The sequence below is a fragment of the Gilliamella bombicola genome (assembly GCF_900094945.1).
Classification (GTDB): domain Bacteria; phylum Pseudomonadota; class Gammaproteobacteria; order Enterobacterales; family Orbaceae; genus Gilliamella; species Gilliamella bombicola.
This window is the reverse complement of record NZ_FMAQ01000017.1, coordinates 1-40,901: the sequence shown is the minus strand read 5'-3', so window position 1 is coordinate 40,901 and position 40,901 is coordinate 1. Positions and strand designations below refer to the sequence as shown.

44 protein-coding genes, 1 rRNA gene and 1 pseudogene are annotated in these 40,901 nt (G+C 34.5%); 17 read left to right on the top strand and 29 right to left on the bottom strand.

What is annotated here, in order from left to right; translation table 11 throughout:
* Positions 1-451 precede the first annotated feature (451 nt).
* From glyQ to ybaK, 4 genes are all read left to right on the top strand, one after another.
* Positions 452-1,384 (top strand): glycine--tRNA ligase subunit alpha, encoded by a 933-nt coding sequence (glyQ, locus tag GA0061081_RS10235; RefSeq protein ID WP_091350656.1) that lies wholly within the window; start codon positions 452-454, stop codon positions 1,382-1,384.
* 10 nt (positions 1,385-1,394) lie between these two features.
* Positions 1,395-3,467: a glycine--tRNA ligase subunit beta gene (gene glyS / locus GA0061081_RS10230; RefSeq protein ID WP_091350655.1), complete on the top strand. Its 2,073-nt coding sequence runs from the start codon at positions 1,395-1,397 to the stop codon at positions 3,465-3,467.
* 229 nt (positions 3,468-3,696) lie between these two features.
* Positions 3,697-4,350, top strand: coding sequence for a hypothetical protein (locus tag GA0061081_RS10225; protein ID WP_141683370.1), 654 nt, complete (start codon positions 3,697-3,699; stop codon positions 4,348-4,350).
* A gap of 98 nt (positions 4,351-4,448) precedes the next feature.
* Entirely contained in the window at positions 4,449-4,934 is a 486-nt protein-coding gene (ybaK, locus tag GA0061081_RS10220) for a Cys-tRNA(Pro) deacylase (RefSeq protein WP_091350650.1), read from the top strand.
* Between the two features lie 191 nt (positions 4,935-5,125).
* Here ybaK and GA0061081_RS10215 read toward each other — a convergent pair whose 3' ends face one another.
* The 4 genes from GA0061081_RS10215 to GA0061081_RS10200 all read right to left on the bottom strand — a co-directional run bounded on the left by GA0061081_RS10215 (position 5,126) and on the right by GA0061081_RS10200 (position 8,238).
* The gene (locus tag GA0061081_RS10215) at positions 5,126-5,398 is read right to left on the bottom strand and encodes an HU family DNA-binding protein (RefSeq protein ID WP_065558407.1); all 273 of its coding nucleotides are present in this window, start codon (positions 5,396-5,398) and stop codon (positions 5,126-5,128) included.
* Positions 5,399-5,580: 182 nt separating this feature from the next.
* Positions 5,581-6,174, bottom strand: a complete 594-nt coding sequence (locus GA0061081_RS10210; RefSeq protein ID WP_091350648.1) for a YjaG family protein — start codon at positions 6,172-6,174, stop codon at positions 5,581-5,583.
* Entirely contained in the window at positions 6,167-7,240 is a 1,074-nt protein-coding gene (gene hemE, locus GA0061081_RS10205) for a uroporphyrinogen decarboxylase (protein WP_091350646.1), read from the bottom strand. The genes GA0061081_RS10210 and hemE overlap by 8 nt, the downstream gene beginning before the upstream one ends.
* Before the next feature lie 98 nt (positions 7,241-7,338).
* Positions 7,339-8,238, bottom strand: a complete 900-nt coding sequence (locus GA0061081_RS10200) for a LysR family transcriptional regulator ArgP (protein WP_091350644.1) — start codon at positions 8,236-8,238, stop codon at positions 7,339-7,341.
* 208 nt (positions 8,239-8,446) lie between these two features.
* Between GA0061081_RS10200 and rpiA the strand changes: the two genes are divergently transcribed.
* Together rpiA and serA are read left to right on the top strand one after the other, a co-directional pair.
* Positions 8,447-9,103 carry a ribose-5-phosphate isomerase RpiA gene (gene rpiA / locus GA0061081_RS10195; protein WP_091350642.1) on the top strand — a complete coding sequence of 219 codons (657 nt, stop codon included), beginning with the start codon at positions 8,447-8,449 and terminating at the stop codon, positions 9,101-9,103.
* Between the two features lie 35 nt (positions 9,104-9,138).
* On the top strand, positions 9,139-10,380 hold the full coding sequence (gene serA, locus GA0061081_RS10190) for a phosphoglycerate dehydrogenase (RefSeq protein ID WP_091350640.1): 1,242 nt from the start codon (positions 9,139-9,141) through the stop codon (positions 10,378-10,380).
* A gap of 122 nt (positions 10,381-10,502) precedes the next feature.
* On the opposite strand, the gene srlR is transcribed toward serA, so the two are convergent.
* From srlR to srlA, 6 genes are all read right to left on the bottom strand, one after another.
* Positions 10,503-11,282 carry a glucitol operon DNA-binding transcriptional repressor SrlR gene (gene srlR, locus GA0061081_RS10185; RefSeq protein WP_091350639.1) on the bottom strand — a complete coding sequence of 260 codons (780 nt, stop codon included), beginning with the start codon at positions 11,280-11,282 and terminating at the stop codon, positions 10,503-10,505.
* A gap of 99 nt (positions 11,283-11,381) precedes the next feature.
* Positions 11,382-11,741 (bottom strand): transcriptional regulator GutM, encoded by a 360-nt coding sequence (locus GA0061081_RS10180; protein ID WP_091350637.1) that lies wholly within the window; start codon positions 11,739-11,741, stop codon positions 11,382-11,384.
* Positions 11,742-11,819: 78 nt separating this feature from the next.
* A complete protein-coding gene (gene srlD / locus GA0061081_RS10175) occupies positions 11,820-12,599 on the bottom strand; it encodes a sorbitol-6-phosphate dehydrogenase (protein ID WP_091350635.1) in 780 nt (259 codons plus the stop codon).
* 11 nt (positions 12,600-12,610) lie between these two features.
* Positions 12,611-12,979, bottom strand: a complete 369-nt coding sequence (gene srlB, locus GA0061081_RS10170) for a PTS glucitol/sorbitol transporter subunit IIA (RefSeq protein ID WP_091350633.1) — start codon at positions 12,977-12,979, stop codon at positions 12,611-12,613.
* A gap of 51 nt (positions 12,980-13,030) precedes the next feature.
* Positions 13,031-14,038 (bottom strand): PTS glucitol/sorbitol transporter subunit IIB, encoded by a 1,008-nt coding sequence (srlE, locus tag GA0061081_RS10165; protein WP_091350630.1) that lies wholly within the window; start codon positions 14,036-14,038, stop codon positions 13,031-13,033.
* 19 nt (positions 14,039-14,057) lie between these two features.
* Complete coding sequence (srlA, locus tag GA0061081_RS10160; RefSeq protein WP_091350628.1) at positions 14,058-14,606, bottom strand: PTS glucitol/sorbitol transporter subunit IIC; 549 nt, start codon at positions 14,604-14,606, stop codon at positions 14,058-14,060.
* 275 nt (positions 14,607-14,881) lie between these two features.
* Here srlA and GA0061081_RS10155 point away from each other — a divergent pair, with 275 nt between their 5' ends.
* The 9 genes from GA0061081_RS10155 (at position 14,882) to GA0061081_RS10115 (ending at position 22,146) form a co-directional block, all read left to right on the top strand.
* The gene (locus GA0061081_RS10155; protein WP_091350626.1) at positions 14,882-15,418 is read left to right on the top strand and encodes a Dps family protein; all 537 of its coding nucleotides are present in this window, start codon (positions 14,882-14,884) and stop codon (positions 15,416-15,418) included.
* A 71-nt stretch (positions 15,419-15,489) separates the two neighbouring features.
* Positions 15,490-16,041, top strand: a complete 552-nt coding sequence (locus GA0061081_RS10150; RefSeq protein ID WP_091350625.1) for an NADPH-dependent FMN reductase — start codon at positions 15,490-15,492, stop codon at positions 16,039-16,041.
* A gap of 72 nt (positions 16,042-16,113) precedes the next feature.
* Complete coding sequence (gene mutH / locus GA0061081_RS10145; RefSeq protein ID WP_091350624.1) at positions 16,114-16,785, top strand: DNA mismatch repair endonuclease MutH; 672 nt, start codon at positions 16,114-16,116, stop codon at positions 16,783-16,785.
* A 239-nt stretch (positions 16,786-17,024) separates the two neighbouring features.
* Positions 17,025-17,444, top strand: coding sequence for a PTS sugar transporter subunit IIA (locus GA0061081_RS10140; RefSeq protein ID WP_091350623.1), 420 nt, complete (start codon positions 17,025-17,027; stop codon positions 17,442-17,444).
* Entirely contained in the window at positions 17,445-17,936 is a 492-nt protein-coding gene (locus GA0061081_RS10135; protein ID WP_091350622.1) for a PTS sugar transporter subunit IIB, read from the top strand.
* 33 nt (positions 17,937-17,969) lie between these two features.
* Positions 17,970-18,788 (top strand): PTS mannose/fructose/sorbose transporter subunit IIC, encoded by an 819-nt coding sequence (locus GA0061081_RS10130; protein ID WP_091350621.1) that lies wholly within the window; start codon positions 17,970-17,972, stop codon positions 18,786-18,788.
* A gap of 26 nt (positions 18,789-18,814) precedes the next feature.
* Entirely contained in the window at positions 18,815-19,636 is an 822-nt protein-coding gene (locus GA0061081_RS10125) for a mannose/fructose/sorbose PTS transporter subunit IID (protein ID WP_209435405.1), read from the top strand.
* Between the two features lie 179 nt (positions 19,637-19,815).
* On the top strand, positions 19,816-21,060 hold the full coding sequence (locus tag GA0061081_RS10120; RefSeq protein ID WP_091350619.1) for a zinc-binding dehydrogenase: 1,245 nt from the start codon (positions 19,816-19,818) through the stop codon (positions 21,058-21,060).
* Between the two features lie 255 nt (positions 21,061-21,315).
* Positions 21,316-22,146 (top strand): sugar-binding transcriptional regulator, encoded by an 831-nt coding sequence (locus GA0061081_RS10115; protein ID WP_238786109.1) that lies wholly within the window; start codon positions 21,316-21,318, stop codon positions 22,144-22,146.
* A 74-nt stretch (positions 22,147-22,220) separates the two neighbouring features.
* Here GA0061081_RS10115 and argA read toward each other — a convergent pair whose 3' ends face one another.
* From argA to aroE, 5 genes are all read right to left on the bottom strand, one after another.
* Positions 22,221-23,549 (bottom strand): amino-acid N-acetyltransferase, encoded by a 1,329-nt coding sequence (gene argA / locus GA0061081_RS10110; RefSeq protein WP_091350617.1) that lies wholly within the window; start codon positions 23,547-23,549, stop codon positions 22,221-22,223.
* A 284-nt stretch (positions 23,550-23,833) separates the two neighbouring features.
* Positions 23,834-25,033, bottom strand: a complete 1,200-nt coding sequence (locus tag GA0061081_RS10105; protein WP_091350616.1) for an MFS transporter — start codon at positions 25,031-25,033, stop codon at positions 23,834-23,836.
* A gap of 237 nt (positions 25,034-25,270) precedes the next feature.
* Positions 25,271-25,783, bottom strand: a complete 513-nt coding sequence (aroL, locus tag GA0061081_RS10100) for a shikimate kinase AroL (RefSeq protein ID WP_091350615.1) — start codon at positions 25,781-25,783, stop codon at positions 25,271-25,273.
* 211 nt (positions 25,784-25,994) lie between these two features.
* A complete protein-coding gene (locus tag GA0061081_RS10095; protein WP_091350614.1) occupies positions 25,995-26,348 on the bottom strand; it encodes an Aca2/YdiL-like domain-containing protein in 354 nt (117 codons plus the stop codon).
* A gap of 161 nt (positions 26,349-26,509) precedes the next feature.
* Entirely contained in the window at positions 26,510-27,340 is an 831-nt protein-coding gene (aroE, locus tag GA0061081_RS10090; protein ID WP_091350612.1) for a shikimate dehydrogenase, read from the bottom strand.
* Between the two features lie 383 nt (positions 27,341-27,723).
* Here aroE and rpmB point away from each other — a divergent pair, with 383 nt between their 5' ends.
* Together rpmB and rpmG are read left to right on the top strand one after the other, a co-directional pair.
* Positions 27,724-27,960: a 50S ribosomal protein L28 gene (gene rpmB, locus GA0061081_RS10085; RefSeq protein ID WP_034884345.1), complete on the top strand. Its 237-nt coding sequence runs from the start codon at positions 27,724-27,726 to the stop codon at positions 27,958-27,960.
* Between the two features lie 15 nt (positions 27,961-27,975).
* On the top strand, positions 27,976-28,143 hold the full coding sequence (rpmG, locus tag GA0061081_RS10080; RefSeq protein ID WP_034884348.1) for a 50S ribosomal protein L33: 168 nt from the start codon (positions 27,976-27,978) through the stop codon (positions 28,141-28,143).
* A gap of 137 nt (positions 28,144-28,280) precedes the next feature.
* Here the strand turns inward: rpmG and gltP are convergent, their stop codons facing one another.
* The 14 genes and pseudogenes from gltP to rrf form a co-directional block, all read right to left on the bottom strand.
* A complete protein-coding gene (gene gltP / locus GA0061081_RS10075) occupies positions 28,281-29,591 on the bottom strand; it encodes a glutamate/aspartate:proton symporter GltP (protein WP_174787365.1) in 1,311 nt (436 codons plus the stop codon).
* A 92-nt stretch (positions 29,592-29,683) separates the two neighbouring features.
* Positions 29,684-32,380 carry a DNA topoisomerase (ATP-hydrolyzing) subunit A gene (gene gyrA / locus GA0061081_RS10070; RefSeq protein WP_091350608.1) on the bottom strand — a complete coding sequence of 899 codons (2,697 nt, stop codon included), beginning with the start codon at positions 32,378-32,380 and terminating at the stop codon, positions 29,684-29,686.
* Positions 32,381-32,478: 98 nt separating this feature from the next.
* On the bottom strand, positions 32,479-33,057 hold the full coding sequence (locus tag GA0061081_RS10065) for an SIS domain-containing protein (RefSeq protein ID WP_091350606.1): 579 nt from the start codon (positions 33,055-33,057) through the stop codon (positions 32,479-32,481).
* A gap of 15 nt (positions 33,058-33,072) precedes the next feature.
* Positions 33,073-33,444: a YraN family protein gene (locus GA0061081_RS10060; protein WP_091350604.1), complete on the bottom strand. Its 372-nt coding sequence runs from the start codon at positions 33,442-33,444 to the stop codon at positions 33,073-33,075.
* Positions 33,410-35,179: a penicillin-binding protein activator gene (locus tag GA0061081_RS10055; protein WP_167349349.1), complete on the bottom strand. Its 1,770-nt coding sequence runs from the start codon at positions 35,177-35,179 to the stop codon at positions 33,410-33,412. The genes GA0061081_RS10060 and GA0061081_RS10055 overlap by 35 nt, the downstream gene beginning before the upstream one ends.
* A gap of 95 nt (positions 35,180-35,274) precedes the next feature.
* A complete protein-coding gene (gene rlmM / locus GA0061081_RS10050) occupies positions 35,275-36,357 on the bottom strand; it encodes a 23S rRNA (cytidine(2498)-2'-O)-methyltransferase RlmM (RefSeq protein ID WP_091350599.1) in 1,083 nt (360 codons plus the stop codon).
* A gap of 48 nt (positions 36,358-36,405) precedes the next feature.
* A complete protein-coding gene (gene lpxL, locus GA0061081_RS10045; RefSeq protein WP_091350596.1) occupies positions 36,406-37,356 on the bottom strand; it encodes an LpxL/LpxP family Kdo(2)-lipid IV(A) lauroyl/palmitoleoyl acyltransferase in 951 nt (316 codons plus the stop codon).
* 232 nt (positions 37,357-37,588) lie between these two features.
* Complete coding sequence (gene thyA / locus GA0061081_RS10040) at positions 37,589-38,383, bottom strand: thymidylate synthase (protein ID WP_091350593.1); 795 nt, start codon at positions 38,381-38,383, stop codon at positions 37,589-37,591.
* Positions 38,380-39,249 (bottom strand): prolipoprotein diacylglyceryl transferase, encoded by an 870-nt coding sequence (lgt, locus tag GA0061081_RS10035; protein WP_091350590.1) that lies wholly within the window; start codon positions 39,247-39,249, stop codon positions 38,380-38,382. The genes thyA and lgt overlap by 4 nt, the downstream gene beginning before the upstream one ends.
* On the bottom strand, positions 39,246-39,818 hold the full coding sequence (gene rppH, locus GA0061081_RS10030; protein ID WP_091350588.1) for an RNA pyrophosphohydrolase: 573 nt from the start codon (positions 39,816-39,818) through the stop codon (positions 39,246-39,248). Before rppH ends, lgt begins: the two co-directional genes overlap by 4 nt.
* Positions 39,819-39,925: 107 nt before the next feature.
* Positions 39,926-40,084 (bottom strand): YgjV family protein, encoded by a 159-nt coding sequence (locus GA0061081_RS11390; RefSeq protein ID WP_091350586.1) that lies wholly within the window; start codon positions 40,082-40,084, stop codon positions 39,926-39,928.
* Between the two features lie 4 nt (positions 40,085-40,088).
* Positions 40,089-40,142 (bottom strand): annotated as a pseudogene (locus GA0061081_RS11385) (hypothetical protein); the annotation flags it as partial.
* 56 nt (positions 40,143-40,198) lie between these two features.
* On the bottom strand, positions 40,199-40,393 hold the full coding sequence (locus tag GA0061081_RS11380) for a YgjV family protein (protein ID WP_425337796.1): 195 nt from the start codon (positions 40,391-40,393) through the stop codon (positions 40,199-40,201).
* A 207-nt stretch (positions 40,394-40,600) separates the two neighbouring features.
* Positions 40,601-40,716 (bottom strand): 5S ribosomal RNA (gene rrf, locus GA0061081_RS10010).
* Positions 40,717-40,901 lie beyond the last annotated feature (185 nt).

Below are 40,901 nucleotides of genomic sequence, written 5' to 3'. Positions count from 1 at the left end.
CGGACAAATTTGTCTGGAACAAATTTGAACATCTGAGCACAGCGAAGATGGCCTCGTAGAGGCGAGTATCAGGATGATACGAGTAGTGCCGTAGGCCACATTCTGCAGCCAAAGCGTGGGTTGTCAGGGAATTCGCTTTAATTCCCTGACTCGGACGTGGTTACTGTAACTATTTTGTTCGCTAAAGGTCAAAACGTCCGAAACCTCTGCACAATTTATTCTATTCACTAAAGCAAAAAAGGCCTGATTTTCCGCCCAAAAATCGGTCAGGAAAGGTATTGATTTTATTGAAGTTTTTGTTTTTCTGTTTTTTTATAAAAAAAACCATCTTTAACTCACCCCGTATATTCAGGCATAAAACAATTAGACATTTCACAACTATTGATAAAAAGTATAATATATAGCACTATTTAAATTATCGAAAAACCAATTCAACCATAAAGATAACATCATGCAAAAGTTTAATGTCAAAACCTTTCAGGGGTTAATTCTTACGTTACAAGATTACTGGGCTAATCAAGGATGCACCGTGATTCAGCCTTTAGATATGGAAGTTGGCGCGGGGACTTCTCATCCTATGACTTGTTTACGAGCCTTGGGGCCTGAGCCGATTAATGCTGCTTATGTTCAACCATCACGCCGCCCAACCGATGGTCGCTATGGCGAAAACCCAAACAGGTTACAACATTATTATCAATTTCAAGTTATCTTAAAACCTTCGCCCGATAATATCCAAGAGCTCTATTTAGGTTCGTTAAAAGAGTTGGGGCTTGATCCTACTGTTAACGATATCCGTTTTGTTGAAGACAATTGGGAAAACCCAACCCTCGGTGCATGGGGGCTTGGTTGGGAGGTTTGGTTAAATGGGATGGAAGTAACCCAGTTTACTTACTTTCAACAAGTTGGCGGGCTTGAATGTAAGCCGGTCACCGGCGAGATCACTTACGGACTTGAGCGTTTAGCAATGTATATTCAAGGCGTCGATAGCGTTTATGATTTAGTTTGGAGTGATGGTGCATTTGGTAAAACGACTTATGGTGATGTGTTCCATCAAAACGAGGTTGAGCAGTCAACATATAATTTTGAATACGCTAATGTTGAATTTTTATTTTATTGTTTTGAACAACACGAAAAAGAAGCTAAGTTTTTACTTGAGCTAGAAAAACCGCTTCCTTTGCCGGCTTATGAGCGTATTTTAAAAGCCGCCCACTGTTTTAATTTGCTTGATGCACGTAAGGCGATTTCGGTCACAGAGCGTCAACGTTATATTTTGCGTATTAGGACGTTAACAAAAATGGTGGCCGAGGCATATTATGCATCTCGTGAAGCACTTGGGTTCCCTATGTGCCAAAATTCACGCGCTAACGACAGTGCATCAAAGTAGGAATTAGAAGATTATGCAAAAAACATTCTTAGTGGAAATCGGTACCGAAGAGTTACCACCAAAATCACTCCGCACTTTAGCAGAAAGCTTTGCGGCAAATTTTATACAACAGCTTGATAATGCCAATTTAGAACATGGTGAAGTGCTTTGGTATGCTTCGCCACGTCGTTTAGCGTTAAAAGTTTTAAATTTGAGCGATACCCAGCCCGATAGCCAAATAGTTAAACGTGGTCCGGCGGTGAGTGCGGCATTTGATGCCAATGGTCATGCGACTAAAGCTGCCGAAGGTTGGGCGCGAGGTTGTGGCATTACTGTTGAGCAAGCTGAGCGTATACAAACAGATAAAGGCGAGTGGCTTTCTTATACTCAAAATCAAAAAGGTCAGCCTGTTGTTAATCTTTTATGTGATATGGTTAAAACCGCATTAAGTAAATTACCTATCCCTAAACCAATGCGTTGGGCAGCAAGACAGGTCGAATTTATTCGCCCATGTCATACGGTGACTATGTTGTATGGTGATGAGCTTGTGTCTGGTACCATTTTAGATATTGAGTCAAACCGCATTATTCGTGGCCACCGTTTTATGGGTGAACAAGAGTTTACTATCGATAATGCCGATCAGTATCCTGAAATTTTAGAGCAACGCGGTAAGGTGGTGGCTGACTATGATAAGCGTAAAGCGATCATTAAACAACAAGCCGAAGATGCCGCGGCAAAATTAAACGGTAAAGCCGACTTAACCGATAGCCTGCTTGAGGAGGTGTCGTCATTGGTGGAATGGCCTGTTGTGTTAACCGCTAAATTTGAAGAGCGTTTTTTAGCCGTTCCTGCAGAGTCGTTAGTGTATACGATGAAAGGTGATCAGAAGTATTTCCCTGTTTATGATAATCAAGGAAAATTGTTACCTAACTTTATTTTTGTTGCCAATATTGAGTCAAAAGATCCGCAGGTGGTAATTTCGGGTAATGAAAAGGTAGTTCGCCCTCGCCTTGCTGATGCTGAGTTTTTCTATAATACGGATTTGAAACAACGTTTAGAAGATCGTTTGCCTCGCCTTGATACGGTTTTATTTCAACAACAATTGGGTACGGTTAAAGATAAATCACTTCGTATTGAAGCCTTATCTGGTTTTATTGCTGAACATATAGGTACCAATGTTGAGCAAGCGAAACGAGCAGGTAAGTTGACTAAATGTGATTTAGTGACCAATACCGTTTTTGAATTCCCTGAAACGCAAGGCATTATGGGCCGTTATTTGGCACTAAAAGATGGTGAAAGCAGTGAAGTGGCCACCGCAATTGAAGAACAATATAAACCACGTTTTGCTGGCGATGAATTACCAAGTACAGCTGTGTCTTGTGCGGTTTCTATCGCTGAAAAAATGGATACTTTAGCGGGTATTTTTGGTATCGGACAGCACCCTAAAGGCGATAAAGATCCTTTTGCATTACGTCGGGCTGCAATTGGTGTTTTACGAATCATTGTTGAAAAGACACTACCGTTAGATCTTGTTGAATTAACCAGTTATGCTGCATCGTTATATGGTGATAAATTGAGTAATACAAATGTGGTTGAGGATATTGTTACTTTTATGCAAGGTCGTTTCCGCGCTTGGTATCAAGAACAAGGCTTTGCCATTGATACTATTCAAGCGGTTTTAGCGCTTAATCCAACAAAACCGGCTGATTTTGATGCGCGCATTAAAGCAGTTACTCACTTTAGAACCTTGCCAGAAGCATCGTCATTAGCCGAGGCCAATAAACGAGTGTCAAATATCTTATCTAAAGCCGAAATTACTATTCCAGAACAGATCAATGCAGCCTTGCTAGAAGCAGGTGCTGAAGGTGAATTAGCTAAAAAATTGGCAGTTTTAACCGATAAACTTTCACCTTATTTTAGTGAAGGTCGTTATCAAGATGCGTTAGTTGAATTATCATCTCTTAAAGAGACGGTCAATGCCTTTTTTGATTCTGTCATGGTTATGGTTGACAATGAACAGATTAAACTTAATCGATTAGCGCTTTTGAAAAAGTTGCAGAACTTATTCTTAAAAGTAGCGGATATTTCATTACTACAAGCCTAATTGACAAATTAAATTTTTCAACAAAATAAATGGTGGTAACAAAACCAGTTACCACAAGAAAGGAACTTTTATGGAAGTGCAAAAAAAACTGACTTTTTCTTTAATTTTTAAACAAACACTGAATTTTACTCGTAACCATGTAATGCCTATTTTGTTTGTAAGCCTAATGGTAGCGTTAGCTAATTCGGTTATTACTAACTATCTTTACTATCTTAATTTGGACCTCCAATTGTATTTAGATCTATCTCCCCATATTCCAATTTTGATTCTAGCTTTGTTAATCCATAGCACTATGAAGTCAATTAGTATTGCAACCGTTAGTAATCTTAATAGCAGCAATAAACTTAAGCCAAAGCTATTCTTGTCTAGTTTTCTATCCAGTATGCTAAAAATTCTTGGTTTTTATATTACTTTTATTTTTTTAGTCTTCTTAATAGCAATCATTTTATCTTTAGTATTTATTTGTTTAAATTTTTTATTACCTAGCATTTTGATTTTGTTATTAATTGCTTTAATACTAATTGTTCCAATTATATTTTTCTCTATTTTTTCTGATCTCTTTTTCGGGTCATTAGCTGATCCTAAACAAAAAAGTTTCGCTGATTTACTTTCGTTAAACTATCAGCTAGTAAAAAAATATTGGGCTCCTGGTCTTTTGATGTTATTAATTAGCGGTGCATTTTCTACCCTTTTGGCCAAATTGGGTATGACCTTAGATAATGAAAATATTATATTGAGTGCTATCATTTCATTCGCCTCTGCCTTTTTTGATATCTTTGTTACTAGCTTTTTCTATCGTCTTTATTCGCTAGCCACTAATACTACTAGCCAAAACTTGCCGGCAAAAGATGATTATGAAACAACCAGTAATTTGATTGTTTAACTATTCTGATCCTCACCAATTTTTGTTGGTGAGGATTAACGTGCTATGTCAATTTGCGTGTATTAATTTGTTATAACAAAACCGGTAGGATAATAACTATGACACCCGCTATTAATTTGCTTAAAAAGTTAAACATCAAATTTAACATTCACCAATATAAGCACGATCCCAACCAAATCCACTACGGACAGGAAGCTGTAGATAAGCTTGATCCAAGTTTAAATGTCACTGCCGCCCAAGTGTTTAAAACGTTGGTTGTGAGCTTAAACGGTAACCCTAAAACCTTAGCTGTTTGTGTGTTACCTGTTGATGGTCATTTAGATCTTAAAAAAGCTGCAAAAGCGTTAAATTGTAAAAAAGTAGATTTGGCAGATCCTAATTTAGCACAAAAGGTAACGGGCTATTTAGTCGGTGGAATTAGCCCTTTAGGCCAAAAACAACACTTTCCAACATTGATTGATTTAAGTGCAAATCAGCTCACTACAATGTTTATATCGGGCGGTAGAAGAGGATTAGAAATTGAAATTGCCCCTCAAGATTTGGCCGATATATTAAAGGCCACATTAACTGAAATAACCACTTAAAATTATCGGTAAAACAATTTTTAATTTGCTGTTGAGTTTAAATGTTACAAGGTGAGATTAAAAATTTAAAAAAATAGGCTGTTTTCTATTTTTAGCACATATTATTTTAGCTCAATAACAAGGGCATAAAACAATGTTCTATGCCCTTGTTATGTTCCATCAATAAAATCATCGATAGAAAAAGAATCAACTTATTTGATTGCTTCTTTTAAACTTTTACCAGATACAAATGCTGGTACTTTGCTTGCTGCAATTTTAATTTCTTTACCAGTCTTAGGGTTACGGCCTGTACGTGCTTTACGAGCATTAACTTTGAATGTGCCAAAACCAACTAATTGAACTGGTTCACCAGCTTTTAATGATTCAGTAATAGCTGCTAATGTAGCTTCTAATGCTGTTTTAGCTGCAACTTTAGTAATATCTGCTTTGCTAGCAATAGCGTCGACAAGTTCTGTTTTATTCATGGGTATATCCTTACATATTATTTTATTGTTAAAGTTAACATTACATACAAAGCAAGAATCAACAATCCTAGCTTCGTTACTGTAAACAATGTTTAGGTTACATTGCTGTTAAATGTAGTCTATATTTGATTAAGATTAAAGAAAAATTTAATAAAAAATAAAAAAATCACTCTTCAAATAGCTTAATTGCTCAAAAAAACACCAATATTACTTGTTTTAGCCGACCGTATTTCATCTTTTAAGCCTTTTATTAACTCAATCGTTTCGTTGGTTTCATCGCGTAATAATCGAAAGAGTTCCCACTGCAAATCAAACTCGTCAACAACGCTCTGTAAGTTTTGTTGTTCGTCTTCAGATAGCGCAACATTGGTTTTAGTCATTTCAAATTCGGCAACGGTAGTGGCGGATATACCACTTACCTTGGCACTATGTTCGGCTATTTCACCACTTAAATAAGAATGTAGAGCTTCACTAAGCGCCTGACAAGCATCAATAGCAGGGTAAACCATATAAGGGCTGTCGTCAGTTACCGTAGGAATAATGGCTTCTAATTTTTCAAGCTGTAAATCGAAGTTGATTTTAACATCTTCAACCAGTAATGATTCCCAGACTAAATCTAGTATTTTTTTGTAGCTCTTTGCATCTTCTTCATTTTGTTGTTGCTGGCAATAAAAAACAAAATTGGGATACATTCGTTCACATAGGCAAGCCATAAATAAACGTTGTTGCCATTGTGGTAACTTTTCTATTCTTAATTGAATAGGGTTTTTAATCATGATGAAACCTTTTAGACTTTTGATGCACTGCGTCAATTAAATATTGCACATGTTCAACGGGAATATCTTGATGAATACCGTGACCTAAATTAAAAATATGACCAGAATAAGCACCAAATTCGTTAAGAATGGTGCTAACATTAGATTCGATTGTAAGTTTATCAGCATATAAAACGGATGGATCTAAGTTGCCTTGTACGGCAATTTTTCCCTTTGAGGCAATTGAGCTCAAATTTACAGTCCAGTCAACACCAATAGCATCACAACCTGTATTGGCAATACTATCGAACCATAATCCTCCACCCTTTGTAAAAAGCGTGACAGGTACATAAGAGGTGATGTCTGACGTTTTATGACCACGTTTTAATTTTGATAAGATTAATTGCATATAATGCAATGAGAATGTTTGATAACTTTGATGGCTCAATACTCCACCCCAAGTATCAAAAATCATAATAGATTGTGCTCCGGCTTCAATTTGGGCATTTAAGTACAAGGCCACGCTATCAGCAAGCTTTTCAAGTAGTCGATGTAGCGCTTTAGGTTCGCTATAAAGCATTTTTTTTATTTTAGTAAACGCTTTACTGCTCCCTCCTTCTATCATGTAGGTTGCTAATGTCCATGGACTGCCTGAAAATCCAATTAACGGTACTTTGCCATTGAGCTCTTTTTGAGTTAAACGAATCGCCTCCATCACATAATTAAGTGATTGATTTGGATCAGGAATCGGTAATTTCTCAATATCAGACATGCAAGTAATCGATTTTGTAAATTTAGGCCCTTCACCTGCCTCAAAATGTAAACCAAGCCCCATAGCATCAGGAATGGTTAAAATATCAGAAAAGATAATAGCAGCATCAAGTTTATATCGTGCTATGGGCTGTAAAGTCGCTTCGCAAGCGAGCTCGGGCGTTTGACATAAAGTCATAAAATCCCCTGCTTTTGCTCTTAACTGGCGATACTCAGATAAATAGCGACCAGCTTGACGCATCATCCAAATCGGTGTGTAGTCCACTGGTAAACATTGCAAAGCACGTAAATAACGATCATTTTTTAATTGGCTCATATCTTCAGTTCTTTCAATAAAGAGGTTAGTTTGTCAAAAATTTCAGGAAAGTATGCGTTTAAATATCAAAATCACATTTTTTATCTATTATTTGTGCTCTAAACCTGAGGTTGTGATAATGTATTTTGAGCATAACAGATCAAAGCTTCAGAGATATTTTTCATTACACTACTTTCTGGAGCAAAACGATGCCAATATAACATTCGTCTTTGATATAACCCTTCCGTTAAATTGATTAATTCACCACTTTTTAATTCTTGTTCAACCTGTAATTTTGGTAGCATACAACACGCTGAACCTTGTTTAGCTAGTTGTACAAAGGCTTCAGATGAACTGGTAATATGGCAAATTACACTGCCTGGCGTGAGATTGAAGTTTTCTTGCAAAAACGCTTGATGCATGTCATCTAGATGGTCAAATGCAACTGCTGGAGCTTTTAATAATGAGGAGCGAGTTACACCATTTGGAAAGTATTTTTTAGCAAAATCAGGAGAGGCCACAAAAATATAGTCTAGTGCACCTAATAAATCAGATAGGCAACCCGGTAAAGGGTTAGCTTGAATGCTAATTGCAGCAACCACGGTGCCTAAACGCAATAGCTCTAGCGTATGCTCTTCGTCTTTAACTTGTATATCAAACCGTAAGATATTTTTATCTAAAACTGGTTTTAATGCAGGTAATAACCAAGTCGCTAACGAATCGGCATTGATTGCAATAGATAATGATAACGGTGTTGTATTTTGTTCATTATCCCCCAACCATTGTTGTTCTAATAACTCAACTTGGTGCAATAACCCTAAAAGATGTTCACCTTGTTTAGTGGCTTTTGGTGGAATGGTTCTGACCAATAATTGCTGACCAAAAAAGCTTTCTAATTGTTTAATACGTTGCGATACCGCAGGTTGTGTTATACACAACTTATCTGCTGCTCGTTCAAATCCTCGCTCTTTTATCACTGCATCTAATGCTTGTAATGCTCTATAATCTGGACGCTTCATAATCTCTTTAATAATGATTTGCTCATTGCTTGAATATTTAAACTAATTTAATACCGCAATAAATTATAAATATATTAAAAATTAATATATTTTCTTAAAATCCTAATGATTTTTGCTTTCCAATTAGTTACTATGCCATATCTTCAATGATTTTGCTTTCAAAATTTTATTTTTTTAACAAAAATTATCCTCAAATTAGGGTGATATCATGACTCAAGACGAATTAAAAAAAGCTGTAGGTTGGTCTGCATTAAAATTTATCAAACCTGATTCTTATGTCGGTGTGGGAACTGGCTCAACAGCATCCCATTTTATTGATGCATTAGCAACAATTAAAGATCAGATCAAAGGGACTGTTTCAAGTTCAGAAGCATCAACTCAAAAATTAAAAAGCTATGGCATTCCGGTATTAGATTGTAACCAAGTCGATAGCTTAGATGTTTATGTCGATGGTGCCGATGAAATCAATCATCATTTACAAATGATTAAAGGTGGTGGCGCAGCTTTAACCCGCGAAAAAATTGTTTCAGCCATTGCTAAGCAATTTATTTGTATTGTTGATGAGTCAAAAGTGGTTGATGTATTAGGCTCATTTCCATTACCAGTTGAAGTAATTCCTATGGCTCGTTCTTATGTTGCTCGCGAATTATTTAAACTGGGTGGAAAACCAATATATCGTCAAGGTGTAGTCACTGATAATGGTAATGTTATTTTGGATGTTCATGATCTCATCATCGCAAAGCCAATGGAATTAGAAAATAAAATTAATAGTATTGCAGGTGTGGTCACCGTTGGCTTATTTGCGAATAAAGGCGCTGATATTGCACTAGTTGGGTGTAGCACGGGTGTAAAAGAGCTCAGATAAGATCATTTGTTAGAATAAATTTAAGAGAGGAAATAATGGTTATTCAGACTTTAACCAAAGATGAAAACAAATTTTTGTTACTTGAGGGCATCCACCCTAGCGCAATAGATGTATTAAAATCCGCAGGCTTTACCAATATCGAATATCATAAAGGAGCATTATCGCCCGAAGAACTACAACAAGCCTTAAAGGATGTCCGTTTTATTGGGATCCGCTCAAGAACACAGTTAACCAAAGATATCATCGACGCAGCGCCAAAACTCGCTGGCATTGGCTGTTTTTGTATTGGCACCAATCAAGTGGATCTTGATGCGGCAACGGTGAAAGGCATTCCAGTATTTAATGCGCCATTTTCTAATACTCGATCAGTTGCTGAACTTGTTTTAGCTGAAGCAATTTTGTTATTGCGCCGAGTGCCTGAAGCAAACGCTAAAGCACACCAAGGCAAATGGAATAAGATTGCCACCGGTTCGCACGAGGCACGTGGTAAAAATTTAGGCATCATTGGCTATGGCCATATTGGTAGCCAATTAAGCATTTTAGCTGAATCACTAGGGATGAATGTCTATTTTTATGATATCGAAACAAAACTGCCTTTAGGTAATGCTAAACAAATTTCAACAATGAAAGAGTTATTGGCTATAAGCGATATAGTCACCATGCATGTGCCGGAAAACGCAACGACCATAAAAATGATCAGTGATAACGAAATCGATGCTATGAAATCAGGTTCAATTTTGATTAATGCTTCACGCGGTAGAGTCATCGATATTGATGCATTAACTAAAGCGCTAAACACTCATAAATTGAGCGGTGCAGCCATTGATGTTTTCCCAACTGAACCGGCTAGTAATAACGATCCGTTTGAATCACCATTGTGCCAATTTGATAACGTGATTATTACACCACACATTGGTGGTTCAACAAGCGAAGCACAAGAAAACATTGGTATTGAAGTTGCTACAAAACTAGCTAAATACTCAGACACTGGCGCAACGCTTTCAGCGGTTAATTTTCCAGAAGCCTCTTTACCAATTCCAGCTAAAGGCGCAAGCCGTTTTATCAATATTCACCATAATCAACCCGGTGTATTAACCGCCATTAATACCTTATTTGCCGAACAAGGTTTGAATATTTCGGCCCAGTACTTACAAACCGATCCTAAAATTGGTTATGTTGTAATTGATATTGATAGAGTTGAACAAAGCAAAGCTGAAGAATTGTTAGTGAAACTGAAAAATGTATCAGGGACAATCCGAGCCAGACTGTTATTTTAAGCGATTCAAACTAGGTAGATGGATTAACATTATTTTTTACAATAGGTTGATCCATCTAAAATAAGCTTTAAATCAATTTTATTTATTTTTTCTAACCGTATTTAGATAATGCTATTTTTATATTATTTATCAATCACTTTTACTTTAATCACTTTAATACCTTTTTGCATTAGTGCATCATAATATCTATCATCTAAATTATCATCAGTGATAATTGTATCGACAGCACTTAGCTCACAAACTACATTTGGGCTACGTCGTCCAAATTTAGTTGAGTCAGCTAATAATATTAATTTTGCTGCTGCTTTGCTCATCGCCACACTACCGTGATAACTTTCATTAAAAGTTGTTATGCCACCCACTAAATCTACTCCATCGGCGCCCATAAATAGTTTATCAAATGTATAAAGTTCAAATGCGGCTGCTGTCGATACACTATTACTGTGAAAAGAGGCTGATTTTCGACGAAAGGTCCCCCCAGATAGAATAATGGTATAATTATTATTGTAAGCAACTAGCTCGTTTACTATATGTAGGCTATTAGTCAAAATAGTCAGATTATCGAATTTAGCAAGCATAGGTATCATTTGTGCAACGGTACTACCAGAATCAAAAATAATTGAATCGCCCTCATGAATCAGGTTAGCCGCTTCTTCTGCTATTGCTTTTTTCGATGCTGTATTAATGTAAGTTTTATGATCGATGGCTCTATCACCAACTTCACGATTTAACATAGCACCACCATAAGTACGTAAAACCAAACCACTTTGGTGAAGCTGGGTTAAATCTTTTCGAATAGTTGTTCCTGTTGTTTTAAAATGTTCAACCAATTCATCAACACTAACCTGTCCATGGTTTTGGAGGTATTCTAAAATAGCTGTTTGTCGTAGCCTTACTTTCATACAAAAAATTCCATCATTATTAGTATACAAAAATTTTTATTTTACAAAATATTATACTGTACAATGAAAGAAATTACTTTTTAAAATAAAAGATAATTTTCAATTATTTGCCGTTAAGGCAGTAGTTAATGCACTTTGTGATGCTGCATCATTCGGAAATATCTTTTCTGGAATGATTTTTGATACTGATAATCCGTGTAATTGTAAAATGGGTTTAGGTAAAGCAAATACCGTTATCCCCTTCATTATGACTGAATCGATAACGACTTTATTTTCATCTAATGAAATTGCAATTAATACCCTTGGCATAAACCGTTTACCTTTGCTACGACCAACGCCTAAATAAGTGCCTTTTTTCATAGCTAAGAAAGCTTGATTAAAACGGCGAATTTGAAACCAACTAAAAACGATTTGGATACACCAAGCAATTAAGGCAATAGTAATTAACGTGGTTGTCATATTTGTGGTTTTCCATTTTATTTAAGTTAGAATAAAAAGTGCGATAAGTCGTAAATTAACTTTCGCACTTTATTTTAACTAAAACATTACTTGTCCACCTGTAATGTTGATTGATTGTCCTGTGCAATAAGATGCTTTATCGCTTGCATAAAATAGTAATACGTTAAGGACATCTTGATAATCACAACCACGTTTTAACGGCACTTTATCAATATAAACTTGCTCAACTTGCTCATCTGGAATACCTAATTTTTTAGCATATTGAGGTATTAATGATTGGAACATTGGTGATTTTAATAAATTCCCCAACATTAATGAGTTTACCGTAATACCATAATCAGCGAGATCAAGTGCCAGTGATTGCGTTAATCCAACACCACCAAATTTAGCTGCACTATAACCAGAATTATGCTTACTACCTACTTTGCCTGATTTGGAGTTAATTTGGATAATTCGTCCATGAGTTTTGTGTTTTACCATTAATTTAGCAAACTCACGCGCACATAAAAAATAGCCAGTAAGATTTACATTAACTGATAATTGAAAATCACTTAATGTAAAATTAGTAATAGGTGCAGCTCTTGCAATACCCGCACTGTAGACCATTAGGTCAACACGTTTGAATGTATTATCAGTATCTTGAGCAAGTTTAATTACACTGTCTTCATTTGTTGCATCAACAGCAAAACCTTTTGCTGTACCTGCTCCATGTTTTTTGTTAATTTCTTCTGCCACTTTATTTGCATTAGTAACATTTAAATCAGCAACAACAACTTTGTATCCTGCATCGGCTATGCCTTTACATAAAAATTCGCCTAAAGTTTGGCCACCACCTACAACGACTGCTACTTGTTTCATTTTTAAGTTCCTTAGTCATTTAAAATTATAATTTCATCACCCACAGAAAGTTGATCTGGTACATCACCTTTTACATGTACCGTTCCAGGCAATTCAGCCTGATGATTACCATCAAATCTTAATGTGATATGTCCCAACTCTCGAAAATTGATACTGCCTACATCACCGACTGCAGTAATTTCATAAACATGTTTACCTAATTTAATTTCCTGACCTACTTGCAAGTCTTGCTGCAAATCATCATGACTGTGAACAAAACAGTACTCAGCTAAATCTGCTGGTGCGCCATTCTTAAACAGGATTAGCATTCCATCAGCTAATGCCTCTTGGGCAAATTCACCAATTTGATTAATTTTTGAATGATAGATAACATTTGCCATTATTAACCTTCCGTCCGCTTAAGATGGGATTTATCCATCCCATTTTTTAATTTATTGATATATAAATAATGAAACAGCCCATGCAATTAAGACCGTTGGTGCGCCAGTTAAAAAACGACTAACCAACACAGATGGAACCCCTACTCTCACTGTATCTTGTTTAGCTTCAGCTAGTGATAACCCCACAGGAATAAAGTCACATGCAGCTTGAGCATTAATAGCAAACAATGCAGGTAATGCTAAATGAGGAGGAATATTACCAAGCCCAATTTGTACACCAACTAAAGTACCAATAACTTGAGCAATAACCGCGCCAGGACCTAAGAAAGGAGAAAGTAATGGGAAAGAACAGATCAAGGCTAATATAACAAGTCCAAATGGGTTGTTTGCTAGAGGAACAAGCCCATGGGCAATAAAATTACCTAATCCCGATGCAATGATGATTCCAATTAATGCTGATACAAACGCCATAAAAGGAAGTATTGTTTTAAGTACCGTATCAATAGTATCACGACCAGCTTGGAAGAAAACGGCAACGCCAGATCCCATACCAATACCAATCCTTGCTAGTAATCCGTCGCTTTGTTCAGTAATTTTTTTACTGCTGTCATATTCCTTAAATTCAGCTGATTTATTATTTGTTTGCGGTTCTTTGGCTGCTGATGCCATTTCGCTTACGCTATCACCTTCTTTTTCTATCAATTTGATATTGTTTGTCTTTACTGCTGAAACATAAATATCTTCAACAATATATTGGGCAAGAGGACCTGATTTACCTGTTGCATGAATATTGACAGTTGGTACGCGGTTTTTTGGATAGATACCACAACGTAACGTTCCACCGCAATCAATAACCGCTACACCGATTTCCTCTTTAGGTGGTTCACCTTCTTTGAATCCATCAATAGCTTCCCACCCGGTTAATTCTGCTAATGTATCAACAATCGCTGGACGAGTTCCTGCTGCAATATAGACAATTTTTTTCCCTGCAATGACAGGAAGTTCCAAAGGCCCACCCCAACCAGCTTCGCCTCTTTCAATACGAATAAATTTAGCCATTTTTATATTCCTTATAATTTTACAGATGAACTTTTCTTTCTAATTTAATACCCATTTTTCTTTCAAAAATGGCTGTACAAAAGTCAGTAATCCAACCTCTAAAAAAGTTAGTGCCTAAACCAACAAGGAAATAGCTCACAGCAAGAGGACCTAAAGGTAAATGTAATGTAGTTAAACCTGCCGCTATCCCCAAATAAACAAAGAGCTCACCAGGGTTAACGTGTGGAAATAATCCATTCATTGAATGGCAACTATAAGATGAAGCTGCATAGTAGCTTGGTTTGTAAAACTCTGGCATAAAACGACCTAAACTTAATGTCATCGGATTACAAAAAACAAAAGTACCAATAAGCGGTAACAGTAAATATCTAGAAATGGGATTACCCGCACAAGCTTGCGCTAAACGCTCAATACGTTCTTGCCCAATAAATTTAATCACTGCATTCATTACAACAAGTAATGAAATTAATAATGGTAAAATTCCCGTTACCATCCCAACAAATACTTTTCCGCCTTCTTGGAATAAACCAATAAACCATTCAGCACCAAATGAAATAGCATCAATCATATTGTCTCCTATTGAGTTGAATTCGAGTTGATAATATCAACACCAAACCACAAAAACTTTTAAATAGATCACAATTTGAAAAAATATCTTTCAATTTAAAAGAAAATTAACACAAAAAACAATTAATTTAAAATAAAGCAAATAAATGAAAGTGATAGATTGCTGAAATAACAGTAATAGCTAAAAATAGCTGATTTTTATTGGACATTAATTGTGAGTTGGCGTAACTTGGTACAAAAGCGTTGTTTTATTATTCAATTTAAGGAGAATATATTATGGCTAAAAGTATTACCTCAGCAAAAAAATTACAACAAACAGCAATTTTATTCCCTACTGACTTAGGTCAAAAAGCGTCAAAAGATATTTCTGGAGCAATGAATTCTGTTTTAGCAGATGTTTTTGCTTTATATTTAAAAACTAAAAACTTTCATTGGCATGTTAGTGGTCCTCATTTCCGTGATTACCATTTAATGTTAGATGATCATGGTGAAGAACTATTTGCCATGACAGATCCAATTGCAGAACGTGTACGTAAATTAGGCGGAACAACACTACGTTCAATCGGTCATATCGCTAAATTACAAAGCATTTCTGATAATGATGCTGATTTTGTTGAACCATCAGATATGCTTGCCGAACTTTGCCAAGATAATGTAAGACTAACAGAACGTATGCGTGTAGCACATGATATCTGTGATAAGTACAACGATACGGCTACAGCAAGTTTAATTGAAGAGTGGATAGATCAAACGGAACAACGTGCATGGTTCTTATTTGAAGCCGGACGAAAAGTCGACTCATCAGGACATTAATAAATAATTATTAATGAATAAAATAAGAGGCATATTCAGTGCCTCTTATTAAAAATATGTGGAGATTTAAGATGAGTAAAAAAATTGCTGTACTGGTTGGGAGTTTACGTAAAGACTCTTATAACTTAAAAGTAGCAAAAGTTTTTCAGAAAATAGCACCACCATCACTTTCGTTACAAATTATCCAAATTGGGGATTTACCTTTATATAATGAAGATATTGATAATAATGCCCCTCCGGCCTCTTATTCTCGTTTTCGTCAAGAAATAGCCGATTGTCAGGGTGTTATTTTTGTGACACCAGAATATAATCGGGGCTTACCGGCAGTGATCAAAAATGCTATAGATGTTGGTTCGCGTCCTTATGGTAAGAGTGTTTGGTCAAAAAAACCTGCAGCGGTTGTTTCCGTTTCACAAGGTGCAATTGGTGGGTTTGGCGCTAATCATCAATTACGACAATCTTTAGTCTTTTTAGATATGCCAACATTACAACAACCTGAAGCTTATATTGGCAATATAAATGCTGCTTTTGATGAAAGCGGTAATATTACCTCTAAAAGTGAAGAGTTTTTAACTGTTATCATTAATAGCTATGCTAGCTGGGTTGAAAAGTTAAGCCAATAACGCTTTATTTTACTATTCACAGTCAATATAATTGGCTGTGTTTTCTTAGCAAGCAAATTAATTCGTTTTCTCATGCCTATATTTTTTCCTAATAGTGAACAAAAATTGTTACATCGTGCGCAGTTAGTGGCGGGTTATACTTTTGGAGAAATAGCACAATATTTAAACATTCCTATCCCCGCGGATTTAAGCAAACAAAAAGGTTGGGTAGGTAATCTTATCGAAATTTTTTTAGGTGCTAATGCTGGTAGTAAGGCTGAACGTGATTTTGCCAATTTAGGGATTGAACTGAAAACGATTCCCGTTGATAAACAAGGTAAACCGTTAGAAACGACTTTTGTCAGCGTCACACCATTAATGGCTAATCATGGCGTTATTTGGGAAACTAGCCATGTTAAATATAAACTAACAAAAGTACTTTGGATTCCAATAGAAGGCGAAAGAACGATTCCTCTTGCTGACCGAAAAGTAGGAAAACCTATTTTGTGGACACCAACTCAAGAACAAGAGCGACAACTCAAGCAAGACTGGGAAGAATTAATGGATATGATAGCGCTAGGGCAGGTTGAAAAAATTACCGCTCATTATGGCACCTATCTACAACTCAGACCCAAAGCGGCCAATGGACAAGCACTTACTGAAGCAATTGGTGAAAATGGGCAAATTATTTTAACTCGCCCTAGAGGATTTTATCTTAAAAAGTCATTTACTATGCAAATTTTAGATAATGCAATGAAGTCTTAATAGTTTTTCACACACCATTACACATCAAAATCATCACCTTCAAGCTTTAAAAACAAATCACATTAATAATCATACAAATATCATTTTTTACAAAAACAAATAATATTATTTTTATTTATTTGGCACAAAAATCAAATCTATATCACATTTTTTCACATTAGTGATTTACTTAGATCAAATGTGAGAATAAATTCAATTTAACATTTGTGAAACATTAAGAGAATTTGTGAGGGTTTAATATGAATTTTATTTTATCTGGGCATGGAAATATTGCTATTGAAATGAAAAAAAGTATTGAAATGATAGCGGGAAAATACCTTAATTTATATGCAATAACCTTTGAACCTGGTGAAGGTATTGATAGTTTGCAAGATAAATATCTAAAAATTATTAACCAATCAGAAAACCAACAATTCATTATTATCACAGATATTTTTTCTGGTAGTCCTTATAACGCGGCAGCAATATTAGCGCTGAAACTAAGAAATATTGAAGTTATCAGTGGGCTCTCCTTACCACTTTGTTTGGAGTTATTAAATTCTGATTACTCCTTAATCAATATTGAAAACGCATTTGAACAACTGGACAACGTCAAATTGGATTTTATCAAGTCATTCAAATCATTATCTAAAAATGCATGTATAGAGGAGGATCTATAAATGATTATAAATTTAGTTCGTATTGATGATCGTTTAATTCACGGACAAGTGACAACTGTTTGGACCAAAGAAGCCAAAGCAGAAAGAATAATTGTTGTAAGTGATGAAGTTGCCAATGATGAGATCCGTGCAACACTCGTTAAACAAGCAGCCCCTCCAGGCACTAAAGTTTCGGTGGTGAGCATTGAAAAAGCTGTAGCTGTTTATAAAAACATAAAATATGAACATGATACCGTATTTTATCTATTTACCAATCCAACCGATGTGTTGCGCTTAATTCAAGCAGGCGTTCCTATTAAAAATGTCAATATTGGAGGTATGTCATTCAAAGCTGGTAAAAAACAAATTACTAAAGCTGTTTCTGTTGATGAAAACGACGTATCGGCATTTAGAAAAATGCATGATATTGGAGTAAATCTTTATTTAAAAGTGGTGATTACCGATCCTTTTGTCGATTTTATCAAACTTCTTGAACAAGAATTTCCATATTAATAATCACTATTAATAACAAAATAGGAGGCAATAATGGAGATTTCATTATTTCAAATCATATTAGTTTTTATTTTTTCTTGTGTGGCTGGTATGGGGAGTGTGCTGGATGAGTTTCAAACCCATCGTCCATTAATTTCCTGTACTGTAATTGGTTTAATTTTAGGAGACGTCAAAACTGGAATTATTCTTGGAGGTACATTGGAACTTATCGCATTAGGTTGGATGAACATTGGAGCAGCGCAGTCACCCGATTCAGCATTAGCCAGTGTTATATCAACTATTTTAGTTGTGGTCGGTAAACAAGATATCCAAACAGGTATCGCTATCGCATTGCCAGTTGCTGCAGCAGGCCAAGTACTTACGGTATTTGCTAGAACCATCACTGTGGCCTTTCAACATGAAGCAGATAGTGCAGCTGAAAAAGTCCAATTTAGAAAAATAGAATTATTACATTTTAGTGCACTTTTTGTTCAAGCGCTAAGAGTGGCAATTCCGGCGACATTAGTTGCTATATATGTTGATGCAAACACAGTAAATAGATTATTAAATTTATTACCCGATATTGTTACTGGCGGCCTTGCTGTTGCTGGTGGATTTATTGTGGTTGTCGGTTATGCCATGGTTTTAAATATGATGATGGTCAAATACTTAGCACCATTTTTCTATCTGGGTTTTATTTTGGGTGGATACCTAAACTTTAGCCTCCTGTCATTTGGTATTTTAGGGGTCATCTTTGCCATTATTTATGTTCAATTAAATTCTAAATTTAATACGGTTAAAAACAATGAAGATTCAATAAATCGATCAACAAATAGCAGACCAATCATTGCCGATGATGAATTAGATGATTAATTAACAAGGATTTTATTATGAAAGAAATGATAAATACCATTCAAAAGAAAGATATTATTAGTACGTTTATTCGATCTAATTTCCAACAAGCTTCTTTTAACTATGAACGAATTCACGCTTTGGCATTTTGTGTGGATATGATACCAACAATAAAACGAGTCTATAAAACAAAAGAAGAACAACGTGAAGCCTTAAAACGACACCTCGCTTTTTTTAATACTACTCCTGCGATGTGTGGCCCTATACTTGGTGTCACAATGGCAATGGAAGAAGCAAGAGCTAACGGTGCACCTATTACAGATGGGACGATTAACAGTTTAAAAATTGGATTGATGGGACCTTTAGCCGGTGTCGGTGATCCATTGGTATGGGGAACACTTCGCCCAATCACAGCAGCACTCGGTGCTTCATTAGCACTTTCTGGAAATATAGCCGGTCCATTGCTGTTTTTTATTCTGTTTAATTTAGTTAGGCTTGCTATGAAATGGTATGGATTGACTTATGGTTTATCGAAAGGAATAGGTATTGTTAAAGATCTTTCCGGCAATATTTTACCAAAATTGACAGAAGGTGCATCAATTCTTGGATTATTTATCATGGGAGTGTTGGTCACAAAATGGACTTCAATTAACGTTCCATTAGTTGTATCTCAAACAGCTGACATAAATGGTAACCAAATCACAATGACAGTTCAAAGTATACTTAATGATCTTGTCCCTGGCTTATTACCGCTTGGCTTAACACTCTTAATGATGAAACTACTCAGGAAAAAAGTAAGTCCAATAATGCTAATTTTTATACTTTTTGCTGTAGGTATAATTGGATATGGTTTAGGAATACTTGCTTAACAAAATGATAACTAAATGTTTATTAAAATTTAATGGGTTTTAAGTTCAATAACTAAAATTCAAAAAGTACGCAAAAAGGTTAGTCAGTTATTTTATTTATTCTAACACAATACAAATAAAATCTTTCAGCCTTTTTGTGTCTGCCCTTCAACAAGATTTAACTTATCAAAGAGGAATATATGAAAACTCAAGCGGTTAGGTTATATGGTAAAAATGATTTACGATTAGAGTCGTTTGAACTTCCACAAATAAATGATGATGAAATTCTAGTTTCGGTAATTGTAGATAGCATGTGCATGTCTTCATTGAAATTAGTCAATCAAGGAGAAGATCATAAAAAAACACCACCTGATTTAGTCAATAATCCTATCATCATTGGTCACGAATGCTGTGGTGAAATTTTAGAAGTTGGAAAAAATTGGCAGCACAAATTTAAAGCGGGAAAAAAATATGTAGTACAAGCGAATCTACAACTTAAGGATAGTCCTTATTGTGTCGGTTATTCTTATCCATACACAGGAGGATGCGCTACTTATATGATCATTAATCATGATGTATTAAAACAAGATTGTTTAATTCCCTATGATGGTAACACCTACTTTGAGGGTGCTTTAATTGAACCTTTATCCTGTGTTATTGGCGCATTTAATGCTAATTATCATTTAAAACCTAATAGTTACCAACATGTTATGGGCATAAAACACGGTGGGGATCTGTTAATTTTAGGTGGAACAGGCCCGATGGGGATGTTGGCAATTGATTATGCTCTAGGGGGACCAATAAAACCTAAAAAAGTGGTTGTCACAGGACGGAGTAAAGAAAAAATAGCTCATCTTAAAACGTTGTATCCTCCTCGTAATGGTATTGAACTTGAATTTGTTGATATATCAAATGTTGATGACCAATTAGAATCATTAAAAAGCCTTTCGACCAAAGGTAGTTTTGATGATGTTTTTGTTTTTTTACCTTCACAAGAATTAATTCATTTAGCATCAAAATTATTAGCTTTTGACGGTTGTCTTAACTTTTTTGCAGGTCCGCAGAATAAAGATTTTTTAGCTGAAATTAACTTTTATGATGTCCATTATAACTTTACCCACATTGTTGGAACATCTGGTGGAAATACCGACGATATGCGTGAGGCAGTCAAACTTATTGAAGCTGGAGCTGTTGATGTAGCTAAAATTGTTTCACATATTCTGGGGATCAACCAAGCTAGTAAAATCACTCAAATGCAAGATAAAATTAAAGGTGGTAAAAAATTAGTTTATACCCATAAGCAATTTGACATTAAAAATATAGAATCATTAACTGATAGTAAAGACGATATTACATTGAAACAAATACTTATTAAAAATCATGGGATTTGGTCAAAAGAAGCCGAAGATTTTATATTAAATTATTTTCCTGATATTGAACCTTAATTTTTGATATACTCTACTAGCATCAAGATGTCATCATGCTGAAAATAAATGACTTCTTGATGTTATTAAATAGACTAATATTTTTAAAACAATAGATAATAAGATAACGCTACGATGATAAATCACAATTTTAGCAATAACGATTTTGAGCAACATAAAATGTTAATTAAAATTGCACAGCTGTATTATGAAGAAAATAAAACGCAGTCAGAGATAGCAAAAATAGTTCATATACATAGGTCGAGCATAAGCCGAATGCTAAAAACAATACGTGAATTAGGCCTCGTCTCTATTTCAATTAATTATGATTTATTACCCAATATCGCCTTAGAAGAAAAAATTTGTAGTCAATTTAATTTAAAACAAGTTATTGTTGTGCCTGTTAACCCCAATTTAGATAATGATACGAAAAATCAAATTGTGTGTAATGTAACATCTAGTGTATTACTTAAAAATATTCACGATAACGATGTTATTGGTATATCTTGGGGACGCTCAATTAATTATATTGTTGATAGTTTAAAAAATGATAATAATACGTTTGGCAATATAACCATTGTACCAATGATTGGTGGACCTTCTGGAAAAATTGAAACAAAATATCATGTTAATAATATTGCCTATAAATTATCCAACAAACTGAAAAGTAAATCGATATTAATTGATTACCCAGCCATTGTCGACACATCTAAATTGAAAGCTGAAATTGAAAAAACTCAGCACATGAAAGAGTTAAAAGATTGGTGGAATAAGATAACAGTAGCATTGTTTAGTATAGGTTGTCCCGCCATATCCAAAAGTTCAATTTGGTACGGTTTTTATGGAGAACTATTCCAAACAATTACCAATAAAAAAATTGTGGGCGATATCTTATCTCGATTCTATGATAAAAATGGAGCTGAATTAGATACACCATTCTCTAATCAAATTATTGGCGTCACCTTAGATAAACTAAAACAAATCCCACTTAAAATTTGTGCTAGTGGTGATCCCGAAAAACTTAATAGCTTAGTTGCAGCATTAAATGCAAATTATATTGATATATTAGTCATTAGTGATGAGTTAGCTAATCAACTAATTGACTAATTTTCAAACCAAAATAATAAAAAAGAGTCTTAATTAATGACAATACTATTTTTAATATTTAATATCAAAAAAATCTAAATAATATCAAGCATTAAAATTTTTGAATTTCGTTGATAATTATAAAGTTGCTTTTTTTTAATTGGCAAATCATCTACCTCTGCTGGATTGAATCCTTTTTCCCTAAACCAGTGAATACTGCGAGTAGTGAGAACAAATATTTTTTCTAATCCTAACTGGGTTGCTTTTTCAGTTAACTTTTCAATTAATACGTTTCCCCGAGACGAGCTACGATAGTCTGGGTGAATAGCTACACAGGCCATTTCGCCCATTTTTTCTTCAGGATAAGGGTAAAGTGCAGCACAACCTATTGTCATGTTATCACGTTCAATAATGGTAAATTTATCAATCTCCATTTCTAATTGTTCACGAGATCGTTTAACCAATACACCTTGTTCTTCCAGTGGACGAATAAGTTCTAAAATCCCACCAATATCGTTAATCGTTGCCGAACGAACCTTCTCTGAATGCTCCATTGCAACTTGCGTTCCAATTCCATCGCGCGAAAATAATTCTTGTAAAATCGAACCATCAATCAAATAACTTACCAAGTGGCTTCGTCTAACTCCACTTCGGCATGCTTTCGATGCTGCGCGTAAAAACCGTGCTTCACTGGATAAATGTTTGCCTTGCTGTTCTTTTTGATTAACATAATTATCTGCATCAACTGGATAAAGGTCAGTAATAACACGACCTTCTTCATCTAAAACCCCTTGTTCTGCACAAAAGCTGATTAATTTATCCGCTTTTAAGCGAATGGCAACTTCAGCTGCGACATCCTCAGATGCTAAATTAAAACTTTCTCCAGTAACCGAAACACCAACTGGGCCTAATAACACAATAGAGCCGCGATCTAACTGTTCTGCTATCGCCTCGTTATTGATTCGTCGGATTTTACCTGTATGACAATAATCAACGCCATCATCTACACCCAATGGTTGGGCAATTACAAAATTACCACTGACAACACTTATATGAGCACCTTGTAATGGGGTATTATTTAAACTCATTGATAAACTTGCGGTAATATTAAGTTGTAATGATCCTGTAACTTGTTTAATGATGTCTAGCGTCACTGCATCAGTGATGCGCGTATTTTTATGATATTTCGGCACAATATGATATTTTTTTAAAGATTCATCGATCTGATTACGAGCACCATTGACAATAACAAGTTTAATACCAAGACTATAGAGTAAACCAATATCACTGATGATACTTGAATAATTATTACTTTTTAACACCGCACCTGTGAGCAAAATCACAAATGTTTTCCCATGATGAGCATTAATATAAGGTACTGAGTGTCTTAATCCATCAACTAATTCAGTTGTACGTTCTTGCATTTTTACAACCACCTTAAAATGAATATTTATTCAAATTAAATGTAATTTTATTTATTTTTGATTTAATAGCAAGCTATATTTTAAGGTTCTATCAACAATCTAAATATTCACTATTTATAAAAGATAAAATTGAAAATCGATAAGTATCTGATTGAAAAACGACCAATTAACCCAGCATTAAATGGTTAATTAAAAAGATTAAGTTAAAATTTTAAAAACCGTTAGTATGAAAAAAAGCATGCCATATTGGCATGCCCCATAACATTAAACTTTAGATCAATAAATTATATTTTTGTTAAATCAATGACCTTCTTAAAACGATAAAAAACAATTGATCCAAGTAATACACTTGATACTGCAATAAAAAAGTCTATTAAAATAGCATAACTGACATTGATCATAGCTAATTTTGGCACTATACGCGGAATGACAACAAACGATAGTCCACTAAATGTATACATACAACCAACGGCCAGACCTTTACGAGTTGGGAACAGTTGTTGCATTACAACCAAAGTCAACTGTAACACGCCGCCTGCAGCAGTAAATCCTACGCCAATTGCAGCAATGACACACATGACTGGTGAAATATTGAAATAAAACACAATTAATACTAAGGCAGACAAAGCCGGCAGAATAATAATACAAAATATTGGTTTTAAGAAACGTTTAACCACAAATGCTGTAACAAATACCGAGATAATGGATGCGGTGCTATAATAGCTGATCAGTTGGTTTGCATCGATATCGCTCATATTAACACCTTTAATAGCGATAGTCGGTAACCACTGTAAAATAATGACAAATGTTGCTGTTGTAGTAAATCCCATGACAATCAGTAAAATACCTTCAAATTCAAATCGAGGATTACCTGTAAAATAGTTTACTGAACCTTCACAACCTTTGATTGTCGTATCTTTATGTGGGAATTGTTGAGGTAATAATAATAAACTGTTAATGATTAAATAAGCAGTAAAACCAAGAAACGCCCAACCATACCATATTTTGTTGGTATCAAAAAAAGTAACAATAAAAGGTAGAACTAGCGTTCCGATGGAAATGAAGGCTTTTATAAGAACACTTGCAGAGCTCGCAGCTCCAGGAAAGCATTCAGTCAATGCAGGCATAGAGCCTGTATCTAAAAAAGAATTCCCCGCCCCCACGGCAATCGCTAAACAAAAAGCTATATGAATGTTGGTACAAAAAATTATTCCTACAAAAAAGATAGCGTAACAAATCATACCTAGATAAATAAATAACTTTCTACCAAATTTATCTGATAGCACCCCACCAACGAACATTAAAAATATTTTGCCAATTCCTATGCCAGATGCAACATAACCAAGCCCAACTATATCAGTATTTAGTTGCTTTGAAAGCGCTTGAGAAAATTGCATAATCACAATTAGCGCAATACTTTGAATAATATAGTTTGCATAAATAGATCCGACAATTCCATAAGAATTGATCTTTCGATTTTCCATTTGTCATACTCCATATGTAAAACATAAAACTTTAGTTCTATTCAATATATATGTATCAATATTAAGCAGAAAGAGTAAATCTAGATTTGTTACTTAACTTTTATCTTCTTTACTTCTAAAAATAGCAAAAATCTGACAGAAAATTAAAGTTATATAGAATTCTTATTATAATTTTATTGTTGTCTATTACCAATAAAAATACCACTGTTTAAGTGGTATCTGTTATAAAAGGTTAAATTAACTTCCTAGCATCTCAAGCATTTTAGCTAGAATCAAGCTTTCATCTTGATCAACATTCACTATATGGTGTGCTGCATCATGATATAAAGGCAATCTTTCAGTTAATACTTTTTCTATTTCATCAGCAATAGATAAGCCCGTTAACGATGGTCTTTGAGCAACATTCGGATCTTTCATTAAACGAGCAGCTAGTGTTGCCGCTGGAGCAGATAAAAAGATAACTGTGCCATTTTGTTTCATAAAATGGCGGTTATGCTCAGCTAATACCATTCCTCCACCAGTGGCAACGACGCGATTTGGTTTAGTTGTATCAACAAGCACTTGGCTTTCTCTTGATCTAAATCCTTCCCAACCTTCTTTTTCAACAATTTCAGCTACCGTTTTTTGAGTAGTTTCAAGTAAATAGCTGTCGGTATCAATAAAAGAAAACGATAGCTTATTCGCTAACATTTTTCCCATTGTTGTTTTACCTGCTGCCCTTGCACCAACTAAAAAAATTGTTTTATTCATATTGGGTTCTGTCCTTTTTTCTTTACAGAATATGTTACCATGCTAGTGATTTACTCTCGTTTTTGCAATATATTTTTATATATTATTTAATAAATTAAAAAAATAATGTTTAATGAACTCTAACATCACTTTTAAAAACATTACCGTAAATATTTTTTTACAAAAATCGTAAAAATATTAAATAGTGCTAAAATCTTGCAGATAAAACCAATTAACACAGTTTTTCTAGACCACGAAAATAGAGCTCTGTCGCTATCGATTGATGTAATCGCCACTGAATAATATCAAGGTTAATATTTACCTTTTTAAACTCTTCGTATGTCATAAAATAACGAATAGTATTACTGCCAACTCGATCATTGATACTATTGATGATGATATTTATTTTTTCGATTCGAAGTTTCTTTAGATCTTGCATTGCTGTTACAACAAATTCTGGAATCGGTTTTGTCCCATTTTCCCAATCATGCCATGTATTAACATCTGTTTTACCAATATATTCACTGGCTTCTGACACTTTTAACATAAAGAAACGACGATATGCTTGCAACTCTAAATTAGTCATAAATGCTCCTTATTATGATGCTCTTAAACTATCTAATTGATATGTTAACTTTGTTTAGACCAATTAAATAACATACAAATTTGGCAATCACAAAGCAATTATATAAATAACGGAAAACATGACTAATTCCAATTAACTAGCCATATTTACCATTTGGGCAACTATTTTTTATTCAAAGCATCAATTACAGCCTGTTTTGCGCGCTCAGAAAGATTTTTCCCTGTCCAAATTTTAAATTGAGCATTTGCCTGGCCAATAAACATTTCACGTCCTGAAATTGACTCCCAACCAGCTTGTTCAGCTTCTTGTCTAAAACGCGTATTGTATGGAGTATAAACAATATCATAAGCCACACCTTTACCTTTAAACCAAGCTTGTTTATAAGGTGTTTGATCTTCAAATTTACCCGTCATGCCTAATGGTGTTGAGTTAATAATAATTTGAGCTTCAACTTTACTACGGTCTTCCCATTTAATAGTTTTAAGATTGAATTCATTAGCTAACATATTAGGTAAATCATCTACAATATCTGTTACTGTAATATCGGTATAACCAAGTTCCTGTAACCCAACAACAGCTGCACGTGCAGCTCCCCCTGCACCAAGTAATAATACTTTTTTATAATCTGCAGGTAGTTTTTTTGTTTTAAGCGGTTCCATAAATCCAACAATATCAGTATTATCACCACAAAGTTTATCTCCATTCCAATAAACTAAATTAGCCGCTCCCGCTTTCTTTACATGATCGGTTACTTCATCTAAATAAGGAATAACTGTTTGTTTATGTGGAATGGTGACACATAAGCCTCGAATGTTTAATAACCTTATGGATTTAAATAAAGTTGCAATATCTTCCGGAGGTGTAGCAAAAGGAACTAAAATTGCAGGAATTCCATTGTCTTGAAATGATGTAGTATGAATAAGAGGGCTCATACTATGTCCTAAAGGATAACCGATAATGCCGTATATACTATATGGCGTAAACTGTTCCATATAACCTCCTTAAAAATTAGAAAATTAAACCTAAAATGGATAAAATCGATAAATCATAGTATTAAAACATATTTATTATAAAATTAAACCGTTTTTGTATTTAATCTACATAATCAAAATTAGAAAGTTATCGTTTAATAGTAACAGACATCTATTTGTTAATATTCATTTGGACAATAAACTTATTTTACGCTTAAATAAGATAATGCTTGAGAATTTGCGTATAACAGCGTATACTTCGCTACCTCATTATTGTGGGTGTAGTGTGAGAGGTTAGACTGCTTCTCAGATAGAACTGCAGCAAACTAAAAGCCTGACGAGGTTAATTCCATTAACATATTACGCCCAAGGCTTAAGCATTGAAATTTCGGAGAATTATTGACATGTCACGAGTATGCCAAGTAACAGGAAAAGGTCCTTTAGTAGGAAATAATCGTTCTCATGCGATGAATGCTACTAAACGTCGTTTTCTACCAAACCTTCAAACTCACCGTTTCTGGATTGAGAGTGAAAAACGTTTTGTAAAATTGCGTGTATCTGCTAAAGGTATGCGTACTATCGATAAAAAGGGTATTGATGCAGTTTTAGCTGAACTTCGTGCCCGTGGTGAAAAGTACTAATAAGGAAACCATATCATGGCAAAAGGTGTACGCGAAAAAATTAGATTAGTTTCTTCTGCTGGTACAGGTCATTTTTATACCACTAGCAAAAACAAAAGAACTATGCCTGAAAAAATGGAGATCAAAAAATACGATCCTGTAGTTCGTCAACATGTAGTTTATAAAGAAGCTAAGATTAAATAGTTTTAATAAATAATAAAAACCCAGCAATGCTGGGTTTTTTTATATCTTTTTAAAATTGATGTTGCTCATTGATTAACTACTTAAGAAATAAAAAAGCTTCAGTTTTTACCTGAAGCTGAAATAAGCAAACAATGATTTTATTTTAAATATTGTTGCTCATATGATCTTGCTTTTTTATCGTCAAAGACATGCTCCCAGCGTGCAATAACAATTGCAGCTAATGCATTACCTACTACATTAACTACCGTTCTTCCCATGTCTAAGATTCGTTCAACACCCATAATATAGCCAATACCTTCAAGAGGTATACCGACACTACCAAGTGTTGCCGATAAAACTAAAATTGAAGCACCAGGAACGCCAGCAATCCCTTTAGATGCTATCATTAATGTGATAACAATAATAATTTGATCCAAAATTGTTAGATCGATGCTAAATAGCTGCGCTAAAAAGATAACAGTTATGCTTTGATAAAGTGTCGATCCATCAAGATTAAATGAATAGCCCGTAGGAATAACAAAGCTAGTTATTGATTTTGGAGCACCATAAGCTTCCATCTTTTCAATAATCTTCGGTAGTGCTGTTTCAGAACTCGCCGTTGAAAATGCAATTACCAACTCTTCTTTTAAAATTCTCAACAATGTAAAAATATTAAAGTGACAAAGTTTACAAACAAGACCAAGTATCACTAATGTGAAAATAATCATTGCCGAATACACTGTTAAAATTAATTTAAATAAAGGCAGTAAGGATTCAAAACCATATTTAGCAACAGTTACCGTAATAAGTGAAAAAACACCAATTGGTGCATAACGCATAATCATGTTAGTTACTTTAAACATGGTATCTGAAATTACTTTTAAGAAGAAAAGAAATGGTTCACGCTGTTTATCTTGTAAAGACATTAGCCCTAAACCAAAAAAAACACAGAAAAAGATAACCGGTAAAATTGCACCATCAGCCATTGCTTTAAAAATATTTGCAGGAATCATATCAAGAATCATAACAATCAAACCATGTGGTTTTCCGTTCAATTCCTCAGCTGCTTTGGCATATTTACTAACATCAGTGGTTGCAAGAGTAGATGAATCAATTCCTGCTCCCGGTGAAAAAATATTTCCCCAGCAAATACCTAACAAAATAGCAATAGTTGTAATAATCTCAAAATAAAGTATTGTTTTAAATCCTAATGTACCTAATCGTTTTGAACCGCCAATACCTGCAATACCTAGTGTTAATGTACTAAGTATAATAGGTAGTACAATCATTTTAATTAAACGAATAAAGATATCACCCGCTGGTTGAAAGATATTGACTATCGAAAACTGATAGTAAGAATGTAAAGGATGAGATGGGACAGAAAGCTCAAATAAATAGGCCCCCATCGCAATACCTAAAACCAAAGCAATTAAAATTTGCCATGCAAGATTTGTTAATATTTTTTTTATAAAAAACGACATCTAATACTATTCCTTTTCGATATTATTCTAAATAAAAAAAGGATTAGTTATATTAACTAATCCTTTTTAATAATTAAAAGTTATTCTTCGGCCCCCGGCGCCAAATCACTCCGCTCTTCACACTGTGATAATAATTCGGATTCATTATCGTCCTCTGTTTCAGCGATTCGCTGTAGTCCCACTACTTTTTCAGTTTCCGCTGTTCGAATAAGCATAACCCCTTGAGTATTACGGCCTACAATACTGACTTCTGCAACTCGAGTACGAACAAGTGTTCCTGCATTTGTAATTAACATGATTTCATCTGTTTCATCAACTTGAACTGCCCCAACCACAGCTCCATTACGCTCACTTACTTTGATAGAAATAACACCTTTAGTTGCACGTGATTTCGTTGGGTACAACTCTTGCTCTGTACGTTTACCATAACCGTTTTGGGTTGCAGTTAAGATTGCGCCATTTCCACGAGGTACTATCAGAGACACCACTTTGTCATCACTCTCAAGTTTTATGCCTCGAACACCTGCAGCAGTTCGCCCCATACAACGAACTTTATTCGCTGGGAATCGAACAACTTTACCATTGGCTGAGAATAACATAATATCTTCAGTAGTTGAGAGTTGTGAAACTTCATCATCTTCAGTATCAATATCTTCTATCACGCTATCATCATTCATTTCTTCATCATCAGTCATAGCTGAAGGATCATTACTAGTTAAATCAACACCAATCAATTCATCATCGTCACGCAAATTAATCGCAATAATTCCACCACTTCGAGGACGGCTGAATTCAATTAAAGAAGTTTTCTTAACTGTACCTTGTGCGGTAGCCATGAATACACAATGTTCATTATCAAATTCTCTAACTGGTAAAATTGCAGTAATACGTTCGTTTTCTTCCAGAGGTAATAAGTTTATTATTGGGCGACCACGAGAACCACGGCTTGCTTCAGGTAATTGATAAACCTTCATCCAATATAATCGACCACGACTAGAGAAACAGAGAATCGTATCATGGGTATTAGCAACTAATAATTTTTCAACAAAGTCTTCTTCTTTAATTTTAGTTGCAGATTTACCTTTACCACCACGACGTTGAGCCTCATAATCTGAAATCGGTTGATATTTTACATAACCTTGATGCGAAAGAGTAACAACGACATCTTCTTGGGCAATGAGATCTTCAATATTAATATCTGCACTACTTGCTGTAATTTCGGTCCGTCTAGCATCTTGGAACTGGTCACGAATGGCTTCGAGTTCTTCTCGAATCACTTCCATTAAACGCTCTGAACTTGCTAAAATATGCAATAACTCACCGATTTGAACTAATAAATCTTTATATTCATCAAGAATTTTCTCATGTTCAAGTCCTGTTAGACGATGTAAGCGAAGATCTAAAATCGCTTGAGCTTGTGCATCTGATAGGTAATAGTGTCCCTCATGAATACCAAATTCTGGCGCTAAATCTTCTGGTCTAGCAGCATCATTACCTGCTTTTTCCAACATCGATGCAACGTTTCCAAGTTGCCAAGCTTGAGCCAGTAATTTAGTTTTTGCCTCACTTGGCGTTGCAGCTGCACGAATTAATTCAATAACTGGATCAATATTAGCGAGTGCAATTGCCAAACCTTCTAACACGTGAGCGCGCTCACGTGCTTTACGTAGTTCATAAATAGTTCGACGCGTAACTACTTCACGACGATGAAGTACAAAAGCTTCAATCATTTCACGCAAGTTTAACAGTTTGGGTTGACCTTTATGTAAAGCCACCATATTGATACCAAATGAAACTTGCAATTGAGTCAACGAAAAAAGATTATTTAAAACAACTTCACCAACCGCATCACGCTTTATTTCAATAACGATACGCATACCATCTTTATCAGATTCATCGCGTAATGCCGAAATACCTTCTATTTTTTTATCTTTGACCAATTCAGCTATTTTCTCGATCAATTTTTTCTTGTTAACTTGATACGGAATTTCATTAACAATGATCGTTTCTCTTCCTGAATGGTCATCAACTTCGATAGTTGCTTTAGAACGAATATAGATAATACCACGACCAGTACGATAAGCATTTTCAATGCCTTTTCGGCCATTAATCAATGCTGCCGTTGGAAAGTCTGGCCCATGGATATATTCCATTAAACCATCAACCGAAATATTTTCGTCTTCAATAAAAGCCAAGCAGCCATTAATAACTTCAGATAAATTGTGAGGAGGGATGTTAGTCGCCATACCAACAGCAATCCCTGATGCTCCATTAATTAATAAGTTAGGAATTCGTGTTGGTAACACATCTGGAATCATTTCTGAACCATCGTAGTTAGGAGAAAAATCAACCGTTTCTTTATCAAGATCCGTTAATAATGCTCCTGCAAACTTTTGCATCCGAATTTCTGTATAACGCATTGCAGCAGCTGAATCACCATCAACAGAACCGAAGTTACCTTGACCGTCAACTAACATATAGCGCAATGAAAATGGTTGGGCCATACGTACAATTGTGTCATAAACCGCCGAGTCACCATGTGGATGGTATTTACCGATTACATCCCCAACAACACGAGCAGACTTTCGATAAGGTTTATTCCAATCATATCCCGCTTCATGCATAGCAAATAAAACTCGCCTGTGAACAGGTTTTAAACCATCACGGACATCAGGTAAAGCACGTCCAACAATGACAGACATTGCATAATCAAGATAAGAGGATTTTAACTCATCTTCAATGTTAACGGGGGTTATTTCTTTGGCTAGTTCGGTCATAACACCATGTTCTCTTATTAATTTAACTCATCAAAATAGTACATAATTATAGCATGAAAATCGCTATTAATGCAGAACTAAACTGTTTTTATTTCAACTTATTCGCTATGAATAAACAACGTATTTTCAATTAATTGGCATAAGCAATTTAAAATCATGGCGTGCATTTCGTAAGCCATAACTTTTTTATAAGATGGTACTCTTATTTCAATATCATTTTGCCCAAGTAAACCAATCACTTCACCACCATCAAAAGCAGTTAATGCAACGATTTTCATGTCCTTAATTACAGCTTCTTGAACAGCACGAATAATGGCTCGACTATTTCCTTGGCAAGTCGCTATAATTAAAACATCACTTTGTTGACCTAATGCTTGAATTTGACGAGCATAAATTTCTTCATGATTAGCTATAGCACTTAATAAAACATTATCCGAGACTAAAGCTATTGCTGGAATGCTTGGTCTTTCGATATTAATACTGGTGATTAAACGTGAAGTAAAGCTTTGTACATTAGCAGCGGATGAACCATTACCACAGCTCATAATCTTATTGCCGTTAAGTAAACTCTCAACAATAATATTTGCTGCTTTTTCAATAGAGGAACCGAGCGATTCAGCCATCACAATTTGAGTTTGAATACTTTCAGTAAAATAATTTTTAATTAAATCTTGCACGCTTTTCACCTAAAATTAAAATGCATTAATAATCCACTTTTGGCTTTTACCTGTAATAGCAAAAATATCAAATCTAAACTCTGTATTCTCAATATTTAAATTTTGCTCTATCATCCATAGTTGAGCAGCATGCTTGATTTTATTTTGTTTATTTAATGTCACGGTCATTTCAGCATCACCAAAATTTGCATTTTTTCGATAACGCACTTCAATAAAAACAAGGCACTTGTTATCTAACATAATTAAATCGAGTTCACCAATGCGAAATTGGATATTATGAGCAAGAAGTATAAGCCCATGTTTAAGTAGATATTGGCAAGCAATATTTTCATAATACTCACCGATTTGTTTTTTATTCGCTTTTTGAATCAGATTTAACTTCACCATAAGTATATTGTTGCCAAGAAAGCGAGCGAGTCACTTCACATTGATTACTTGTTGATAGTTTCCCTGTCATACCATCTAAAAAGTTAACTTGATATGAATTAAGCTGATTAAACCGATTGGCGAGTCTCCACGCATCAATTCCCATTGCATACAAACGCATTAATGAATAGTCTTTCAGAATATCGCTAGGTATGTTTGTATTCACATTATCCTTTTGCTCCATAATCATAGGAATTTCTGCATATTCAGTTTTATTCATATCATAATTAAAATCTTTAGAAGAACTGGCTATATGACTTTTTGAGCTTGTATAAAGCATAACTTCTGATGAATTGCCAATAGTTTTATTTGCCCCCATATCAAGCATTGGTTTTATCAATGTTAATTCATCATATGAAGAATAAACATAAATAGCATCAAATCCCGCAGATATTTCCACTGGGGGCGTATCATTAATCAAGATAGGATTACCGGTAAGAGTAATACCTATATTACGATTCATATTGGCACTTAATGTTTGAATGTTGCCAAAATATTGCACGTAAGCTTGTGAATTATTCGCCGATAGTTGCGACCACTGCTCTGCAAAACTTTGTGCAACACGTTGTCCTAAGTCAGTTTGCGGCACTAATAATAACGGTTTTACTCTATTTTGAGAATAAATATGGTTTGCCGCATCTTTTGCTTCATCTTCAGGAGATAATGCAAAGAAACACATTTTATTAACAGAAGTAGTCTCATTATCAACTTTATTTAAGGCTAAAATAGGAATAGCAGGAGCTAGCTCTTTTATTTTAGTCACTTCATTTTTTAATAAAGGTCCTACAATTAATTCAACATTATTTTCTTGAGCTTGTTGAATTAAAATATCCATGGATGCACTAGTTGTATCAAGTACCATCACATTTTGTTGTGGTTCTTGTGGAAAAAATTTTATAGCATTGATATAACCTTGCCGAATAGTTTCACCAAATATACGTGAAGAACCATTTAATGGTAACAATAATGCAACTTTTTTTGCATTAGCATCAACAGAAAGAGTTTGTTCACCCGTTAATATGGAAAGAATTTCCTTAGCAGGGTGATCTGGATATTGTATAGCCCAATTGTTGATGGCTTGTTTTAATAGTTGTTTTTGATTTTGAGATTTTGCAACAATTGATTCTGGAGTATCATCATCTTGCGAAACGAGTACTTTGTTATTGCTTTGGTAAGCGTAAGTTAAATCAACCCACCCTTGTAATGTAATTTCATTTTCATTTACTAAAACTTTACGAAGTTCTTCTAATTTTAATTTACGAAAGAAATCCCATGTATTATTTAATAATTGTTTTTTTCCAGCTTCTGCTACATATTTTTCTAATTGAAGATAATCATGAGCTTGGGCATTAATATCTTTACTGTTTGCATCTAAACCTAATTTTATAACGTAATAACGATATAACTGGGAATTAGTCAACTTTTCCAGAGCTAACTGATTAAGATCAAACGGTTTCCTTTTTTTTACGGCAATTTCACCTTCTGATAATAACTTTTCTTTTTGCTGCTCAGTATTAAGATTAAGAGGCAGATTTGATAATAATTCACTGGCTTGCGAAAATTTATTTTCTTTTATCAAAGCGCGAATACCTAATAATTGCCAATTAACTTTAGTAGAACCAGTGCTATTATCTGCTTGAGATAAATAATAATTAGAGTTTTGATGCTCATCAAAGTTAAGGGATTTCTTTGACATTTCTAAAGCACATCCCACCAAAAATACAAACAATGGCATTATTAACATAGCACAAAAAGAGCGTTTTAAATTCATACCTTTTCTCTTGTAAGTTGTTATCCCCAAATTCGTTGTACATGAACGGTCACTTCTTCTCGATCATGATAAAGCTGTTTAGCCTGAATTTGTACATTAATTTTTTTATTATTTAGTTCGTCGTTTAGCAAGTGTAAACTTTGTTTTACTTCTTCATAACGCTTTTTCATTGGTAATTTGAGATTAAAAATAGTCTCTCTACACCAACCGTTAACCAGCCATTTAGCTATTAATTCAGTTACTTTAGTTGGTTTTTCAACCATATCGCAAACCAGCCAATAAATATTATGCTTTTTAGGCATAAATTTAAAGCCATCTTCTCTGTAATGTTTAACTTGTCCTGTTTCCATCAATTTTTCATTCATCGGACCATTATCAATGGCATAAACCATCATATTTCTTTTAACAAGTTGATAAGTCCATCCTCCAGGGCAAGCCCCCAAGTCAACCGCATTCAAACCACCTTTTAATCGTTCATCCCATTCTTCATAAGGAATAAAAATATGAAAAGCTTCTTCTAATTTTAACGTAGAACGGCTTGGTGCATCGGTTGGAAATTTTAGCCTTGGAATCCCCATATAAAAAGGTGAATTATTTTGACTCAGTGAATAACCGACATAACAACTATTACTATTAATAAAAAATAAGTGAATAACGGGTCTTGAGGGGTTTTCAGCTTTTAATAAAATACGTTTACTTCGTAATGCCTGACGAAGAGGTACCGTAAATTTACGACAAAATCCTGAAAGCGCTTTGCCTTCATTTGTATCAGCAACTTCAACGCGTAAATCTCCTGCTTTATCAATACATCCAGATAATGCATCAATAATAGGAGAAATACGATCATTTGTTGGTAAATCAACTAATAAATCACCAGACAAAAATATTTGTCGCGCAAAAATGAGAGTTCTGAAAGCCAAATCCTTTATTAATAATTGTGCATCGCCATCTTGATAGCATTCAAAAACAATATAACCACTGTTTTCTTTTACTTTAACAAAACCATATATTTGTTTTTGTGCAGATCTATCTGTAATTTCTGCCGCACACTCTTTTTCAAACCCAGAACGACAATATAAAATAATCTTATTTAATTTTTGCATATTGCAATTTTTTACTCTTTTAACAGATATTATAAAAAAACAACCATATTAGTCAGATTGAACATTATCAGAATATAAAGGGGCATCCCCTTTTGGGCGCGTTTTGAATCGACGATGTAACCACATATATTGTTCAGGTGCTTTTAAAATTTCCTGTTCAATGATTTTATTCATGAATGTTGCTGCTAACACATCATCTTCAACAGGAAACTCTTCAACCCTAGGAGAAATATATACAATATAGCGGCCATTTTTTTCTCGTTTAGGCGTAAATGGAATAATCGCAGGCAAACCTAACTTAACTAATATACGTGTACCAACTGTTGTCGCAGCTTTTTCAACTGAAAAAAGTGGAGCAAAAACGCTATTTTTAGGTCCATAATCATGGTCTGGTGCATACCAAAGTAATTCACCATTTTTTAATGCACGGATCATACCTTTTGTATTATGACGCTCCAGCATATATTTGTTTGATTTCAAACGGCCTTTAAGCTGAACATAATCCATAACAGGATTATCATTTGGTCGATATACGCCAACACCAGGATGACTAATCCCCAGAATACGGGCACCCAATTCTAAGGTTAAAAAATGAATACCAATAAGTAACACACCCTGACCCGATTGTTGCACCTTTGTTATATAATCGTCACCAACAATGGAGGTGTGTCTGGATAGACGTTTATCAGACCAAAACCAAGCCATACCGGTTTCAAAAATAGCTATCCCAGTAGAAATAAAATTTTCACGCAACATCTGATCACGTTCTTGCTGTGGCTTTTCGGGGAAGCAAAGTTTAAGATTTTGTCTTGCAGTCTCTTTACGTTTACCAATTAATTTCATTGACAGTAACCCTAATGCTTTACCTAATTGGTAAATAATCGGATATGGTAATAAAACAATTAAATACAAAATGCTAATCCCAAGCCACGTTAACCAGTAACGAGGATGTAATAAGCGTTTAGTAAAAATAGGGCGAATTTCTTGATTTTGACTCATATTAAGATCAAGTTATTGTTAATCATAAAGTCAATTATTATATACTATATCTTAATTTTAGGGGCAGAAAAATAAACAAAGCTTGACTACATAACATCAGCATTGCTTAGCTAACTTTATGATAAATTTTATATTTAAAGCTCATCATAGCTAATAATTAGAAAGATTAGCTATGATCTTTTATTAACAACTCACTGTTTTAATGAAATATGTTGCTTTATGAACTTAAAAATCAAACAGCTACGGGGGCTTTTATTGCTGGATGTGGATCATAACCAACGATGTCAAAATCCTCAAACTCATAATCAAAAATTGTTGGAGGTTTACGTTTAATCACTAATTTGGGTAATGCTCTTGGCTCACGACTTAGTTGTAAGTGGGTTTGTTCCATATGATTAGAGTAAAGATGTGTATCTCCCCCAGTCCAAATAAAATCACCTACTTGCAATTCACACTGCTGTGCAATCATGTGAACTAGTAATGAATAGCTAGCAATATTAAATGGTAGTCCTAAAAATACATCACAAGAACGCTGATAAAGCTGACAAGACAGTTTACCATTTGCAACATAAAATTGAAAAAAAGCATGACATGGAGCTAAGGCCATTTGATCTAATTCCCCAACATTCCAAGCAGAAATAATCATGCGTCTAGAATCAGGATCAATTTTAATTTGTTCAATTAATCGTGAAATTTGATCTATTTGGTGACCATCAGCTGTGCCCCATGCTCGCCATTGTTTACCATAAATAGGGCCTAAATCACCATTAACATCAGCCCATTCATCCCAAATCGTGACGTTGTTGTCTTTTAAATACTTGATATTCGTATCACCTTTTAAAAACCAAAGCAACTCATGGATAATTGAACGTAAATGACATTTTTTAGTTGTAACAAGAGGAAAGCCTTCTTGCAAATTAAATCGCATTTGATGACCAAAAATAGATAACGTACCTGTGCCAGTTCGATCCGATTTAAGCGTACCTTCATCTAAAATTTTTTGCATTAACGCTAAATATTGTTTCATCGTGCTTTTGCCTTCTTGTCAAATCTATACGCAAATAAAAAAATTAAAATACCACCAATAATCATCGGTAAACATAAAATTTGCCCCATACTGATAATATTTAAAAATAAACCTAGTTGTTCGTCAGGTTGTCTAAAAAACTCTATAACAAATCTAAATAAACCGTAGCAAAGTAAAAATAGCCCAGATACAGCACCTGTAGGCCTTGGTTTTAGAATAAAGATATTTAATATAACAAATAGTATTATTCCTTCAAACGTCATTTCATAAAGTTGTGACGGATGTCTTGGTAAAATACCATTTAATTGAGAGTAAAGTGAAAACCATTCAGGATGAGACTGAACAAACATAAAATCAGCATGCGATGATGTTGGAAATAGCATACCAATAGACGAATGAGTAACTCTGCCCCAAAGTTCTCCATTAATAAAATTACCAAATCGCCCAAACATTAAGCCTATCGGGACAAGAGGAGCAACAAAATCACCTACTTGCATAAAAGTTTTCTTTGTCTTCTTAGCAAAAATAGCAATAACACAAATAGCACCAATCAAACCGCCATGGAAAGACATACCTCCTTCCCAAACTTTAAATAATATTACAGGATCTTTAGTAAAAACATCAAAGTTATAGAAAAAGACGTAGCCTAATCTACCTCCAATAAATAGCCCCAAAAATCCCCAAAATAATAAATTTTCAACTTCTTGTGACGTCCATTTACTATTTGGTTTATTTGCTCGGCGCTTAGCTAAGTAAAGAGCACCCAAGACGCCAAATAAATACATTGCTCCATACCAATGGAGTGATATAGGACCAATAGAGAAAGCTATCGGATCAAAATCAGGAAATTGCAAATATTGATTCATTTTTTAATACGCTTTTTATTTTTTCGTTTATGTACAAAGAAATTAAATTTTTTCTTTTTAGGAATACTAATAATTGGTGCATCTAATTCAGTCTGTATAGCAAAAACAGAGGAAGAAAATTCTTTCATTGCTTTTCTATAGACATCTCTTTTAAAAGCAATAACCTGCCGAATAGGATACCAATAATTAACCCATTTCCAATCATCAAATTCAGGAGTAGAACAAGCATTGAGATTAACTACCGATGGATCAGATATTAATTCTAATAAGAACCATTTTTGCTTTTGTCCAATACAAACAGGTTGATTTTCCCAACGGATCATCCTTTTAGGTAACCTATATCGTAACCAACCATTAGTAACGGATAAAATTTTCACATCTTTTGATAATAAACCAACTTCTTCATTTAATTCGCGAAACATTGCCTGCTCAGGCGTTTCGTTTTGTTTTATTCCGCCCTGAGGAAACTGCCAAGAATTTTGCCCATAACGACGAGCCCAAAGTACTTGACCATACCTGTTACAAATAACTATTCCTACGTTTGGACGGTAGCCATCATTATCGATCACTGACTACCTCAAGAAATCTATTTTTATATAGTTAAATTGTTTCATACATGGAGCAATAAATAAATAAAAAAATGAGTTAATTGAGTAAATATGTTTTCTTATATAGGTTATTTTTTTATAATTGCAACAATATTAATTATAACAAATATTATTTCAATAGCTAAACTATCTAAAGAGCCTATCCACAAGCTATAAATAACCCATAAAAAAACTGTATAACAACATAAGCAATCGCATCTTTTGTTGCTGTAAACGAAACAGTTCAATAGTCACCAATGTACTACCTATAATTGAAAGGTAATGAATAAATTGCATCCAATCAGGTGTAGTAAGAAAATACCCACATTAAAGCAATAAAAGAAAACATTACAAACATATTTTTATGTGTAAGCAGAAATAATATTTCTAAATATATTCCCAATATTCGGTATTGCTGCAGGATATGATTCTGGACCTAATAAATAAAAGTGAAGAGACATAATAAGATTAACAATGGCCAATTGCCATATAAAAGAATTGTCATTATGTTGCAAAAAAAAAACACTAATATCTACAAAATAATCTAACATACCAATTAATTGTGGAATTGTCGTATATTTTTTAACAAAATATGCACTAACAGATTCATATAAAATTTCAGACTATCCATCGTTAACTCCTTAGACAAATAGATCTAAATAATTTTTCGGATCATTTAGTTAGATTATTCATCCTTAAATAATATGAACTAACACAAAAGCAAAAAAGCCCAGCAACACTGCTGGGCTCTCTCTAATTTAAAAGTCTGGCGGCACCCTACTCTCACATGGGTAATACCCACACTACCATCGGCACTACGGCGTTTCACTTCTGAGTTCGGCATGGGGTCAGGTGGGACCACCGCGCTATTACCGCCAGACATATCCTGTCTTCTCTTCTCAATTGGTGTCCATTATCTCATATCAGCACCAATCGCTCAATCCGGAACAAACTGTTATTTCAACTTTTATACTAGCTCTCTTCTTCATCAAAACTTCTGCGTAATCCAAAACAACTCCGAGTTGTAAGGTTAAGACTCTCGGTTCATTAGTATCAGTTAGCTCA

Bases quoted from the DNA above. Each gene is read 5' to 3' on its own strand.
- glyQ (WP_091350656.1), top strand. From the start codon at position 452: ATGCAAAAGTTTAATGTCAAAACCTTTCAGGGGTTAATTCTTACGTTA.
- ybaK (WP_091350650.1), top strand. From the start codon at position 4,449: ATGACACCCGCTATTAATTTGCTTAAAAAGTTAAACATCAAATTTAAC.
- GA0061081_RS10215 (WP_065558407.1), bottom strand. From the start codon at position 5,398: ATGAATAAAACAGAACTTGTCGACGCTATTGCTAGCAAAGCAGATATT.
- GA0061081_RS10210 (WP_091350648.1), bottom strand. From the start codon at position 6,174: ATGATTAAAAACCCTATTCAATTAAGAATAGAAAAGTTACCACAATGG.
- hemE (WP_091350646.1), bottom strand. From the start codon at position 7,240: ATGAGCCAATTAAAAAATGATCGTTATTTACGTGCTTTGCAATGTTTA.
- GA0061081_RS10200 (WP_091350644.1), bottom strand. From the start codon at position 8,238: ATGAAGCGTCCAGATTATAGAGCATTACAAGCATTAGATGCAGTGATA.
- rpiA (WP_091350642.1), top strand. From the start codon at position 8,447: ATGACTCAAGACGAATTAAAAAAAGCTGTAGGTTGGTCTGCATTAAAA.
- serA (WP_091350640.1), top strand. From the start codon at position 9,139: ATGGTTATTCAGACTTTAACCAAAGATGAAAACAAATTTTTGTTACTT.
- srlR (WP_091350639.1), bottom strand. From the start codon at position 11,282: ATGAAAGTAAGGCTACGACAAACAGCTATTTTAGAATACCTCCAAAAC.
- GA0061081_RS10180 (WP_091350637.1), bottom strand. From the start codon at position 11,741: ATGACAACCACGTTAATTACTATTGCCTTAATTGCTTGGTGTATCCAA.
- srlD (WP_091350635.1), bottom strand. From the start codon at position 12,599: ATGAAACAAGTAGCAGTCGTTGTAGGTGGTGGCCAAACTTTAGGCGAA.
- srlB (WP_091350633.1), bottom strand. From the start codon at position 12,979: ATGGCAAATGTTATCTATCATTCAAAAATTAATCAAATTGGTGAATTT.
- srlE (WP_091350630.1), bottom strand. From the start codon at position 14,038: ATGGCTAAATTTATTCGTATTGAAAGAGGCGAAGCTGGTTGGGGTGGG.
- srlA (WP_091350628.1), bottom strand. From the start codon at position 14,606: ATGATTGATGCTATTTCATTTGGTGCTGAATGGTTTATTGGTTTATTC.
- GA0061081_RS10155 (WP_091350626.1), top strand. From the start codon at position 14,882: ATGGCTAAAAGTATTACCTCAGCAAAAAAATTACAACAAACAGCAATT.
- GA0061081_RS10150 (WP_091350625.1), top strand. From the start codon at position 15,490: ATGAGTAAAAAAATTGCTGTACTGGTTGGGAGTTTACGTAAAGACTCT.
- mutH (WP_091350624.1), top strand. From the start codon at position 16,114: ATGCCTATATTTTTTCCTAATAGTGAACAAAAATTGTTACATCGTGCG.
- GA0061081_RS10140 (WP_091350623.1), top strand. From the start codon at position 17,025: ATGAATTTTATTTTATCTGGGCATGGAAATATTGCTATTGAAATGAAA.
- GA0061081_RS10135 (WP_091350622.1), top strand. From the start codon at position 17,445: ATGATTATAAATTTAGTTCGTATTGATGATCGTTTAATTCACGGACAA.
- GA0061081_RS10130 (WP_091350621.1), top strand. From the start codon at position 17,970: ATGGAGATTTCATTATTTCAAATCATATTAGTTTTTATTTTTTCTTGT.
- GA0061081_RS10125 (WP_209435405.1), top strand. From the start codon at position 18,815: ATGATAAATACCATTCAAAAGAAAGATATTATTAGTACGTTTATTCGA.
- GA0061081_RS10120 (WP_091350619.1), top strand. From the start codon at position 19,816: ATGAAAACTCAAGCGGTTAGGTTATATGGTAAAAATGATTTACGATTA.
- GA0061081_RS10115 (WP_238786109.1), top strand. From the start codon at position 21,316: ATGCTAAAAACAATACGTGAATTAGGCCTCGTCTCTATTTCAATTAAT.
- argA (WP_091350617.1), bottom strand. From the start codon at position 23,549: ATGCAAGAACGTACAACTGAATTAGTTGATGGATTAAGACACTCAGTA.
- GA0061081_RS10105 (WP_091350616.1), bottom strand. From the start codon at position 25,033: ATGGAAAATCGAAAGATCAATTCTTATGGAATTGTCGGATCTATTTAT.
- aroL (WP_091350615.1), bottom strand. From the start codon at position 25,783: ATGAATAAAACAATTTTTTTAGTTGGTGCAAGGGCAGCAGGTAAAACA.
- GA0061081_RS10095 (WP_091350614.1), bottom strand. From the start codon at position 26,348: ATGACTAATTTAGAGTTGCAAGCATATCGTCGTTTCTTTATGTTAAAA.
- aroE (WP_091350612.1), bottom strand. From the start codon at position 27,340: ATGGAACAGTTTACGCCATATAGTATATACGGCATTATCGGTTATCCT.
- rpmB (WP_034884345.1), top strand. From the start codon at position 27,724: ATGTCACGAGTATGCCAAGTAACAGGAAAAGGTCCTTTAGTAGGAAAT.
- rpmG (WP_034884348.1), top strand. From the start codon at position 27,976: ATGGCAAAAGGTGTACGCGAAAAAATTAGATTAGTTTCTTCTGCTGGT.
- gyrA (WP_091350608.1), bottom strand. From the start codon at position 32,380: ATGACCGAACTAGCCAAAGAAATAACCCCCGTTAACATTGAAGATGAG.
- GA0061081_RS10060 (WP_091350604.1), bottom strand. From the start codon at position 33,444: ATGGTGAAGTTAAATCTGATTCAAAAAGCGAATAAAAAACAAATCGGT.
- GA0061081_RS10055 (WP_167349349.1), bottom strand. From the start codon at position 35,179: ATGTCAAAGAAATCCCTTAACTTTGATGAGCATCAAAACTCTAATTAT.
- rlmM (WP_091350599.1), bottom strand. From the start codon at position 36,357: ATGCAAAAATTAAATAAGATTATTTTATATTGTCGTTCTGGGTTTGAA.
- lpxL (WP_091350596.1), bottom strand. From the start codon at position 37,356: ATGAGTCAAAATCAAGAAATTCGCCCTATTTTTACTAAACGCTTATTA.
- thyA (WP_091350593.1), bottom strand. From the start codon at position 38,383: ATGAAACAATATTTAGCGTTAATGCAAAAAATTTTAGATGAAGGTACG.
- lgt (WP_091350590.1), bottom strand. From the start codon at position 39,249: ATGAATCAATATTTGCAATTTCCTGATTTTGATCCGATAGCTTTCTCT.